This window comes from Micromonospora sp. NPDC047644 (genome assembly GCF_040704315.1).
Lineage (GTDB): Bacteria > Actinomycetota > Actinomycetes > Mycobacteriales > Micromonosporaceae > Micromonospora.
Genome location: NZ_JBEYSY010000010.1, coordinates 1 through 56,361 on the forward strand (window position 1 = coordinate 1; position 56,361 = coordinate 56,361).

A 56,361-nucleotide genomic window follows, 5' to 3' on the forward strand; every position below is an offset into this window, starting at 1 on the left:
GCCCACCGCTGGGCGGTGGGCGGGACGGCCTGCTCACTGTCTGGCACTATTCCGGATCCGCGACCGCGACCAGCGCGGGGCGCAGCAGCCGCTCACCGAGCTGGTAGCCGCGTCGCATGACCTGGACGCAGGTCGGCTCGCTGACGTCGGCCGAGGTCTGGTGCGCGACCGCCTCGTGCCGGGTCGGATCGAACGAGTCGCCCTGCTCGCCGAAGGCGTTCAGGCCGAACTTGCCCAGCGCGGTGGTGAGCTGTTCCGCCACCGTGCCGAACGGCCCGACCAGGTCGCCGTGTTCCCGGGCCCGGTCCAGGTCGTCCAGGATCGGCAGCAGCGCGGCCAGCACCGAGCCGGTCGCCTGCTCCTGCACGAGGCTGCGGTCCCGGTCGACCCGCTTGCGGTAGTTGGCGTACTCCGCCGACACCCGCTGGAGATCCCTGGTCCGCTCGTCCAGCTCGGCCCGGAGCGCCTCCAACTCGGCGCCGAGCGAGGTGCCCGCGCGGCCACCGTCCACCGGCTGCGCCGGGGCGTCCACCACCGCCGGACCGGACGGCTCCGGCCCGTCGGTGGAGTTGACCTCGACCTCGATCTCGTCGACCACGACCTCGGCGTCCTCGACCAGACCCTCGGCCGGCACGCCGGCCTCCGCGTCGGCGGCGGTTCCCTCCGGCTCGGCGGTGTCGACGAGCTTACGGTTGTTGCGGATGACGACCCGCTCCCCGTCGCCGGTCGGCTCCGTGGTCGCGGAGCCACCCGGCGTCGACCCGGTGTCGTCCGGGTCGGCGGCTCGTGGCTTCTGCGTCATGCGGCTACCTCATCCCCTTCGCGGTGGAAACGTGCCGGAGGCCGACGGTCACTTCTTGCCGTCCTCGTCCACGATTTCCGCGTCGACCACGTCGTCGGGGCCGCCGGCCTTCGGGCCGGTCGCACCGGTCGCGCCGGTCGCACCGGGGCCCGGCTCGCCACCCGGCTGCTGACCCTGCTCGGCCTGCTGCGAGTAGAGCAGCGAGCCAGCCTGCTGAGAGACCTGAGCCAGCTTCTCGTGCGCCGACTTGATCTTCTCGATGTCCTGACCGCCGAGGGCGCCGCGCAGCTCGCCGAGCGCCTCGTTGAGCTGCTCGCGGTTCTCGGTGGGCAGCTTGTCGCCGCTCTCGGCGAGGAACTTCTCGGTCTGCCACTGGAGCGCCTCGGCCACGTTGCGGGTCTCGGCGTCGTCGCGGCGGCGCTTGTCCTCCTCCGCGTGCTCCTCGGCGTCCCGGCGCATCCGCTCGATGTCGTCCTTCGGCAGCGAGGAGCCGCCGGTGATCGTCATCTTCTGTTCCTTGCCGGTGCCCAGGTCCTTGGCGTGCACGTTGACGATGCCGTTGGCGTCGATGTCGAACGCGACCTCGATCTGCGGCACGCCGCGCGGCGCCGGCGGGAGGCCGGTCAGCTCGAAGGTGCCGAGCTTCTTGTTGTACGCCGCGATCTCCCGCTCACCCTGGAACACCTGGATCAGCACCGACGGCTGGTTGTCGTCGGCCGTGGTGAAGACCTCGGAACGCTTGGTCGGGATGGTGGTGTTGCGCTCGATCAGCTTCGTGAAGATGCCGCCCTTGGTCTCGATGCCCAGGCTCAGCGGGGTCACGTCGAGCAGCAGGACGTCCTTGACCTCACCCTTGAGCACGCCGGCCTGGAGAGCGGCGCCGACGGCGACCACCTCGTCCGGGTTGACGCCCTTGTTGGGGTCACGACCGGTGAGCTGCTTGACCAGGTCGGTCACGGCGGGCATCCGGGTCGAACCACCGACCAGGATGACGTGCTCGACGTCGGAGATCTTGATCCCGGCGTCCTTCACGGCCTGCTCGAACGGGCCCTTGCAGCGGTCCAGCAGGTCCTGCGTCATCCGCTGGAACTCGGCGCGGCTCAGCGTCACGTCGAGGTGCAGCGGGCCGGCCGCGCCGGCGGTGATGTACGGCAGGTTGATGTTGGTGGTGGTGGCGGCGGACAGCTCGATCTTGGCCTTCTCGGCCGCCTCGCGGAGCCGCTGGAGGGCCATCTTGTCCTGTGAGAGGTCGATGCCGTGCTCACCACGGAACGTCTTGACCAGGTGGTCGATGATCCGCTGGTCCCAGTCGTCGCCACCGAGCTGGTTGTCACCGCTCGTCGACTTGACCTCGACGACGCCCTCGGCCAGCTCCAGCAGCGACACGTCGAAGGTGCCGCCACCGAGGTCGAAGACCAGGACGGTCTGCTCCTTGGAGCCCTTGTCCAGCCCGTACGCCAGGGCGGCCGCGGTCGGCTCGTTGACGATCCGCAGCACGTTGAAGCCGGCGATCTCACCGGCCTCCTTCGTCGCCTGGCGCTGGCTGTCGTTGAAGTAGGCCGGAACGGTGATCACCGCGTCGGTGATCTGCTCGCCCAGGTACGCCTCGGCGTCCCGCTTGAGCTTCATCAGCGTCCGGGCCGAGATCTCCTGCGGGGTGTACTTCTTGCCGTCGATGTCGACGGACCAGTTCGTGCCGACCTCGCGCTTGACCGACCGGATCGTCCGGTCCGGGTTGGTCACCGCTTGGCGCTTGGCGACCTCACCGACGAGCACCTCGCCGTTGCGGGCGAACGCGACGATCGAAGGAGTCGTCCGCGAACCCTCGGCGTTGGCGATGACGGTGGGCTCACCGCCCTCGAGAACGCTGACGCAGGAGTTCGTCGTGCCGAGGTCGATACCGACCGCACGTGCCATCTTCGCTTCCTCGCTTCGTAAGGTTGTGCAGGTGACGGGCATCGCCCGTGGGCTGCTGGCGAGCACCGCCCGCAGCGGGCCCCACCACAAGTTGAGTGAACTTGACTCAATAGTGCCACGCGTTGGCCAATCGTCAAGGTGACTTGAGTCAACCCGACGCAACCCAGCCGTTATTACCGTCCGGTTGTCTTCCCTTGCATCGGTCGGGCACGCTTTAGCGGTGACGACGCACGGCGATCCCGCCACCCGTTCCGGTGCGCCCGCCGTCGCAGCCCGCACCGACCCGCCGGCCGCCGCGGAGGAGCCCCCCGCCACCACCGGGGACGACAGCCTCCCCGGCGCACTGTCGGGCCTCCGGGAGGCGATCGGCGCGACCCGCTATCCCCTCGCGCTGCCCTCCGCCGGCTCCGCCCGGCACACCGCCACCGCACTCACCGACCAACTCGACGACTACCTGCTGCCCCGGCTCGCCCGGCTGGACGCCCCCCTGCTCGTGGTGGTCGGCGGCTCCACCGGCGCGGGTAAGTCGACCCTGGTCAACAGCCTGGTCAAGGCCCGGGTCAGCGCCGCCGGCGTGCTCCGGCCGACCACCCGCTCCCCGGTGCTGGTCTGCAACCCGTCCGACGCGGCCTGGTTTCGGCAGGGTGACCTCCTGCCCGGTCTGACCCGCACCACCGAGCCGAGCGACGACCCGCGGGCCCTGCACCTCGTCACCGCCCCGGCCCTGCCCGCCGGGCTGGCGTTCCTCGACGCGCCCGACATCGACTCGGTCGTCGACGCCAACCGGGCGCTCGCCACCCAACTGCTGGCCGCCGCCGACCTGTGGCTCTTCGTCACCACCGCCGCCCGGTACGCGGACGCGGTGCCCTGGGAGCTGCTGCGCAGCGCCCGGGCGCGCGGTGCCGTGATCGCCATGGTGCTGGACCGGGTGCCCGCGGAGGCCACCGACGAGATCGCCGCGCACCTGACCGAGATGCTCGCCGAGCAGGATCTCGGCCGGGCACCGCTGTTCGTGCTGCCCGAGACCTGGACCGACGGTCAGGGGCTGCTGCCAGAGGGAGTCACCGCCCCCCTCGCCGACTGGTTCGCCCGGTTGGCCGCCGACGCGGACGCGCGGGCCGCGGTGGTCCGCCAGACCCTCGACGGGGCGCTGGCCGCGCTCCACCCCACCGTGGAGGCTCTGGCCGACGCCGCCGATGAGCAGCTCGCCGCCGCCGACGGGCTGGACGAACGGGTCCGGGCCGCCTACCGGGGTGCCGAGCGCACCGTCGAGCAGGGGCTCCAGGACGGCCGGCTGCTCCGGGGTGAGGTGCTCGCCCGCTGGCAGGAGTTCGTCGGCACCGGCGAGCTGTTCCGCACGCTGGAGGCACGGATCGGCCGCCTGCGGGACCGGGTCGTGGCCGCCGTCACCGGTCGGCCGGCGCCCGCCGTCGAGCTGCGCAACGCCATCGAGTCCCAACTGGTGACGCTGCTGCGCGGGGTGGCCTCGGAGGCCGCCGAGTCCGCGTACACCGGGTGGAAGGCACACCCGGCCGGTGCCGGGCTGCTCGACCCGGCGCTCGCCCACCCGAGCGACGACCTACCCGAACGCGCCGAGCGCATGGTCCGGGACTGGCAGCGCGGAGTGCTGGAACTCGTCCGGGTCGAGGGCGGTGACAAGCGGTTCGTGGCCCGCACCGCCGCGTACGCGGTGAACGCCACCGGGCTGGCCGTGATGATCGCCGTCTTCGCCTCCACCGCGTTCATCCCGACCGGGCTGGAGCTGGCCACCGGTGCCGGCACCACTGTCGCCGCCCAGGCCGTCCTCCAGGCGATCTTCGGGGACCAGGCGGTGCGCACCCTCGCCGCAAAGGCCCGTACCGACCTGCTGGCCCGGGTGCGGACGCTGCTCGACGCGGAGGCCGACCGTTTCCTCAGCCGCACCGCCGACGCCCGCCCCGCCGCGGACGCCGGCGACGACCTGCGCCGGGCCGCCGGTCGGGTCGAGCTGGCCCGGCACCGCAGCGGCCTGTCCGCCGCCGACGAGGAGGGTTCCCGGTGAGCAACATCGCCGGCCGGGTACGCGAGGTGTTCCGCGGGGACCAGCGGGTCGATGCCGACGCGCTGATCGCCCGCCTGGACGCGGTACGCCGGTTCCTGAGCGCCGTGGACGGTCTGCTGCCGGACGCCGACCTGGTGCCCGCACACACCCTGGTCGAACGGGCCGGCACCCGGCTCGCGCTGTCCCGGGACCACACCGTGGTCGCCCTGGCCGGTGCCACGGGCAGCGGCAAGTCCAGCCTCTTCAACGCGTTGGCCCAACTGGAACTCTCGCCGGTCGGGGTGCGCCGGCCGACCACCGGCGTCACCCACGCCTGCGTGTGGGGGCCACTGGAGGGCGCCAACCACCTGCTCGACTGGATCGGCGTACTGCCCCGGCACCGCTTCGTCCGGGAGAGCGCCCTGGACGCGGACGACGAGACGGCCCTGCACGGGCTGATCCTGCTCGACCTGCCCGACTTCGACTCGGTGCAGCGATCGCACCGGCTCGAGGTGGACCGACTCCTCGGCCTGGTCGACCAGGTGGTCTGGGTGGTCGACCCGCAGAAGTACGCCGACCGGGTCATCCACGACAGCTACCTGCGCGAGTTCCACCGGCACCGCGAGGTCACCCTGGTCGTGCTCAACCAGGCCGACCGGCTGCCCCCGGCCGAGGTGCCCCGCGTCCTGGACGACCTGCGTCGGCTGCTCGACACGGACGGGCTGACCGGGGTGCCCCTGCTGGCCACCACCGCCATCGATCCGGCCGGAATGGTCGGACTGCGCAACGCGCTGGAGCGCACGGTCGCCGAGCGGCAGGCCGCGTTGCGGCGACTCGCGGGTGACGTCGACACGGTCGTCGCCGGCCTGGACGAGCTGGTCGGTTCGGCGCGGCCGGCGGGCGGGCCGGACGACGCCGCCGTCAACGGGCTGAACCGGGCGCTGGCCGGGGCGGCCGGGGTGCCGGCGGTGACCGAGGCCGTGGAACGGGCGTACCGGCATCGGGCCGGCGCGGCAACGGGCTGGCCCGTGGTTCGGGGCTGGCGGCGGTTGCGACCCGACCCGCTGCGTCGGCTGCACCTGCCCGGCCCGACCGGTGACCAGGCCGACCCGGCGGAGAGCCTGGTGGCGGCCACCTCGGTACCGGACCCGACGGCCGCCCAGCGTTCGGCGCTCGGCCTCGCCATCCGCGCGGTGGCCGACCGGGCCGCCGGCGACCTGCCCGCGGCCTGGCCCGGCGCGGTGACCTCCGCCGCCCGGTCCCGCCTCGGCGACCTGCCGGACGCCCTGGATCGCACGATCGCCGGCACCGACCTCGGCCTGGACCGTCGCCCGGTGTGGTGGCGGCTCGTCGGTGGTGTGCAGTGGTTGGTCACCCTCGCCGCCGTCGTCGGGCTGGGCTGGCTGGTGCTCGGCTACGCGCTGCGGGCGCTCGGCCTGCCCGCGCTGGACAACCCGATGGTCGGCCAGGTTCCGCTGCCCACCGTCCTGCTGCTCGGCGGCCTGCTGGCCGGGCTGCTGGTGGCGGCGCTGACCCGACCGGTGGTGCGCTGGGCCGCCCGGCGCGCCCGGGCCCGCGCCGACCAGCGGCTGACGGCACGGGTCGCCCAGGTGGGCGACGAGTACGTGCTGACACCGGTACGAACCGTGCTCGGCTCGTACGCCGAGGCCCGCGACGCGCTGCGGGATGCCGCACGCCGCTGACGCTCCGCAGGGCTCGCTACCGCTCTGCGTACGCCCCGGGCGGCGTAGGGTCGGAGCATGGCCACGCCTCAGACCCCCTACGACGCGGTGCTGCACGCCGCACGCGACGTGACCAAGCTGGAGTCCGCCCTCGACGCCGAGATGCTCGGCAGCGCTTTGCTGGGCAGTGTCTACGCGATCGCGGAGACCGACCGCGACGCCGCCGTACGGGAGTTCGTCACCGGCTTCCTCGCCGCCACCGCCCGCCGCAGGGTCGCGGCGGCGACCACCATCCGGCAGGTCTTCGCCACCCTCGTTCCGACCGCCGAGGGCGCCGATCGGGTGCGCCCGGGCAGCCAGGCACCCACCTGGACGTCCCAGCTCGGCCGGGTGCACCTCACCGGCACCTGGGCGTACGGCGACGTGTACGGCGACCAGACCTCGTACCTCGCGACCTTCGCCTACGACGACGAGGCCGGCGGCTCGGAGCACGCGCTGGTGGCCCTGGTGGACCACAACATCGGGATCACCAAGGACATCTTCGTGGGCGGGCCGGGCGAACGGATCCTGGACCAGGTCCGGCAGATGTGCGCCGACGACGAGCTGACCTGGTTCCGTACCGAAGATCCGGCCCGGTTCCGGGGCGAGGTGGCTCGCCATCTGGCGGTCACCGACGACCTGGGCGAGCTGCCCGGCGAGGGGTCGCTCGCCACCGACCGGGCGTTGGTCGGTGCCCGGCTGGCGATGCTGCCCACCGCGGCCGACCCGACCGGCCCGGCGGAGGTCGAGCCGCTCTCCGCGGCCGAGCGCACCGACCTGGTCCGGCGGTTCCTCGCCGCGCCGGAGGCCGCCCGCTTCGGACTGGACACCGTCGACGGCCCGGAGCTGGCCTCCCTGCACTTCTGCCTGAGCCTGCTGCTGGACCACTCGGCGAGCTTCCCGGACGCCGATCCGATGCGCTGGAGTCCCGCCGTGTCGGGGCTCTTCCTGCTGGACTGGGTGCACCGCCGGGCCGTGCTGGACATGGACGACGCGGCGATGCTCCCCCGGGTGCTGCGGGCCTGGGCGCGGTACGCGTCGCGCCAGCGCGGGCTGCCCGAGGCGGCGACGACGCGCACCGACGAGGCGATCGAGGAGATGGTGCCGGAGTTCGCCCGCCTCTACTCGACCGGTGAGCGGCGCAGCGCGGCCACCGCCGCCGTGGCGCAGCTGATGGCCGACGGGGTGGATCCGGACGACCCGGCCGCGCTGGACGCGTGGATCGAGGCGAACCGCCACCGCCTCGCCGACGACGGAGCCTGACGGCGTCAGAGGGTGAGCGCCTAGCGCAGCGAGCCGAAGATCACCGCGGCGATCAGGGCGCCGAGCGCACCGCCGGTCAGCACCTGTGCCAGCGTGTGGTCTCTCAGCCGTACCCGGGACCAGCCGACCACCGCCAGCAGCGGTGCGGCGACGACCAGCCGGGTCCCGAAGGTCAGCATCAGGATGACCAGCGTGCCGGCGGCCACCGCCGAGTGGATCGACATCTTCCACCAGTGGCTGACCGACACGGCGACGACGAGGCCGACGAGGCCGGACACCGCCAGTGCCAGCAACGGGCGGGGCGCGCCGAGCACGGCCAGCAGGGCGAGCCCCGCCGTGACCGAACCGAGGCCGACCAGCAGCGGGGCCCGGCGCTGCTCCCGGCGGCCGACGTGGTGGTCGGTGAGCCGGCCTCGGCGTACCCCGCCGAGGATGTAGGCGAACGGAATGCCGGTGACGAAGAGAGTGGCGAGCAGACCCCAGACGAGGCCCTGACCGGGGCGGCTGGCGCTGCGCCAGCTCACCGTGATGATCAGCAGCGACACGAGGACCGCCGGGGCGGTCACCTCGGTGACCAGCCGGGCGATCCGCAGCCCCGGGCCGGGCCGGGTGGTGACCGGGCGGGGTTCCGCACCGCCGCCCACGTCACCCCCTCCGGTACGCGCCTACCGCCGAGCGCCTCCGTCGTCGGACGGGCCGCGCCTGATCGTCACCGTACCGTCGGCGGGACCGCGGGGTACGTCGGTCCGGCCGGTGGCGCCGGGCTCACGCTGGGCGTCGGTGCGACGGCCGACGGGATCACCGGGCCGGGCCGGTGGGACGGAACCGCGGGCGGCGTGGGTGTGGGGGCGGGGACGGACCGGGTGCTGGTCGGCACGGCGGTGGCTGTCGCGTCGTCGGTCGGCGTGGGCGTCGGGTCCACCGTCAGGGTCGGGGTCGGGTCGGGATCGGCCGAGCTGGAAGGGCCCGGCGAGTCGGTCGGGTCCGGGTCCGCCGAGTCGGTCGGGTCCGGGTCGGTCGGGTCCGGGCCTGGCGAATCGGGCGGGTCGGTCGGGTCGGGTGGAACGGTGGGGTCGGGTGGAACGGTCGGGTCCGGCGGAACGGTCGGGTCCGGCGGAACGGTCGGGTCCGGCGGAACGGTCGGGTCCGGGTCGGTCGGGGGTGGCGGAGCGACGGGCGGGGGTACCGGCGGCGAAGTGCTCCGCGTGGGTCTTGGTGCCACCGGCGGGGCGGTCGTCCACCGGTCGGGCCCGGGATCGGCGGCGGCGGGCCCTCCCCGCGTGTGCGACGGCGCGGCCGGCAGCCAGCCGCTGGTCGGGCCGACGCTGGGTGTGCCGAGCGGGGGAAGCGCCGGTTGACTGGTCATCGGCATGGGGATCACCACCGGCCCGACGGACGGGGTCGGCAGGAACGGCGTGCTGCTGTCCGGTAGGGCGGTGCTGCCCGGGGTGGCCGAGCCCGCGCTGATCGCGGCGAGGATGGGCATCGACGCCGTGCCGGCCAGCAGCGCGACGGTGAGCAGGTAACCGCGGGAGGGGCCACCCGAGCCGGGGGCCCGGTGGACACCGACCACCCGGCGATAGCCGCCGGCCGACCGGTGCCGCCCAAGCGCTGGTGTGCCGGGTCCGTCGCCTGGCTCGTACACCGCACACCCCTAGTCGTCGGCCGTCGGAAGACATGAACGGACGCCGCCGTAGGGTAAAACCTGACAAATAACCCGTTAGGCGCGATCCTGCGGGAATCAGCCTGGCGCAGTCACCCTGAGTCAGCCAACCTCCACCGCGTGTCGACACGCGGTGCTACCCGAACGGTGACGAATCGTGCCGCAACGCATGGGAAACGCCGGCCGGCATGATGGCGACAAACAGCGTCAAAGCATGGGCAGTCGGATTGCGGAGGCGGGCGTACTGTGGGCGCGCTCACCTGCTCTGCGAATATGGAGCACGACGGCAACGCAGCCGTGACCTCCGCGCACCCTCGCGGCAGGCGCGGTTGAGCGCCGGCGCTCCCGATCCGGGTTCGGCCAGACCCCGGATCACGCCGTGCGGCAACCCCCACCGGGGCTAGGCGCGGCCGCCAGGAACCGGTCCGGCAGCAGCCGGGCAGGCGCACGAGTTGCGCGGCCGGGTGACCCCCCGGTGCCGACGCAGACACGACAGGGAGACACCGATGGCAAAGGGCGACCCCGGGGGCACCACCCGCAGCAGGCGGGCTGCACCCCGCTCCAGGAAGGGCGCGGCCGGCGACCCCGCGCTGGTCCAGCTACTCACTCCCGAAGGCGAGCGGATCGACAGCGCCATCGGGCCCGACGGCACCGAGTACCGCGTCGACTTCACCGACGAGGAATACCGCGGCCTCTACCGCGACCTGGTGCTGGTCCGGAAGCTGGACGCCGAGGCGACCGCTCTCCAGCGTCAGGGCGAGCTGGGCCTGTGGGCCAGCCTGCTCGGCCAGGAAGCCGCCCAGGTCGGCTCCGGGCGGGCGCTGCGTACCCAGGACATGGCCTTCCCGACCTACCGGGAGCACGGCGTCCTCTACTGCCGGGGCATCGACCCGATCATGCCGCTCGGCCTGTTCCGTGGCGTCGACCAGGGCGGCTGGGACCCGAACGAGTTCAAGTTCAACATGTACACGATCGTCATCGGGGCGCAGACCCTGCACGCGACCGGCTACGCGATGGGGATCACCATCGACGGCAAGACCGGCACCGACGACGGCGAGGCGGCGATCGCCTACTTCGGCGACGGCGCCACCAGCCAGGGCGACGTGAACGAGGCGTTCGTCTGGGCCAGCGTGTTCAACGCGCCACTGGTCTTCTTCTGCCAGAACAACCAGTACGCGATCTCCGAGCCGCTGGAGCGGCAGACCCGGGTCCCCCTCTACCAGCGGGCCGCCGGCTTCGGCTTCCCCGGTGTACGGGTCGACGGCAACGACGTGCTCGCCACGTACGCGGTCACCCGCACCGCGCTGGACAACGCCCGCCTCGGGCAGGGCCCAAGCCTGATCGAGGCGTACACCTACCGGATGGGCGCGCACACCACCTCCGACGACCCGACCCGCTACCGCATCGCCAGCGAGGTCGAGGCGTGGCAGGCCAAGGACCCGATCGCCCGGGTCAAGGCCTTCCTGGAGAAGCAGCAGATCGCCGACGCGGGCTTCTTCGCCGAGGTCGACGAGCAGGCTCGCCGCGAGTCGGTGCACCTGCGCGAGCGGGTGCTCGAAATGCCGAACCCGGAGCCGGTGACGATGTTCGACCACGTCTACCCCAACGGGTCTCCGCTGCTCGACGAGCAGCGCGCGAAGTTCAGCCGCTACATGGAGTCGTTCGAGGGGAGCGCCCACTGATGGCCACGGAGACGCTCACCATCGGAAAGGCCCTCAACACCGGTCTGCGCCGCGCCCTGGAGAACGACCCCAAGGTCGTCATCATGGGCGAGGACGTCGGCAAGCTCGGCGGCGTCTTCCGGATCACCGACGGCCTCCAGAAGGACTTCGGCGACCAGCGGGTGATCGACACCCCGTTGGCCGAGTCCGGCATCATCGGCACCGCTGTCGGTCTGGCCATCCGCGGCTACCGGCCGGTCTGCGAGATCCAGTTCGACGGCTTCGTCTACCCCGCGTACGACCAGATCGTGTCGCAGGTGGCGAAGATGCACTACCGCTCGGGCGGCAAGCTCAGCATCCCCATGGTGATCCGGATCCCGTTCGGCGGCGGCATCGGCGCGGTCGAGCACCACTCCGAGTCGCCGGAGGCGTACTTCGCGCACACCGCCGGCCTGAAGGTGGTGACCTGCTCCAACCCGCAGGACGCGTACGTGATGATCCAGCAGGCCATCGCCTCGGACGACCCGATCGTCTTCCTGGAGCCCAAGCGGCGCTACTGGGAGAAGGGCCAGGTCGACCTGGACGCGCCGCTGTCCGACGCGTACCCCCTGCACTCGGCCCGGGTCGTGCGGCCCGGCACCGACGTCACCGTGCTGGCCTACGGCCCGATGGTGCGGACGTGCCTGGAGGCGGCGACCGCCGCCGCCGAGGACGGCCGGGAGTTGGAGGTCATCGACCTGCGCTCGCTCTCACCGCTGGACCTGACTGCGGCGTACGAGTCGGTGAAGCGCACCGGCCGGGTGGTCGTGGTGCACGAGGCGCCGTCCAACATCGGCCTCGGCGCCGAGTTGGCCGCCCGGATCACCGAGGAGTGCTTCTACTCCCTGGAGTCGCCCGTGCTGCGGGTGACCGGCTTCGACACCCCCTACCCGGCCGCCCGGGTGGAGGAGGAGTACCTGCCCGACCTCGATCGGGTGCTCGACGCCGTCGACCGCACCTTCGGTTGGTGAGCGACATGTCCCGGATCAAGACGTTCAACCTGCCCGACCTGGGCGAGGGGCTGACCGAGGGCGAGATCCTGGCCTGGCTGGTCAAGGTCGGCGACACCATCGAGCTGAACCAGCCGATCGTCGAGGTGGAGACGGCGAAGGCGGCCGTGGAGATCCCGGCGAAGTGGGCCGGGCAGGTCCAGGCGATCCACCACCCGGAGGGCACCACGGTCGAGGTCGGTACGCCGATCATCGCGATCGACACCGACCCGGGTGCCGGGCCGCTGGAGGCGCCGTCGACCACCGCCACGCCCAGCGGTGACCTGCCGACCCCGTCGGCGGCCTCGCTGGCGGCGGTGGAGGTGGCACCGGCCGAGGGCATGATCGAACCCGGTCTGATCGGCGGTGCGGCCCCGGGCGGGCGGACCGCGGTGCTGGTCGGCTACGGCCCCCGCACGACATCCGCGAAGCGCCGCCCCCGCAAGAACACCGTCCCCGCTGGGGCCGCGGCCTCCGCTGGGGTCGATCATGGAGTTGTGGTGGGTGACAAACCGGCCCCGACTCCCACGATTCCGGCACCACAAGTCCATGATCGACGCCGCGGAGCGAGCGGCGGGGCGAGCGGCGGGGTCGTGCTGGCCAAGCCGCCGGTGCGCAAGCTCGCCAAGGATCTCGGGGTCGACCTCGCCACGGTGACCGGGTCGGGGCTGCTCGGCTCGATCACCCGGGAGGACGTGCAGGCGGCGGCGAGCGGTGCGAGCGTCGTGGTCGCCGAGCCGATCGCGGCGACGGCGGCGCCCAGCTTCGGCGCGGACCGGGAGCAGCGCATCCCGGTCAAGGGCGTCCGCAAGCTGACCGCCGAGAACATGTCCCGCTCGGCGTTCACCGCCCCCCACGTGACGGAGTTCCTGACCGTCGACGTGACCCGGGCGATGAAGGCCCTGGACCGGCTGCGCGGCCGGCGGGAGTGGCGCGACGTACGGGTCTCGCCGCTGCTGCTGGTGGCGAAGGCGGTGCTGCTGGCGGTGCAACGGCACCCGATGGTCAACTCGACCTGGGCGGGCGACGAGATCGTGGTCAAGGAGTACGTCAACCTCGGCATCGCGGCGGCCACCGAGCGCGGTCTGATCGTGCCCAACGTCAAGGACGCCGGCCGCCTCTCGCTGCGGGAGTTGGCGGATGCGCTGACCGACCTGGTGCAGACGGCGAAGTCCGGGCGCACCTCGCCCGCGGCCATGTCCGGCGGCACCCTGACCATCACCAACGTTGGTGTGTTCGGGGTGGACACCGGCACCCCGATCCTGCCGCCGGGTGAGTCCGCGATCCTGGCCTTCGGCGCGGTGCGGGAGATGCCCTGGGTGCACAAGGGCAAGGTCAAGGTTCGCCAGGTCACCACGCTGGGGCTGAGCTTCGACCACCGGATCGTCGACGGTGAGTTGGGCTCGAAGTTCCTGCGGGACGTCGGTGACTTCCTCACGGATCCGGAGGCGGCGCTGCTCGCCTGGACCTGATCGTTTCAGAACGCCAGCCACGGCCGGTGTGCCACGGGTTAACGCCCGGCACACCGGCCGTGTCCGTTGGGCGAAGGAACCATCGGCCAAGCAGCCTGTTGACCTTTGATTGTTAGGCAGGTGTCCCAGCTCACCTAATAATCGATGGAATTTCGCTGCCTTCTGCTGTTGAATAGATGCATCAGGGGCTGACAACCGAATAGCTAGGGGAACCCACCAATGAGCAGCATGATCGAGCGAATCCGCAACCACCGCGACGCGACCCGCCGCGCCCGTGCCATCGAGCACGCGCTGCGCTCGGCGAACTCGCCGGCGGTTCGCGAGGAAATCCTCGTCATCGCCCAGCGTCACATGAGCTGACGCTCCACTACATTCCTCACCTCCTCCAGATCGATGGCCCACCCGGCCCACCGGGTGGGCCATCGGCGTTTCCCAACCACCACCACCGGGATTCCGCCCTGCCGCAGCGCCCGGTACGGTGGGCTTCGGTCGTCGCCCGCCGACCCGGCAGAGGCCGAGCCGACAAGAACTGCTCGACATCAACCGGCCACGGTGAGTGACGACCAGTGCTCCTTGGACGGTTCGTGCCACCACCCGATACCGTGCGGGGAGCCGGCACAGCGGTACGCCGGTGACGCCGGCAGCCACGCCGAGGAGACCGATCGGCACCGGCGAGCCGACATGTGATGGAGGAGGCGCACCCATGACGTCCGAGGGCCCGCACCGACCCGGCCAGGAGCCGGACGAGGTGTCACCGGGCGCCGGCGGACCGGCGCCGTACGGCGACCGCCCGGCGCAGCCGGACAACGGCAACAACGCCGCCGGCCCCGACCTGGGCTGGGCACCCCCGCCCCCGGCGCGACCGAACCCGTCGGCACCGGCATGGGCGACCCAGCCCGAGCAGCCGCCGGCCCCCGCCTGGGGTGCCGCCGCGCAGCCCAACGACCCGGCGCAGCCCGCCTGGGCCGCCGGTGGTGGCGCGAGCGAGCCGCCGCAGCAGCAGCCCGGCGCATGGTCCGGCAACGACGGCGCGCCGACTCCGGCACAGCCCGAACCCTGGGCCGCGCAGCAGCAGGGCTGGACGCCCGCCGAGCAGAGCGCACCCGCACCGGCCTGGACGCCCAACGCCCCCGCTGAGCAGCCGGACTGGGTGCAGGCCCAGCCGGCCGCACGGGGCGCCGCGCAGGTTCCCCCGGCCACCGCCGCCTGGCCCGCCCAGGAGGACCCGGCCAGCGGCTGGGGCGGCGGGGCGCAGGCCAACCCGCCCGCAGCCGACTGGCGGGCTACCGAATCTCCGCAGTCCGACGCACCGCAGGCCGCCGCCTGGTCCGGCGGTGCCCAGCAGGACCAGGCCACCGGCAACGGCGGCTGGCCCGCCGCTGGCGCCGCCCGCGACGACCAGCCGGTGTGGACGCCGGCGGAGCAGTCGCCGCCGGCCTGGGGCCAGCCCGCCGAAGCGACCGAGCAGCCCGCCCCCGGCTGGGGTCAGGCCGCCCAGCCGAGCCCGGCCCGTGGCGCCGCCCAGGTCCCGGCCCCGACGACGAACTGGCCCGCGCAGGACGATCCGGCCAACTCCGGCGGGTGGGCCGCGCAGCAGCAGCAACAGCAGCAGGCACAGCCCGCATCGTGGAACGACGGCAACGACGCGCGGCAGGACCAGCCCGCGCAGCCGGCCGCCTGGGCTGAGGCCGAGGGCCGTCCACAGCAGCCCGACTGGGTGCTCGCCCAGCCAGACCAACCGACCGAGCGGCCGGAGCAGGCCGGGTGGCCCCAGGCCGAGCCGAGCAACCTCCCCGCCCGTGCCAGCGCCAGCGTGCCCACCAGCGGCGGCGCGCCCAACTGGGCCGCCGGCCCGGACAATGCCGCGAAGGGCAACTCCGGCGGCGTGCCGGAGGCCGAGCCGTGGGCCCCCGGTGAGGTGTGGGGTCGCGCGGAGGCCGAGGCTTCCGCCCAGTCCCGTGGAGGCTGGGAGGCGGACCGCGGCGACGAGGCACCGGCCTACCAGCCCGGGCCCGCGCCGGGCATCTCGCCGGCGAACGCGGTGCCGCTGCCCCCGCAGGAGCAGCGCGTCCCGGGCGCCAGCCTGGCCGCCGTCCCGCCGTCCGACTACGCGCCCCAGGCCCAGTTCGCTCCGATCCCCGAGCAGCCCGCCTACGCCGAGCGGGAGACCCCGGACGCCGCCGGGCAGTACGGTGGCCGCCCCGAGGACGTCTCCGGGAGCGGCGCGGTGGTGCCCGCCCCGCGCACCTCGCCCGAGTCCGGAGCGGGCCGCGCGGTCGTACCGGTATCCGACGCCGAGTCGGCGGCCCGCGCCACGGCGAGCGCCTCGGTGCCGCTCGCCAGCCGGGTGATGCCCCCGACCGACCAGGCCATCCGACCGACCGGCACGGCCAACCCGCAACCCCGGGTGTACGGCCGTCCGGCCCGACCGGAGCCCGAGGCCGAGCCGGAGCCGGAGGCGTTCCAGGGCGACCCGGGAACGGACCGTCAGGGTGCTCCGGAGTGGCAGAACGACGCGCCACGACAGGCCACGCCCGACTGGCAGCACGAGGAGCAGCGGCAGGCTGGGTCCGGCTGGGGCGGCGAGCCCCCGGCCGATCCGCGCTTCGACGACCGGCAGGCCGCGCCGAACGCGTTCAACGAGGCACCGCCGGCGTTCCCGCCCGGCGTGCCGTCCTTCGTCGACGCCCCCGGCAACAACAGGCCGGTGAACGGCACCCGCCCGCACTCGGGTAACGAGCCGCCGGCGGACCAGTTCGGCGGCCCCGGGGCACCTGCCGCCGGCACCGCGAACGCAACGGCGACCTTCGGTGCGCCGAACTTCGGTGGCCCGGGCTCCGGCACGCCGGGCTTCGGCGGGCCGGCGAACGAACCGGTGCCGGGCGGCGGTTTCCCGCCGTCGTTCCCGCCGCCGCCCGCGTCGTCGTGGGGCCAGGAGGCCGGCCAGGCGGACCAGGGTCGGTTCGACGCGTTCAAGCCGGACGCGGTCGACGAGCCGAAGGTGGAACCACCGACGCCGAAGGTACGCAACGGCCGGGTGCTGGCCGCGGTGCTGATCGCCGCGATGCTCATCCTGGCGGTGCCACTCGGCCTGCTGCTGCTGCTCGGCAAGGTCGGCGGGGACGACGCGCCGGCCTTCGACCCGGCGGTCGGCACCTGCGTGAAGCAGTCCGGGCAGGCCGGCGCCTCGGCGGCGGACTGCGGCGAGGCGGGCGCGTTCACGATCGTCTCGAAGGTGGACGCCAAGGAGAAGTGCACCGACACGACGCAGCCCCACGTGGTGTTGCCGGGTGAGGGCGCCAACCGGGTGCTCTGCCTGAAGCCGGCCACGAAGTAGCCGCACCGACGGCGGGGTCACGGGCAACCGTGACCCCGCCGTCGTCGTACCCGCAGGTGGTCCGAATCTCGCCCCCTCCGGCCGGGCACGGGCCGGTGGTCAGGCACGATGGGTGCATGAGCGCACGAGTACGGGCCCCCGAACTGCGCGGTCGGGGCTGGCTGAACACCGGTGGACGCGACCTCAAGCTCGCCGACCTTCGCGGCAAGATCGTGATCGCGGATTTTTGGACGTTCTGCTGCATCAACTGCCTGCACGTGCTCGATGAGCTGCGCCCGCTGGAGGAGAAGTACGGCGACGTGCTCGTCGTCATCGGCGTGCACTCGCCGAAGTTCGAGCACGAGAAGGACGCCGACGCGCTCGCCGCTGCAGTGGAGCGCTACGGGGTGCACCATCCCGTCCTCGACGATCCCGAGATGGACATGTGGCAGCAGTACGCGGCCCGGGCCTGGCCGACCCTGTCGGTGATCGACCCCGAGGGTTACGTGGTGGCCACCATGGCCGGCGAGGGGCACGCCGAGGGGCTGGCCCGACTGATCGACGAGTTGGTCACCACCCACGAGGCCAAGGGCACCCTGCACCGGGGGGACGGCCCGTACGTCCCGCCGCCGGCACCGGAGACGGCGCTGCGCTTCCCGGGTAAGGCGGTGCTGCTGCCCAACGGCAACCTGCTGGTCTCGGACTCGGCCCGGCACTCCCTGGTCGAGGTCGACCCGGACGGCGAGACGCCGGTGCGTCGCGTCGGCTCGGGCGAGCGCGGCCGGGCGGACGGCCCGGCCGAGGCGGCGACGTTCTCCGAGCCGCAGGGCGTGTGCGTGCTGCCCACGCACGTCGCCGAGGTGGCCGGCTACGACCTGGTGGTGGCCGACACCGTCAACCACCTGCTGCGCGGCGTACGGCTGGAGTCCGGCGAGGTGGTCACCGTGGCCGGCAGTGGGCGGCAGTGGCGCGCCGAGGTCGACGACCACGCCCACGACGCGTTCGCCGTCGACCTGTCGTCGCCGTGGGATCTGGCCTGGTACGACGACAAGCTGATCATCGCGATGGCCGGCATCCACCAGCTCTGGTGGTTCGACCCGATCAAGCGGACCGCCGGCATGTACGCCGGCACCACAGTGGAGGCGTTGCGCGACGGCCCGCTGGCCGAGGCGTGGATGGCCCAGCCGTCGGGGCTCTCCACCTCCGCCGACGGCACCCGGCTCTGGGTGGCCGACAGCGAGACCAGTTCGATCCGGTACGTCGAGAACGGTGTGCTGGGCACCGCGGTCGGGCAGGGCCTGTTCGACTTCGGGCACGTGGACGGTCCGGCGGAGTCGGCGCTGCTCCAGCACCCGCTGGGCGTGTGCGCGCTGCCGGACGGCTCGGTGCTGATCGCGGACACGTACAACGGTGCGGTGCGCCGCTTCGACCCGGCCAGCAACCAGGTCTCCACCGTCGCGGACGGGTTGGCGGAGCCCAGCGACCTGGTGCTCACGCCGTCCGGTGAGGTGCTCGTGGTGGAGTCCGCCGCACACCGGTTGACCCGACTCGCTCCCGGTGCCCTGTCGGCGGCGGGTGCCAGCACGGTGGACGGGCCACGGCACCGCACCGAGCGCAAGCCGACCGACGTCGCCGCCGGCGAGGTCACCCTGGACATCGTCTTCACCCCGGCGCCGGGGCAGAAGCTGGACGAGACGTACGGCCCGTCGACCCGGCTGGTGGTCTCCGCGTCCCCGCCGGAGTTGCTGGTGGACGGGGCCGGCACGGGCACCGAGCTGTCCCGCCGGCTGGTGCTCAACGGCGAGGTCACCGCGGGGGTGCTCCAGGTGACCGCGCAGGCGGCGACCTGTGACGCGGACGTCGAGCACGCGGCGTGCCACCTGACCCGGCAGGACTGGGGCGTACCGGTCCGGGTGGTCGACGGCGCCGTGACCCGGCTGCCGCTGGTGCTACGCGGCCTGGACGCCTGAGGCGATTCGGAGGGGCCCGTCCGGGCCCCTCCGGTCAGGCGAACGGGGCCAGCGTGATGTCGGCGTCGATCAGGGTGGCGCGGACGAGTTCAGCGGCGGAGACCGCTCCCGGGGTGTCGCCGTGCACGCAGATCGAGTCGACCGAGCAGGGGATGACCGTGCCGTCGACCGCCACCACGCTGCGTTCGGTGGCCATCCGCGCCGCCCGTTCGGCGATCTGCTCGGGGTCGGTGATCACCGCGCCGGGGGTGCCGCGCGGCACCAACGCCCCGTTGGGCAGGTACGCGCGGTCGGCGAACGCCTCGGCAACCACCGGCAGGCCGGCACCCACGGCGAGCTGGGCGAGCGTCGAGCCGGGCAGGCAGAGGACGGGCAGCTCCGGGTCGTACCCGCTGACGGCGGCGACCACCGCCGCCGCCTGGGACTCGTCGGTGCTGGCCGCGTGGTAGAGCGCGCCGTGCGGCTTCAGGTAGCGGACCCGGGTGCGGAACAGCCGGCAGAACGCGTCCAGTGCCCCCAACTGGTAGGTCACCTCGTCGCGTAGCTCGGTGAAGTCGTACGCGATGTGCCGCCGGCCGAAGCCGGCCAGGTCCCGATAGCCGACCTGCGCCCCCACCGCGACCCCGCGTCGCGCGGCGCCCTCGCAGACCCGCCGCATGGTGGACGGGTCGCCGCCGTGGAAGCCGCAGGCGACGTTGGCGGAGGTGACGAGACTCAGCAGCGCCTCGTCGTCACCGAGTCGCCAGATGCCGAATCCCTCGCCCAGGTCAGCGTTGAGGTCCATGGAATCTGACGGTAGTACCTGGCCGGGCCTGCGCGAGCGGGGTCACGTCGGTGACCACTCCGATGACGGGGTATCCACCGGTGGTCGGATGGTCGGCGAGGAAGATCAGGGGTTGTCCGTCCGCCGGCACCTGCACCGCGCCGAGCACGATGCCCTCGCTGGGGAGTTCGCCGGCCACCGCGCGGGGCAGCGCCGCGCCGGCGAGCCGCGCACCGACCCGGTTGCTCACCGGGCTGACGGTGTACGCGCTGCCGAAGAGCCGGTCGAACGCGGTCGGCGTGAACCACTCCTCGCGAGGACCGGGAGCCAACGTCAGGTGCAGTTCCTCAGGCGGCGGCTGGCACACGGTCGAATCCACCGGTGCCGGGTCGCCGACCGGATCACCGAGCGGCAGCAGGTCACCGTCGGTCAGCCGGGGCGGGCCGAGCCCGGAGAGGGTGTCGGTGGCCCGGCTACCGAGCACCGGTGACACGTCGATGCCGCCCGCCACCGCCAACCAACTCCGTACGCCCCGCCGGGCGGGACCGATCCGCAGCACCGTCCCGGCCGGCACACTGAGCGGGCGTCCTGTGTCACCGGGCCGGGTGCCCGCCTGGACGGGAACCTCGGTGCCGGTGACCGCCACGGTGGCGGCCCGGGTCAACCGCAGGGTGCAGCCGGTCAGGGTGATCTCCAGGCCAGCCGCGTGCTCCGGATTGCCGACCAGCCGGTTGGCCAACCGCAGAGCACCCGGGTCGAGGGCGCCGGACCGGGGTACGCCCAGGTGCGCCCAGCCGGGCCGGCCCAGATCCTGCACCGTGGTGAGCGCACCGGCGCGGATCACCTCGATGGCGGCCGAGCGGGTCACGCCGCCACCATCCGTACCGTGGTGCCCGGACCGAGTCGGGCCGGCGGGTCGGCGGTCACGTCGAACAGCACCAGGTCGGTCCGACCGACCAGCAACCAGCCGCCCGGGGAAGCGCTCGGGTAGATACCGGCGTACGGGCCCGCCAACGCGACCGAGCCGGCCGGCACCCGGGGACGGGGGGTGGCCAGCCGGGGCAGCGCCATCTCGGCGGGCAGCCCGGTCAGGTAGGGAAATCCGGGGGCGAATCCGCAGAAGGCGACCCGGAACCGGGTGCTGGTCAACCGGTGCCGCACTGCCGGGACGTCCACGCCCCAGTGTTCCGCCACCGCCGCCAGGTCCGGCCCGTCGAAGGTGACCGGCACGAACACGTCCGCCGCGTCGTCGGCCCCGTCTTCGGTTGTGGTGTCGCGGAGTTCCGCTGCGTGTTGAGCGTCGTTGTCCGCTTCGGCGCCGGGTTCGATGTCGGCGTGCGCATCGTCGCCGTGGGCGTGGGCGGCGTGGGCGGCGTGGGCGTGGGCGGCGTGGGCGTGGGCGGCGTGGGCGGCGTGGGCGTGGGCGGCGTGGGCGTGGGCGGCGACTTTGGGATTGGCCCTGGGATCGGCTCGGTGTGGGCGGGTGATCGCGGCGGTGACGGCGGGTGCCCAACGGGTCAGCTGCTCGGTCGTGGTGGTCGGGTCGGGCAGGCCGTCGAGGAGCACGCTCCGGGCGGCCGGCACGATCTCCACGGCGATGAGGTCGCCCCGCTCCCGACGCCGCCACAGCTCGGCCCGCCACGCTTCGACAAGGGTGGCCTCCGGGATGTCGGCCACGGCTTCGGGGGTGTCGGCGGGGAGGGTGCAGTCGAGTAGCAGGGCGTGCGCCCCGACGGGTCGGATCCGCATCCGCTCATCCTCGCCGATGTCGTGCCGATCCGGTGTTCACGTTGACGGTGCCGGGTGTCACCAACGCCACTACTTACAAGTAACCTACGGTGCCGTAACCTGACTGGGTGACCACCTCCGCCCCGCTTCGCCTGAAGCCGGTCGACATCGGTAAGCCCCGGATGCGCGGCTGGCTGCACACGTACGCCTTCTTCGTCGCCCTGGTCTGCGGCATCGTGCTCTGCTCGATCGCCGCCACCCGGACGGGGTGGGCACCCCTGGTGAGCTGCCTCATCTACAGCCTGACGGTCTGCGGGCTCTTCGGCACGAGCGCGCTGTACCACCGTCGAGTGTGGTCGGAGCGCGGCTACCAGGTGATGCGCCGGATGGACCACTCGATGATCTTCGTGTTCATCGCCGGCACGTACACGCCGCTCTGCGCGATGCTGCTCGCGCCCCGACCAGCCACCGTGATGCTGGCCCTGGTCTGGGGTGGCGCGCTGGCCGGCGTTGCGGTCAAGGTGGTCTGGCCGCACGCGCCACGCTGGGTGTCCGCGCCGCTCTACCTGGCGCTGGGCTGGGTGGCGGTGGCCATGCTCCCGGAGATCCTGCACGGGGGCGGCGTCGCGGCACTGGTGCTGCTGATCGTCGGCGGGGCGATCTACAGCGTCGGCGCGGTCTTCTACGCGTTGCGCCGACCCAATCCATGGCCGACCGTCTTCGGCCACCACGAGTTCTTCCACGCCTGCACCCTGCTGGCGGCGCTGTGTCACCACATCGCGATCTACTTCGCGCTGTTCGCCTGACCGAACCGCCAAGACTCAGGGCACGGCCCGCCCGACCCGAGAACCGGCCGACCCGAACACCGGCCGACCCGAACACCGGCCCGGGGGCCTCCGGGCCCCGCGACGCCGCTCGGCGGCACCATAGGGCGGCGACAGCCCCATGATCGTGCTCGATCCAGGATGTAGTGGCCTCGCTCGCATCCGAAAGCACTACTTCCTGGATCGAGCGCGATCTTTCGCCCGATCACCGCCTCCGGGATCAGGCCCGCGCCTCAAGATCCGCACATCTTCGGGGAAACTGCTGCCTCGACACGCCTTCAGACAGCAACTTCCCCGAAGGTGTGCGGATCTTGGCAGGGATGAGGGGGCGCTGGCGGTCACCGGGCGCACACACAAGAGCCGGAGCACACACGAGCCAAGGCGCGTATACGCGAGCCGGGGCCCCGCGACGCTGCGGGACCCCGGAGTGTGTGGGCGAGGATCAGACGGGTCGGCCCGGCCGACGCACCTCGCGGTACTCCTGCACGACCTGGTTGTCCTGGACCGGCACGACCCGGTCGGCCACCACGCGCTCCTCGCGGACCGGCGCGGCCACTACCGGGCGGCGGCGGCTGTTCCAGAAGTAGAGGGTGGCGAGCAGGCCGGCGACGCCGGCCAGCATCAGCACCCAGCCGACCACGGCCAGGTCCAGCCAACCCAGGTCGGCCTCCACTGCGAACGCGAAGATCGCGCCTAACGCGATCAAGAAGATGCTGCCACCAATGCCCATGTCTCGCTCCTCGGCTCTAACCTGGCGTACGTCGCGCCGCGGCCGTCGGTAGGGGTGCGGCATCCATCGACTTACCCAGGCACGGAGATCGCCAATCGGGCAAGCTGGGGGCATGACGGACGCCGACCGCGACACACGGACACTCGTGTTGCTGCGACATGCGAAGGCCGAGCAGGGCAACGACGCGGCGGACGACGCGGAGCGGCCACTGAGCGCACGCGGGAACGCCGACGCGGCTGCGGCTGGGGCCTGGTTGGCGCGCCAGGGGCTGCTGCCCGACGTGGTGATCTGCTCGACGGCCCGACGCACCCGCCAGACCTGGCACGGGGTGGCGATGGGCATGACCGGTTCACCGCCGGAGGGTGGTCCGACCGGTCCTCGCCCGACCGTCCGTTATGAGCCGGGTGCGTACGACGCGCACCCCGAGGAGTTGTTGTCGCTGGTCCGCACTGTGGACCCGGCCGCCCGCACGGCGTTGCTCATTGCCCACAACCCGGGCATCTCGCTGCTCTCCGCGTTCCTCGATCCCGAGGGGGCGAACGACGAGGGCCTGCGCACCGCCGAGTTGGCGGTGCACCGCTGCCCGCTCGGCTGGGCGGAGTTGGGCAGGGCGGGAGCGCCGCTGACGGCTCGGCACACCGCACGCGACTGAGCCACCCGCCGATCTGACGGGTGGCTCAGTGGTACGCGCCCACAGGTCGCCGTGCGTCAGGCACGCCGGGCGCTTCGAAAGCAGGTCGGGCGTTGCGCCGGGATCAGGACGGCGGCGCGGTTGGTGGTGGCGGGTCCGGCGGTGGCGGCATCATCGCCGTCGGATGAGACAGCCGGTTTTCCTCCACGATGAGGGTTCGAGCCCGCTTGCGCCGGTCCTGCCAGAACCAGACAGTGGTCAGCAGTACGGCCAGACCGGCCAGGATGAACACCCAGCCGACCGCGCGTACGTCGATCCACCAGACGTTGGCTCTCAGCGCGAAGGTCAGGATCGCGCCGATCGCGATGAGAAAAATGCCGCTTCCTACACCCATGTGCGCTGCACTCCCCCGTGCGGTGGCTCTGGGCGTTCCCTTTCGAGGTCACGCGACGGTTACCCGCCACGGCGGCGGCATACCCGACCGGGCGCGGTCAATACGTGCCCACCGTCAGGACGGAACGGCGACGGCCGACGGGGCGACATGCCCCGCCGGCCGTCGGTGCCGGGTGGTGCGACCCGGCACAGGACCCAGGTCCTGCTTCATGAGACAGGCCTCAGAAGGCCTCCTCCGGGAGGTCCATGATGTCGAGGTCAGTGCCCTCGATGATCCGCCGGTCGGCGCCGATGCGGGGCAGCACCTCACGGGCGAAGAAGCGGGCAGCGGCCACCTTGCCGGTGTAGAACGCCTTGTCGCTGGCGGAGACCTCGCCGGCGAGCGCCTTCAGCGCCACGTCGGCCTGCCGCTGGAGCAGCCAGCCGACCACCAGGTCGCCGATGGCGAGCAGGAAACGCCGGCTGCTCAGCCCGACCTTGTAGAGCGCGCGCGTGTCGCCGCCCTGCGCCTCGCCCAGCCAGCCGGTCAGCACACCGAGGATGTTCTGGATCTCGCCGAGGGCCTTGCCGAGCGCCTGCCGCTCCTCCTTGAGCTGGCCGTTGCCCGCCTCGGAGGAGATGAACTCCTGGATCTCGCCGGAGACCGCGAGCAGCGCCTTGCCGTTGTCCCGAACGATCTTGCGGAAGATCAGGTCGAGGCTCTGGATGGCGGTGGTGCCCTCGTACAGGGTGTCGATCTTGGCGTCGCGGACGTACTGCTCCAGCGGGTAGTCCTGGAGGAACCCGGAGCCGCCGAAGGTCTGCAGGGACTCGTGCCCGAGCATCTCGTACGCCCGCTCCGAACCGACGCCCTTGACCAGCGGCAGCAGCAGGTCGTTGACCCGCTTGGCCAGCTTGGTGGCTTTCTCGTCGCCGGCAGCCTCGGCCAGCGCGACCTTGTCCTGCCAGGTGGCGGTGTAGAGGACCAGAGCACGAAGACCTTCGGCGTACGACTTCTGCAGCAGCAGCGAGCGGCGCACGTCCGGGTGGTGGGTGATGGTGACCCGGGGGGCGGTCTTGTCCGCCTGCTGGATCAGGTCGGCACCCTGCACCCGGTTCTTCGCGTACTCGAGGGCGTTGAGGTAACCGGTGGAGAGGGTGGCGATGGCCTTGGTGCCGACCATCATCCGGGCGTACTCGATGATCATGAACATCTGCCGGATGCCGTCGTGCTTGTCGCCCAGCAGCCAACCCTTCGCCGGTACGCCGTGCTCGCCGAAGGTCACCTCGCAGGTGTTGGAGACCTTCAGGCCCATCTTGTGCTCGACGTTCGTGGCGTAGACGCCGTTGCGCTCGCCCAGCTCGCCGGTGGTCTCGTCGAAGTGGAACTTCGGCACCACGAAGAGCGACAGGCCCTTGGTGCCGGGACCACCGACCCCCTCCACGCCGACCGGACGCGCCAGCACGTAGTGCACGATGTTGTCGCTCAGGTCGTGCTCACCCGAGGTGATGAAGCGCTTCACACCCTCGATGTGCCACGTGCCGTCGGGCTGCTCGATCGCCCGGGTGCGCCCCGCGCCCACGTCCGAGCCGGCATCCGGCTCGGTGAGCACCATCGTGGAGCCCCACTGCTTGTCGATGAAGAGCTTGGCCCACTTCTTCTGCCGCTCGTTGCCCTCGACGTGCAGCACGTGCGCGAAGGACGGGCCGGAGGCGTACATCCAGACCGGCGCGTTCGAGCCGAGCACCAGCTCGGCTAGCGCCCACCAGAGGGCCCGCGGCGCGTTGGTGCCGCCCAGCGCGGGCGGCAGGTCCAGGCGCCAGAACTCGGATTCCATGAATGCCTGGTAGGACTTCTTGAACGACTCCGGCAGCGGCGCGATGTGCGCCGCCGGGTCGAAGACCGGCGGATTGCGGTCACTGTCCGTGTAGCTGGCGGCCAGATCCTCGCGGGCGAGGCGGTCCACCTCAGCGAGGAAGCTGCGGGCGGTGTCGGTGTCGAGATCCGAGTACGGCTCCTGGCCGAACGCCCGGTCCGCCCCGAAGACCTCGAACAGGTTGAACTCGAGATCCCGGAGGTTGCTCTTGTAGTGGGTCATGCTCACTGGCCCCGCTTCCGGACAGGTGTTACCGATCAGTAACCCCGACTGTATTACTCGCGGGTAGGCAGCGACAAGCGGATCACCCAAGTGACGGCGATTACACACCTGTGGCCGCAGCCGGCCGGCTCAGCTCTCGGCGGCGCCGACCTCCCAGCTCGGGACGGCGACGGTCGCGCCGGCACGGGCACCCACGTACTCCATCAGAACCAGCGCGATGTCGTCGTCGAGCCGACCGTGCACCCACTCGACCAGGGCCGTCTCCAGCGAGGCCAGCCCGTCGGCGACAGTGCCATGGCCGAGCAGTCGCCAGGCGCGGTCGGCGGTGGGGAAGAACTCGCCGTCCCGCCGCGCCTCGCCGAGACCGTCGGTGAACAGCAGCAGCCGGTCCCCGGGCTCCAGGCGTTCGACCCGGGGACGGACCACCGGCATGAACCCGAGCGGAGGCGCCGGGGCCGGCGGTTCCAGCGGGATCACCGCACCTCGGCGTAGCAGCAGCGGTGGCGGATGCCCGCAGTTGACGATCGTGAGGGTGCCACCACGCTCCTCGACCAGCGCCGCCGTGACGAAGTCCTCGTCGCCGACGTTGCGGGCCACCGCGCGGTCCAGGTCGGCGACGACGGCCCGCAGGTCGGCCCGCTCGTACGCCACGTGCCGGTAGGAGCCGAGGACGATGCTGGCCAGCCGGACCGCGTCCAGACCCTTGCCCCGCACGTCGCCGATGATCATGCGGACGCCGTAGGGCGTGTCGATCGCCTCGTACAGGTCGCCGCCGATCTCGGCCGTCGCGGTGGAGGAGATGTAGCGTCCCGCGACCGAGAGCGTGCCGACCTGCGGCCCGAGCGGGCGCAACACCGCCTGCTGGGCCACCGCCGCGAGCCTGGTCAGCTCGACGATCCGCTCGGCCTGCCGTTGGCGAACCCAGGCCACCGCCACGGCCATTCCGGTGACGAGAGCGACCGCGACAACGTTGACCGAAGTGGCCAACGAAACCTTCGGCGCGACCAGCGCGAAGCCGGCGCCGATCAGTGTCGCCGCGACGCCCACTCCCAGGACGACCAGCCAGGACGCCAGGGCGGCGGCGAGAACCGGCGCGGCCGCCAGGAGCGCGACGTAGTGCACCTTACGGCCGTCCGCCGCCTCCACCGCCGAGACGATCGCGAGCAGAATGAGGGCCGCGCCGAGGCCGGCGCGGGATCCGGGGCTCAGCGGGCGATGGCCCGACTGGAGGAGTCGCGTGGGTACGAGGGACAGTTTGCCTGATCCACGTGAAACGGTGAATGAACCTGACCCGTCGTCTGAGGAGGTTCTGTCCGGCCGGCCCAGTCGGCCGGCCGAATCGGCGTCGCCGCTCCCGCTCAGCCGAGGACCTCGTAGCGGACGGTGAGCGCGCCCACGTCGACCGAGGCGATGCTGGCGAAGGCGGCCCGGGAGAGGTCCAGGCAGCGGCCGTCGATGAACGGGCCACGGTCGTTGATCCGTACCGTCACCGACTTGCCGTTGGCCGGGTTGGTCACCCGGACCTTGGTGTTGAACGGCAGCGTCTTGTGCGCGGCGGTCAGCGCGTCGGGGTTGAACGACTCGCCGTTGGCGGTGAGCTGCCCGTCGGAGTAGAACGAGGCACCACACGAACCGCTCTCCAGCACCTTCGCCGCGGCCGTGGTCTTCTTGACGGTCGGCTTCGGCTTCGGCTTCGGCGACGTGGTGCGTTCCCTGCCCCGGGAGGCGGCCTGCTGCGACCGGGTCGCGGACGGGCTGGCGGTCACGCTGGGCGAGGCGCTGACGCTCGGGGTGGCGGCCGGGGAGCTGGGGGTGAGGCTGCTCGCGGCGGTGGTCGGGGTGAGGTCGAGAGCCACCTGCCCGGACTGGTCGGGGCCGGAGACCAGCTGCACGGCACCTACCGTGCCGCCCACGGCGAGGGCGACGCCGACCGCCGCGGTGGCCACAATGCCCGCCGGGGAGGAGAAGATGCGGGTACGGGAGTGCTTGCCTGCCACCGGCCCGGTCCTTTCGTCGTCTGAACAAACCGGATCGGACCGTAACGAGAGAAGCACTTCCGAAGTCAACGTGATCATGGTGGTATGCCCGTATTTGCACAGGTACGTGTAGCCGATCATCCGACCCGGGGTGGGCCGGCTGGCCCGGGTGCCGCCACGCTCGCCGCCCGTGCCGCAGGATGAGCGGATGCCCGCCGATCTGACCGAACGCCTGGCCGCCCTTTTCCAGTGGATCGACCCCGGCCCGGGCACCAGTCACCTGGTCAGCGACATCTCCGGTTGGTGGCGGGACCCAGCGGTGCTGGCCGAGCTGGGACCGGCCCTGGTGGCGCCGTACCGGGCCGCTCGGCCAACGGTGGTGCTCGCGCCGGCCGTCACCGGGCTGCTGCTCGGGCCGTTGGCCGCCACCGCCCTCGGGGTCGGCTTCGTGGCCGCCCACAAGCCCGGTGACGGACGACTGCCGGCCGGGCCGGTCACCTGGGCACAGAGCCCACCGGACTACCGGGGCCGACGGGTGGACCTCGCCGTGCGGGACCGGCACCTCGGCCCCGACGACCGGGTGCTGGTGGTGGACGACTGGGTGCGTACCGGCGCGCAGCTTCGCGCCCTCTACGACATCTGCGCGGCCCGGGGCGCCGAGGTGCTGGGCACCGCCGTGGTGGCCGTGGACTGCCCGCCCGAGGTCGCGGCCGAGCTGCGGATCACCGGCCTGATCGACGCCGCGGATCTGCCGGGTTGACCTCAAGCAAGGTTGAAGAACGACGATCGGTCGATGAGCGAGGGAACACTGGACGAGGCGTACGAACGACTGCACCGCACCGGCCCGGAGTTCGAGGGCTGGCTGTCCAACCACGGACCGATGGCCGTCGAGGCGCTGGTCCGGCACGGGCACCAGCAACAGGTGCACCGCTGGCTCGACGCTTACCTCGGCCGACTCGATGAGCTGCCCCGGGGGCTGCACCCGATCGACGACTGGCGGGACGCGCTCGGCGACCCGAAGCGGGCCGGCGACTGGCTGGCGTACTTCGACCGGCAACTGCGCGAACACCCGTGGCGCGACGTGCTCGGCACCTGGTGGCCCCGGCTGCTGCCGGGCATCGCGGCCGGCGCCACGCACGGGGTGATCCGGGTCGGGCAGCCGTACGCGCGCTCGAAACGGACGAGGAGAGCCCACGGCGGCTCACCGAGCTGGGCCAGGCCCTCGGCTACTGGGCGGCCCGCTGGCAGTCGATCCCCGGCACCGACCAGCTCTTCGCCGAGAACCCGGGTCGGCCGGACACCGACCGGGTCGACGTGGAAGCCGCGCTGGCCGCAGTGCCCCGGATCGAGGACCAGACCGGAGGAGTCCGGGACCGGCTGGGACGGCTGCCGGCCGTACCCCGGTGGAAACCGGCGCTCGCGGCGCTGCGCCCCGCGCGGAGCCCGGCCGAAGCGCAGCGAGGGCTCACCGACCTGGTGCACCGGGCCGGCCTGGACTACCTGCGTTTCGGGCACACCGAGCCGGTCATGCTGGTGCACGCGGTCACCGCGCCGACCGCCGTGCTGCGTACCCTGCCGGCGCTTGACCCGGCTCTGTGGGCGCCGAGCTTCGCCGCGGCCTGGGCCGCGACCGCGGCCATGACCTCCGTGTACGCCCCGGCCGTCGGCATCGCGCCACCGACCGTCACCCCCGCGACGCCGGCGGAGGTCTTCGCCCGCGCGGCCCGCCACGGCGACGAGCACGTGGTCAAGCTCGCCGACGCGATCCTCGACGCGTACGCGACCAGTGCCGACGAACGGGTCCTCACCGCACCCGGCTACGCCGGCCAACTGATCTGAGCGGACCCACGGGTATTGCGGCGGAGACCGGGGTCGCCCTGGCCTAGCCTCGGCAGGATGTGGCCTCGGATCGGTGAACTACGCGCCCTCGCCCTCGGCACCCCCGGCGAGTTGCGGGAAACCCTCAACACCCTGGTGCTGGCCGGCGTGAAGACCGCGACGGCCGGCCGGCTCGCCGAGTACGCGGAGGAAGGCGAGGAGTTGGAGCACGTCGGCGAACGCCTGGCCCTGGTCGACGACGACAACGCCCTGGCCGGCGTCGTGGAGATCACCGGAGTCGAGGTGGTCCGCTTCGCCGACGTGCCCTGGGACTTCGCCCACGCCGAGGGCGAGGGTGACCGCTCGATCGAGGAGTGGCGGGCCGGGCACTCGACCTACTGGGCGCGGCTCGGCACGCCGGTCGACGCCGACACCCCGATCGTCTGCCTGCGCTTCCGCCTGGTCTCCGGCGGCGAGGGCGGTGTGGTTAGCGGCGACCTCGGCACCTGACCGGGCGGCTCCCAGCCAGATCGGTGCGTCGGCTACCCAGCGGGCTGACGTACCGACCCGGCGGGCTCAGTCGCGTAGTTGTGGCAGCAGCCGCGTCGCCACGTCCACCAGGACGGCCTCGTCACCGGCGTACCAACTGCTGTCGCGTGGCCAGTGCGTCACCACGTCGGTGAAGCCCAGCTCGGCGGCGCGGCCGACCTGATCGGCGAAGAACTGTGCGCTGCTGAGCGAGAAGACCGGCGCGGCGTCCAGTGAGAGGTAGCGGTCCAGGCTGGCCGGGTCACGGCCGGCCTCGTCCAGGGTCCGGTCCATCCGCGCGGACAGCGCCGACACACTGGCCCACCAACCTGCCAGGTCGTTGTCGTCACCGGTGCCGGTGGTCACCCAACCCTGCCCGAAGCGGGCCACCAACCGCATCGACCGTGGCCCGTTGGCGGCCACCACGAACGGCACCCGCGGCTGCTGCACGCAGCCGGGGTTGTTGCGAGCATCCACAGCGGCGAACCAGTCCCCCCGCCAGGTGGTGCCGTCCTCGGTCAGGATCAGGTCCAACAACTCGGTGAACTCGGCGAACCGGTCGACCCGCTGACGAGGCGGCAGCGTCTCACCACCCAGCACCGCCGAGTCGAAGCCGATGCCACCCGCTCCCAGACCGAGCAGCAGGCGGCCGGCGGAGACGTCGTCCACAGTGGTGACCTGCCGGGCGAACGCGGCCGGGTGCCGGAAGTTCGGCGACGCCACGAGAGTGCCCAGTCGAATCCGCGAGGTCACCGTGGCAGCGGCGGTCAGCGTGGCCATCGAGTCGAACCACGGGCCGTCGACCAGGTCCCGCCAACCCAGGTGGTCGTACGTCCAGGCGTGGTCGAAGCCCCACTCGTCGACCTGCCGCCAGCGACGCTGCGACTCCGCCCACCGCTGGTCCGGAAGGATCACGATGCCAATCCGCATGATCGCCACCCTAGTCGGGCCGGCCACGCGCGCCCTAGCATCACGCTCATGGGGGAGATCGGGGCAGCCGTACGAACGGCGAGCCTTGCTGACGTGCCGGCACTGGTCGAGTTACGTATGGCGAACGCCGAAGCGCACCTGGCGCTCGACCCCGACACCTACCGCCTGCCGCGGCGCGAGGCGGTCATCGAGCACTTCGCCGCCATCCTCAGCGACGCGACCGCCCGGAACACGGTTCTTGTCGCGGAGCGGGGAGGGCAGGTGGTCGGGATGGTCGAGGTGCTGCGCCTGCCCGAACCGCCCGCACACCAGATCCTTCGCCCGGAGCCTTCAGCGCAGGTCCACACTGTGGTGCTCGACGAGGCCCGGGGCCGTGGGGTCGGCTCCGCGCTGCTCGACGCGGCGGGCCGGTGGGCGGTCGAGCACGGGCTCTCCTTCCTGTCGGCGGGTATCCACCACCGCAACGCGAGCGCGGTGCGCTTCTACCGCCGCCACGGCTACGAACCGTCCGGCACGTCGTGGGCCAGGCGGGCAGTCGGTTAGGCCGGCGTCCGGGGCACCATCGTCGCCCGACTTTGGCTACCGTTCCGTCGTGGACATGCGGGCACGACGGACCGACACGGTACGGGCGTTCGGCACCCTGTCACTGGTGGCGGGTTTTTTGATCTCGCTGCTCAGCATGCCGTCCGGGGGTGCCGGGCTCAAACCGCAGATCCTGGCTGCGTTCCTCATCCTTACCGGTATCGGTCTGCGGATCGAAGCGGCGATCGCCGACCGGCAGTTCTAGGTCCACCGTCGCGGCCGGCCCGTACCCTCCGGGGATGCCCGCCGAAGCAACCGCCTCCCGCGTAACCCCGGATCGCCGGCTCCGCATGATCCGTACGGTGGCGTTGGTGGTCGGGGTGGTCGTTCCATCCCTCATCCTTCGCGAGTTGGTCGAGGCCCGGTTCGGCCGCGGGCCGCTGGCCGACCTCAGCGCGGTCGCGGTGCCGGTGGCGGCGACCGCGTGGCTCGCGCCGTACGCCTCCTATCGGCGGCGCGACGCCCTGCTCTGGCTGGTCGGCCCGGGCATCTACGTCTTCGCTGTGATCGCCTGGCGGGTGGCCCTCGCGCCCTACCGGGACTGGAGCCCTCGCCCGGAGGAAAGGGCCCGGATGCGCTGGTCACGCGACTCGGAACACGCCGGGATGTGGCACCTGACCGAGCCCGCGAGTGGCTCAGGTCACACTTCTTCGCGGTAGGGACACCGCGTTCGGCTCCGACCCGTCGGGGAGCGGTACCCAGGCGGGGTGTCGCCCGAGGAGAGGACCGGAACGCGATGACGAAGGTGACCGCGCAGGTGTCGGTGTCGGTGGACGGCTTCTACGCCGGGCCGCAGTTCGACGGGAACGGCAACTGGATGGACTCGGCGGAGAGCGCCAAATTTTTCCGGGTCACCCGGTGGGCGACCGAGGCGGCGGCCTGGCGCGAGCGGCAGGGCTTCGCCGGCGGGGAGCAGGACACCAACTCCGAGGTGATCGCCGAGTCGTTCGGCGCGGCCGGCGCGTACGTGATGGGACGCCGGATGGCCGACGGGGGTGAGATCCCGTGGGGTGAGGAGCCGCCGTTCCGGGCCCCGGTGTTCGTCGTGACCCACCGTCCTCGCCAGCGGCTGCTGCGGGAAGGCGGCACCACCTTCACCTACGTCACCGATGGGGTGGCCAGCGCCGTCGAGCAGGCGCGCGCCGTGGCCGGTGGCAAGGATGTCGCGGTTGCCGGGGGCGGCAGCCTGGTGCGGCAGGTGCTCAAGGCCGGCCTGCTCGACGAGTTGGAGCTGCACGTCGTACCCGTCGTGCTCGGCACCGGTCTGCGCCTCTTCGATGCGGACCTCGACCTGGGCGACCGGGAGGGGGTCGAGCTGACGCCGACCCGCGTCCTGGCCACCCCACAGGTGACCCACATCCGGTACGCGGTGCGGGGTCGCGCCCGGCTCGTGCTCGACGACCGGGGCAGCGGAGGCGGCCCGACGGTGATCGCGAACTGAACCACGGCCCCTCGAAGGAAAAAGGAGAGATCATGCCGCAACTGTTGCGGGTGCAGTGCTTCAACGTCTCGCGCGACGGGTTCGGGACCGGAGAGGGGCAGAGCCTCGAACGGCCCTTCGGTCACGCGGACCCCACCCCACTGTTCTCCTGGCGTTCCGCCACCGCCAGCTTCGTGTATCGCACCGAGCCGGGTGGCAGCCGTGGGCTGGACGACTACCTGACCCGCGACGCCGAGTGCAACATCGGCGCGGAGATCATGGGTCGCAACAAGTTCGGCCCCCAGCGTGGCCCCTGGGAGAACCATGACTGGCAGGGCTGGTGGGGGGACAACCCGCCGTTCCACACGCCGGTCTTCGTGCTCACCCACCACGTGCGTCCGTCGTTCAGCCTGTCCGACACCACGTTCCACTTCCGCGATGTCAGCCCGGCCGAGGCACTGGCCGAGGCGAAGCAGGCGGCCGACGGCCGGGACGTACGCCTCGGTGGTGGGGTCGCCACCATCCGCGAGTTCCTCGAGGCCGATCTGGTCGACACGATGCACATCGCCGTCGCGCCCGTCGACCTCGACCGGGGCGAGCGGTTGTGGGAGAGCCCGGACGAACTGCTCGACCGCTTTCACCTCGAGTCGGTGCCCAGCCCCAGCGGAGTAACCCATCTCCTGTTCTGGAGGCGATGACCGCGCCCGTCCCGGCAGCGTCGTCTACAGCCGCGCCAGCACCAGCAGGCGGTTGCCGTCGGGGTCGGTGACCCGCGCGGACCGCTCACCTCAGGGCTGGTCGACCGGCTCCTCGGTGACCGTCGCCCCACCCGTGCGCAGCGCGCCCACTGCCGCGTCGCAGTCATCGGCGTAGACGCACAGCTCCCAGCGGTGTGAGTCGGCCGGCCCGCCAGCCTCCGGGTTGGCGGCCAGGCCGAGCTCACTGCTGCCCAGTCGGAGGGCGACGAACTCCGGAGCGCCCTCGTCGGGGAACCGGTAGGTCAGCTCGAAGCCGACCACGTCCCGGTAGAACGCGATCAGTCGTGGCAGGTCAGGTGTCGTCACGATCGGAAACGCTTCGGTGAACACGGACCACCTCCCAGCCGGACCCTAGCCGGTGCCGGGTCCAGCAGGAACTACCACTGTCGATCCCGGTAGAAGTCATCAGCTCACTGAAGCTCTTGCGCAGAATGATTTGCAATGCAAACCTATTGGCAGTGCAGCATCCGCAGAGCACCAGGGGGCCACCGTGTCGGACCGATCGAGCACCGCGCCGAACAGCGGCGACACACCGAGAGAGCTGCTGGCGTCGGTGGCCGCCCTCCAGCGACGCACCCGGGCCACCCGCAACGCCTACTGGCTGCCGCTGCTGCTGTTCGGTCTCCTGACGGCGGTCGCCGCACCCCTCTACGTCGAGTCTGCCGAACCGCCCGCCCTGCGTGTCGGGGAGGACAACCCCGCACTGAGCGGCCTCGGTGGGGACTTCCTCGAACGCTCGGCAGCCCTCGGCTGGTACTGGCTGGCGGCGCTCATCGGCGGCTACCTGCTCAGCCTCTGGTGGTATCGGTGGCATGGTGTGCGGGTGGGCGTCCAGACACCGGCTCGGCCGTACGTCATCGCCGGCATCGTGGGCACCATGGTCGGGCTCGTGCTGCCGATCGTGCTGCGGTACCTGCTGCTCAACATGACGACGGTGATCTCGAACGGGACCAGCTGGCTGACCATACCGCTGCTCGGCATCTCCAACCGAGGCATGATCCCGCACCTGGTCATCGCGGTGGGACTACTGATCCTGGCGCGACTGGAACGCAGCCGTGGCCTGACGGTCGTGGCGACGGCCTACACGGCGGCGGTCGCCCTCGTGAACATCTACTTCCAGACCGCCAACTTCCAACCGGGGGATCTGAACCGCTACAGCTTCCTGCTGGCCGCCCTGCTGCCGGCACCGATCCTGCTCGTCGGCGGCGGCATCGCCCTCCTCAACACGATCAGGAAGTCGGCGTGACCAGCAGCAACGCAGAGGCCGCCGGCACCGGCGGGCATCCGACGAACGGGCTCAGCGACACCGTCCACCAACGCAACCGGCTCGGCATCCTCACCATCGCGGCGGAGGCCGAGCGGGTGGAGGTCGCCTACCTGCGCGACGCCCTCGAACTCACCGCCGGCAACCTCTCCCGCCACCTCGCCGTGCTGGAGGAGGCCGACCTGATCCAGATCGAACGGGGCTACCACGGACGCCGGCCCAAGACCTGGATCAGGATCACCGAGCAGGGGCAGGCCGCGCTGGCGGCCGAGATCAGCGCGCTGCGGGAACTCCTGCGACGCCATCAGGAGTTCCGGGCCTCCAACTGAGCGCAGTGGTGGGACTGCCCCAGGGGCCAGGTCTGCTCACGGCGTCGCGCGGCGGAGGCCGGCGAGAACGAGGGTGATGACGCCGTCCGCGTCGGTTCGGTAGGTCGGGTGGTCGTAGGCCGCGCAGATGCCGTGGAGGGTCATCATGACGGCGCCGGCTCCCACGTCGTCGCGGATGGCGCCGGTCCTGACGGCGGCGGCCAAGAGGTCGTTGATCACCTGGCCCAGGGCTTGGGCACCCTCTGCCAGCGCGCCCGATTGGGTGGCCATGAGCGTGGCGAGTGTGCGGGCGAGGCCCTCGTGGCGGTGCAGGTGATCCACGAAGCCGCGCAGGAATGATTCCAGCGCCTCGTCGGCGGGGAGGGTGGCCTGCAGCTCGCGGGCGCGGTCGCACATCGCGGTGAGTTCTTCGCGGTAGACCGCCTCGGCCAGGGCTTCCCGGGTGGGGAAGTGACGGTAGAGCGTGCCGGTGCCCACGCCAGCGAGTTTGGCGAAGTCGTCGAAGCGCAGGTTGAAGCAGCCGCTGGCGAAGAGTTCGCGGGCCTTGGCGATCAGGGCGTCCCGGTTTCGGCGCGCGTCGGCGCGCAGTGGCTTGGCATCGGTCACGTGGGGCTCCAGGTTGACAAGTGGAGACTGTCTCCATATTTTGAGAACCGGAGACGGTCTCCGATTATAGGGTACGAGGTGCCGCGTGAAGATCTTGATGTTCGGCCGGGGCGTCATCGGCGCGATCTACGGGTGGGCCCTGGAACAGGCCGGGCACCACGTCGAGTTCTACGTCCGGCCGGGGCGGGCGGCAGCGTACGGCGATGCGATTGATCTCGACCTGCTCGACGCACGGCGACGGCCGTGGGGCAAGCGCGTCGCCGAGAGGTGGCCCGTGCGCTACCGCGAGTCGCTGGAGCCGGACCATGACTTCGATCTGATCGTGCTGAGCGTGCAGCACTACGGCTTCGCGGAGGCCGCGGCCTTCCTGGGGCCGCGCGTGGGCAGAGCCACTGTGCTCGTCTTCAACAACCTCTGGGTCGAGCCGATGACCGCGATCGAACACCTTCCCGCGGATCAGGTGGCCTGGGGCTTTCCCGGTGCCGGCGGCGGCTTCGGCGACGACGGCGTGCTGCGTGGGGCCCTGCTGCCCGTGGTCTTCTTCGGCACTCTCGACCGGCCGCCGACCGAGCGCGAGCGGGCCGTACGCCAGGTGTTTCGCGAGGCGGGGTTCAGGCTCCGGGAGACCTCCGACTTCCGTGGCTGGCTGTCGATCCACTTCGTTCAGAACGCGGGCCTGCACACACAGAGCCTGAAGCAAGGCTCGTTGTCCAAGCTGACGCGCGGCAACGTACGCGAAGCGATCCTCGCCACCCGCGAACTCCTGCGGCTCGTCGAGGCTCGCGGCGTTGATCTGCGGCGGCACCGCGGCGAGCTACGTCCTTTCACCGCGCCCGTCTGGCTGGCAGCACCGGTGATGGCCTGGCTGTTCAGGCACTTCCCGCCGATGCGCCTGGTCATGGAAGCCCACGCCAACCCCGAGGAACTGCGCGCGGTCTGCCGCGACACCCTGGCGGAGGCGCGCAGGCTGGGCGTCGGGGTGCCCCGACTGGAGGCGGCCGAGCCCTACTTCGCTGCCGAGGGAACAGCCCAGGCGCCCACGCGCTCGTGCTGAAACGCCTCAGGCGTGCGCCTACAGAGCCGCCGAAATGAGATGCGTACGGACCGACACAGCTGTTGGATCTCGACATGAAGCATGAGCTTGTTCGTCCCCGAAAGGCGCGCCCGGGAGACCACCTCGCGGTCCTCTCACCGTCCTTCGCCGCCGCCGGCGCCTACCCGGTGATCCACGAGCAGGCCATGCGACGGCTTGCCGACCTGACCGGCCTCGTACCTGTCGAATACCCCACCACCCGCCAGGTGGGTGCGACCGCGGCAGCGCGCGCGGCGGACATCAACGCCGCCTTCGCGGATCCCCGGGTACGCGGCATACTCGCCGTCATCGGCGGCGAGGACCAGATCACCGTCATCCCCCACCTGGACGCCGACCTGGCCCGTGCCGACCCGAAGCCGTTCCTCGGCACCAGCGACAACACCAATCTGCACCACTGGCTCTGGGGCCTCGGCATCGCCAGCTTCTACGGCGGATCATCCCAGGTGCACCTCGGCCCCGGGCCTGCCGTCGACGACGTCCACGTCAGGTCGCTGCGAGCGGCGTTGCTCACCGGGGAACGGCTGGAGATCACCGACCCGGGCGAGTCCGAGGACATCGGCGTCGACTGGGCAGATCCGCAGGCGTTGAAGTCATTCGGAGAGCGCGAACCGACGGAGCCGTGGAGCTGGCACGGGCCGGCCCGAGCGGTCACCGGCCGCACCTGGGGTGGCTGCCTGGAAGTCATCCAGTGGATCCTGACGGCGGGGCGCTTCCCGTTTTCCCCGGAGGTCCTGCACGGCGGGGTGCTGATCATCGAGACGTCGGAGGAGCTTCTCCCCGCCCGCGAGGTCGGCTGGATCGTCCGCTCACTGGGTGAGCGCGGTCTCCTCAGCGCCGTCGACGCGGTCCTGGTCGCCCGCCCGCCGGTCTCCGACCACACCCGTCGACCTGCGGCAGCGGATCGGGCGCGACTTCGCGAGCAGCAGCGCGACACGGTCGTCGATGTGGTGACCCGCTACAACCCCGAGGCGGTCGTCTGCGTCGGCGTGCCGTTCGGCCACACCAAACCACAATGGATCCTTCCGCATGGCGGCCTGGTGACCGTCGACGGCGGAAAGCGTCGGATCTTCGCCGACTACCGGTAGCGGCCGTTCGGAAGCGCAGCGGTGCCGGTCTGGAAGCGTCAGGGCCGTGGCGGGCACCGCACGCGCAAGAAGCGATCGGAACGAATGAAGGCCCAGGTCGGGAACATGTCCTGACCTGGGCCTTCATGGTGGAGCGGGTGACGGGAATCGAACCCGCACTGTCAGCTTGGGAAGCTGATGTTCTGCCATTGAACTACACCCGCAAGCGGCACCACTGTACCCGAGTCGTTGAGCCTCTGCACCCAGGCACCCCCGGTGACCGCAGGTGTCCGCATGCCGTGCCACCCGGGGGTCGGCCGGGGTGATCCACTCGGATTCCTGGAAGTCGGGGCATCCGGAGCGCCGGGATACCGCAGTTTCGCCGAAGTCGAGTGGATCATGCGGGAGTGGCGGCGCGCGCCAAGTGTGGCGTGGCGGGCGGGCGGTGGCGGGCGGGCGGGCGGGCGGGCGGGCGGTGGCGGGCGGGCGGTGGCGGGCGTACGCATCGGTGCCGGCTCCGTCGTGGCGGAGCCGGCACCGATGATCTTCCGGTCGGGTGGTCAGGCTGCCGTGCACTGCACGTCACGGCTGAGGAGGGTCGGGCGCGTCTGCGGGACGGCGAGGGGCGCTGCCACCGCCGACTGGGCGTTTGGGTCGAGCCAGACCCGAACGGCCGGCCGACTCGGCCCGAGGCCCGGGATGCCCGTGATGTGCTGCTCGCGGCGGGTGAGCATGGCCACGTCGACGGTGAACTCGAAGAGCCGCCAGTCGACCTGCGGCTCGGCCCGCGCGCTCTGCGCCAGCTGCGTCACCAGGATCGGATCGGTCACCGGGCGGGCGTGACCCGCCACGTACGCCTCGTCGTCGCTCTCCTCCGCCGGGAACGAGTGCAGCGCGTAACGGCCGTCGCGTTCGAGGTCACGGCGCTTGGGCGAGTCGATGATGAAGCAGAACAACCCCTCGGCGGTGATGACCGGGGAGACCGGATGGACGCGGGGCCCGCCGTCGGCACGGACCGTGGCCAGATAGCCGAAGCCCGGCCCGTACTGCTGGAGGAGAACGCGGATCCCGTCGGCGAGTCGGGGCTCGTCGGCGGCGAATTCGGACCAGGAAGCCATGTGGGCATTCTATCGAACAAATGTACGAGCAGCGACCTCGACGCGCTGGTCACCGGCACCGAATCTGGCCGCCCCCGGGAAGGCTATGGTTGTCCGATGCTGCTCTCCGACCGCGACCTGGTCTCCGAGATCAAGGCCGGCACGCTGGGCCTGGAGCCGTTCGAGCCCACCCTGGTCCAACCCTCCAGCATCGACGTCCGACTCGACCGGCTGTTCCGGGTCTTCAACAACCACCTCTACACCCACATCGATCCGGCCATGCAGCAGGACGACCTGACCTCGGTGGTCGAGGTCCCCGACGGCGAGCCGTTCGTGCTGCACCCGGGGGAGTTCGTGCTCGCCTCGACGCTGGAGGTCATCTCGCTGGGTGACCAACTCGCCGGCCGACTGGAGGGCAAGAGTTCACTGGGCCGGCTCGGGCTGCTCACGCACTCCACCGCCGGCTTCATCGACCCGGGCTTCTCCGGTCACGTGACGCTGGAACTCTCAAACGTGGCGAACCTGCCGATCACCCTGTGGCCGGGCATGAAGATCGGGCAGCTCTGCATCTTCCGGCTCTCCTCGCCGGCCGAGCACCCGTACGGCTCGGTGGTCTACGGCTCGCGCTACCAGGGCCAGCGGGGGCCGACGCCCAGCCGTGCCTGGCAGCACTGGCGCACCTGGCCCACCCGCTAGAACCTGAACGACGAGGGCCCGCCGCGAGGAGATCGCGACGGGCCCTTCGGTCACCCTGGGTCAGCCTGGACGGCCGTAGCTGTGGATCGGGCCGTCGTCGACCTTCTTCATCTTGACCGGTTGGCCGGCCTGCGAGGCGTGCACCACCCAGCCGCCGCCGACGTACATGCCGACGTGGTGGATGTCGCTGTAGTAGAAGACCAGATCGCCGGGGCGCAGGTCACCCTTGCTGACGTTCTTCGTGACCCGGCTCTGCGCGGCGGCGTTGTGCGGCAGCGACACGCCGGCCTTGGCCCAGGCGGCGAGCATCAGCCCGGAGCAGTCGTACGAGTTCGGACCCTCGGCACCCCAGACGTAGGGCTTGCCGATCTGGGCGCAGGCGAACTTGACCGCAGTGCCCGCGCCGCCGCCGGGGTAGCTGCCCGGGCAGGGCGCCGGGCGCAGCGGCCCGCCCCCGCCGTTGCCGTACACCTTGAGGCGCAGCTTCTGCAGGCGGTCGATCTCGTCGTTGATCTGCTTCTTCTTCGCCGCCAGCTGGGCTTCCGTGCGGGTCAGCTGAGCCACCATCTCGTCCAGTGGCGCCTTCTGCGCGGCCAGTTGGTCGCGCAGGTCGGCCACCTGGCGGACGTCCTTCTGCTGGTTGTGCGCGAAGCGGTCGAGCATTTCGAGCTGGCCGACCACCTCGCTGGGCGACCGGCTGCCCAGCACCGCGTTGACAGTCAGGACGTTCTCGCCCTTGTAGGCGCGTACGGCAAGGGCGCTGACCTTGTCCATCGCGGCGTCGACCTGGCGCTCGAGCGGAGTGATCCGGGCGGCCAGCGCGTCTGCCTGCTTGCGCTTCGCGGCGAGGTCGATGCGGGTGGCGTTGTGCCGTTCGATGATCGGTTCGAGCTTGTTCCAGTCGGCGTCGATCTGGCGCTCGATCTCTGCGACCGAGGGGTCGGCGTGGGCCGCCGTGGCACTGCCGGTCAGAACGACGGCGAGGCCGGCCAGCGCGGCGAGTGCGGTGGTGAAGCGGGACCAGCGTGGGCGCGGCACGATCGACGCCGGGCCGGCTGATGCCGGCCGCTCGGACGACGGCCGCGGGGCATGGAGTGCCACCGGGGTTCCGTACTCCTTCTTCCTGACCGCCTACCGGGTTAGCTGACGGGTTCGGGCGGGAAGTCGGCGCCCTACCGCAGTGGCTGCGGATTCACCCCGAGGGACGTGGGTCCCCGGTTCGCTCGGAAACGACTCGGCGGTGTCGGTCCGTTACCGCCCGGGGTGGGCGGAGCTGCTGTCGAGCCGACAAATGACCAGAGTAGAGACGCCCGTTACCGATCCGCAACCCGTGCGGCCGTGACACTCCGTACGGAATGGACGAGGCCACCGACCGTGTGTGAAGAATTCTTTCCGTACGCTTCGATAGATGGAAAGGTATTGACGTGAGCTCCCGGACGGCGCGATGGTGACCTGACCTCACTCCGCGAGAATCTAGGGGGTTCGATGCACCATCCAACCCTGTCGACCGGCTGGCGCACGCTGCTCGCCGCCATCGTGGTCGCCGCCGTGACCACGGTGCCACTCTCCGTCGGCCCGGCCGCCGCCACGCCCAGCACCGACCGCCAACAGCAGTACGCCGCCGCGGCCACCGAGTACGGCGTACCGACCGTCGTGCTGCTCGGCGTCTCCTACCTAGAGTCCCGGTGGGACACCAACGCCGGCACACCGAGCACCAGCGGCGGCTACGGTCCGATGCACCTGACCGACGTGCGGCACGTGGCCGCCCTACCCGGACGCGGTCACCACGACGCCGGTGCCGAGGACCCACGCGGCGACGGCTCCCGCCCCGCCCGGATGCCCGCACCGCGGCCGGTCGAGACGCCCGCCCCGTCCACCGCCGCGTTGCAGACCGTCGACGCCGCCGCCGCGCTGACCGGTGCCGCCCCCGAGGCACTGCGCACCGACGCGGGCCTCAACATCCGGGGTGGGGCCGCGCTGCTGAGCGCGTACCAGCGGGATCTGGGCGCGCCGGTCGGAGCGGACACCGACCCGGCGGCCTGGTACGGCGCGGTGGCCCGCTACTCGGGCGCGGACAGCGCCGACGCCGCGGCGGCCTTCGCCGACGAGGTCTTCACCACCATCGGCGCGGGCGAAGCCCGGGTGACCGACGATGGCCACCGGATCACCCTGCCGGCCCGCGCGGTGCGGCCCGAACGTTCCTGGCTGGACCGGCTGGGCCTGCGCCGGCTGGCCCGCCCGGACGGGGTGGAGTGCCCCCGCACCATCTCCTGCGAGTGGATTCCGGCGCCCTACGAGGCGTTCGGCGACGGGGACTACGGCAACCACGACCTCTCCGACCGGCCGGCGCGGCAGAAGATCGAGTACATCGTCATCCACGACACCGAGGCGAGTTGGGCCACCACCCTGCAACTCGTCCAGGACCCGACGTACGTGAGCTGGCACTACTCGCTGCGCTCGGTCGACGGGCACATCGCCCAGCACGTCCGGACGAAGGACGTCGGCTGGCACGCCGGCAACTGGTACGTCAACGCGAAGGCGATCGGGTTGGAACACGAGGGCTTCGCGGCGCAGGGCACCTGGTACACCGAGGCGATGTACCGGACCTCGGCGAAGCTGGTCCGGCACCTGGCGCTGCGGCTGGGCATCCCACTGGACCGCCAGCACATCATCGGCCACGACAACGTGCCCGGCACCATCCCCTCGACAGTGCGGGGGATGCACTGGGATCCGGGCCCCTACTGGGACTGGACGCACTACTTCGACCTGCTGCACGCCCCTCGACTGGACACCGGCACCCCGGCCACCGGGCTGGTCCGGATCGATCCGGACTACACCACCAACCAGCCGGCGTTCACCGACTGCGTCACGGTGGGCGTGCCGTGCGCTCCGCGCGGCTCCTCGGCGGTGGTGCTGCGCAGCGCGCCGTCCGCCGACGCGCCGCTGGTCAACGACATCGCGCTCCGCCCGGACGGCAGCCCGAACACGATGGCCGTGTCGGATCACGGGGCCCGGGCGTCCGCCGGGCAGACGTACGCGCTGGCGGGCCGGCAGGGCGACTGGACCGCGATCTGGTACCTCGGGCAGCGGGCCTGGTTCCACAACCCGGCGTCCGCGCCGACCGCCAGTTGGACCGTCGGAGTCGTGGCGACGCCGAAGTCCGGAAGGGCCACCGTTCCGGTGTACGGACGGGCGTACCCGGAGCAGTCCGCCTACCCGGACGGGGTGCCCTACCAGGCGGTCACGCCGCTGCAGTACACGCTGGCCGCCGGGCAGCGGTACGCCGTCGGCGCGGTACTGGCCGGCGAGTACTACCGGGCCAGCACGGTCGACGGCTCCTCACCCGGCGACTGGACGGTCATCCGCGGCAAGAACCGGTACGCGCAGATCCAGTTCGGCCACCGGATCATGTACGTCGACCTCGCCGACGTACAGCTGTTGCCATCCCCGGTGGGGGCACCTCGCTGAGAACCACGACGGCCCCCGGTCGGTGACCGGGGGCCGTCGTGTCGCGCGAGGTGGTTTATCAGCCAGGTCTGCGGAACCCGGCGACAGGCATCGTGGTGATGCTGGACACCTGCACCGGTTTACCGGCCCGTGGCGCGTGCACCATCTGGTTGTTACCCAGATAGAGCCCGACATGACTCAGGCCGGAGAAGAAGAAGACCAGGTCACCGGGGCGGGCGTCGGCGCGCGAGATGGCCTTGCCCTCGTTCCACTGGTCACCGGTGTGGTGCGTCAGGTAGATCCCGGCCGCCTTGTAGGCGTACTGGGTCAGGCCCGAGCAGTCGAACGAGTTCGGTCCGGTGGCACCCCAGACGTACGGCTTGCCGACCTTGCCGCAGGCGGTCCTGATCGCGGTGCGGGCCGCCGCACTGACCACGCCGTTGATGGTCGGGCAGGCCGCCGTCTTGACAGTGGTCTTGGGCATCGACGCCTCAAGCTGCTTGATCTCGGCGTCGATCTGCTTCTTCTTGGCCGCCAGATCGTTCTGCTGCTTGGTCTGGGTGACGATCAGCGCGTCCAGCTTCTGCTTCTCGCCGTCGTACTTGGCCCGCACGGCCAGCACGCCCTCGACCTCCTTGCGCTCCTGCGAAGCGAGCCGGTCGAGGATGGTGAGCTGCTCGGTGAGCGTGTCCGGCTTGGCGCTGACCAGTAGCGCACCGATGTCGTGTGACGGGCCGGAGATGTAGTAGCGGGAGGCGAGGTCGCCGACCCGGTTGAGCGCCAGCTCGCTCTGCAGCGCCAGCGGCTCGATCTTCTTCTGCAGGTTCGCCGACTTCTGCCGGTTGACCTTCAGCTGCGCCCGGACCTTGTTGTACTGCTCGATGGTGGGCTCCAACTGCTCCCACTTCTTGTCGATCTGCGCCTCGATCTCGTCGACCGTCGGCGCGGCATGTGCCGGCGCGGTCAGCAGACCGGCGCCGACCGCCGCCGCGGCGACCAGGATCAGCACCCGGTGCGCGACGCGACGCAGGCCACCAGAGCGAGCAGACGCAATCAGGTCGTGACGATGAGGGGGCATGGTTGCCACCGGCACCGACTCCTTTGCAACCGACCGCCGGGCGCCTCGCGTGAGGAAAGGGCCGAGGCAGACGACCCACAGCGGTCGGTGCCTCACATTAGGGAAGCTCGCGGCGGTAATCAAGGCGAGGGCGGCAACCATCACTGTCGTGCAACCGCTTGCGCACCAAGGGTATTGGTTCGTCACCCAACGATTGCGGTCAATACATCGTCAAGAGTGACCACACCGATGGGTCGTCGTCCGTCGCTGACCAGCACCATGTGCCGTCGTTCGCGACGCATGGCCAGCAGCAGGTCGGCCAGCGTACGGTCCGGCGGCACCACCGCCAGCGGCCGATAGACGTCGGCCGGCACCGGGGACCGGCGGCCCTGCCCGGCGTACCCGAGAACGTCCTTGACGTGCACGAAGCCGAGCACCCGGCGGGTCGACCGCTGCACCACCGGGAACCGGGACCGGCCGGTCCGGGTCGCCAGCACCTCCAGTGACGCCGGCGAGACGTCCTCGGCCACCGTCACCACCGTCGACCACGGTTGCAGCGCGTCCGCCGCCGTCCGGGCGTGCAGGGCCAGCGCGCCGGTGATCCGCGCGTGCTGCTCCGCGTCGAGCAGCCCCTCGGTCCGCGCCTGCGAGACCAACCCGGCCAACTCCTCGGCGGTGAACACCGTCTTCACCGCCTCGGACGCCTCGATCCGCCAGAACGCGAGCACCCTCCGGGCCGCCCATTTCATCGCGAGCAACAACGGTTTGGTGGCCACACAGAATGCCAGCATCGCCGGGCCGAGCCAGAGCGCGGACACCTCCGGACCGGCCAGCGTGATGTTCTTCGGCACCATTTCACCGACGACCGTGTGCAGAAAGACCACCACGCCCAGCGCCAGCACGAAAGCCACCGGGTGCACCGCCCGCTCCGGCAGGCCGGCCGCGTGGAACGGCGGCTCCAGCAGGTGCGCGAGCGCCGGTTCGGCGATCGCGCCCAGACCCAACGAGCAGACGGTGATGCCGAGCTGCGCGCCGGCGATCATCAGCGGAATCTGGTTCATCGCCGACAACGCCCAGCGGGCGCGTTTCGACCCGGCGGCCAGCGGCTCGATAACCGTCCGGCGGGACGCGATGAGCGCGAACTCGCTACCCACGAAGAACCCGTTGCCGAGCAGCAACAGCACGGTCACCAGCAGCTCAGTCATCGTCGTCCGGGTCCGCCGGGCGCAACACCCGGACCTGCTCGATCCGGTGCCGCTCCACCTCGACCACTGTGAACTCCCAGCCGGCTGCCTCGACCGTCTCGCCGGCCAGCGGGATGTGCCCGAGCTGGGCCATCAGGAAGCCGGCCAGGGTTTCGTACGGCCCCTCGGGCAGCCGGAAGCCGGTCTGCTCGGCCAACTCGTCGGAGCGGAGCACACCGTCGACCAGCACTGTGCGCTCACCGCCCGGCACGGTCAGCTCGTCCGACCCGTTGTCGTCCACGCTCGCCGGGTCGAACTCGTCGGCGATCTCCCCGACCAACTCCTCGACGAGGTCCTCGACGGTCACCACGCCGTCCGTGCCGCCGTACTCGTCGACCACGATGGCGAGGTCGGCCCCGGCCGCCTTCAACGCCGCCAGGACGCCGTCCAGGTTCAGACTCTCCGGCACGTACACCGGCTCGCGGGCCACGCGGCCGACCCGGGTCGACGCCCGGTCGGCCAGCGGCACGCCCAGCGCGTCGGGCACGCCGGCCACACCGGTCACCAGGTCCAGGGTCTCCTCGTACACCGGAAACCGGGTCCGCCCGGTCCGCCGCGACTCCTCCAGAAGCTCCGCCACGGTGGCCGTGGCGCGCAGCGCGACCACGTCCACTCTGGGGGTCATCGCCTCCGCTGCCCGCTTGTCACCGAAGCGGATGGTGCGACGCAGCAGCATCGCGGTGTCGGTGGGCAGCGCGCCGGCCCGCGCCGAGATGCCCGCCAGCAGGCCCAGCTCCTCCGGCGAGCGGGCACTGGCCAACTCCTCCTGCGGCTCCACGCCGAACGTCCGGACAAGTCGGTTCGCCGAGCCATTCAACCCCCGGATCACCCAGCCGAACGTCCGGGAGAAGGTGTGCATCGGACCGGCCGTGGCCAGCGCCGCCGGCATGGGCCGGGCCAGCGCCGCGTTCTTCGGCACCAACTCGCCGAAGAGCATGGAGATCAGCGTGGCCAGGGCCAACGCGAGGAACGGGGTGAGCCGCTGCGTGCTGTCCCCGGCCAGCGGGCGCAACAGCGGTGTGAAGAGCCGAGCCAGAGCCGGCTCGGCCAGGTAGCCGGTGAGCAGCGCCGTGATGGTGATGCCGAGCTGCGCCCCGGAGAGTTGGAACGAGAGTTCGCGCAGCGCCGTGCGTACCGTCAGGGCGGCCTGGTCGCCCGCGGCGGCCCGCCGGTCGATCTCCGCCCGGTCGACCGTGACCAGGGCGAACTCGGCCGCGACGAAGAACGCGTTGCCCGCGGTCAGGGCTGCGAAGCCGACCAGGGGCAACAGCGTCATCAAGAGTAGGCCGTCGATGTCGCCTCACCTCGGCGAGATTCTTGCACGACGGCGGCGGCCCTTGAGGGGCCGCCGCCGTCGATGAACAGATCCTGGAGGTACGCGGCTCAGCCGCCGATCGGCGCGGTCTCCTTGCCGCCCTGCGGCTGCTCGGGCTTGACCGAGCGGAGCAGCACGCTGGCCACGTCGATCACCTCGACCTGTTCGCCGGCACCCTTGCCGTTGACCCCGTCGTTGAGCATCGTCGAGCAGAACGGGCAGCCGACCGCCACCGTCCTGGCCCCGGTGGCCATGGCCTCCTCGACCCGGTCCACGTTGATCCGCTTGCCGATCTTCTCTTCCATCCACATCCGGGCGCCGCCGGCACCGCAGCAGAAGGACCGTTCGCTGTTACGCGGCATCTCGGTAAGGTCGCCCTCGATGGCGTCACCGAGGACCTCGCGGGGGGCCGCGAAGACCCGGTTGTGCCGACCCAGGTAGCAGGGGTCGTGGTAGGTGACGCCGCCGTCGACCGGCTGCACCGGCGTGAGCTTGCCGGTGGCGACCAGGTGCGCGAGCAGTTGCGTGTGGTGGACCACCTCGAACTCCCCGCCGAGCTGCCCGTACTCGTTGCCCAGGGTGTTGAAGCAGTGCGGGCAGGTCGCCACGATCTTCCGCTTGGCCTTCTCCCGACCCTCGAACGCCTCGTTCAACGTCTCCACGTTCTGCTGGGCGAGCATCTGGAAGACGAACTCGTTGCCGATCCGTCGCGCCGGGTCGCCGGAGCAGGTCTCGCCCTCACCCAGGATCGCGAAGTTCACGCCCGCCTCGTTGAGCAGCGTGGCCACCGCGCGGGTGGTCTTCTTGGCCCGGTCCTCGAACGCGCCGGCGCAGCCGACCCAGAACAGGTACTCGAAGTCGTCCACCTCGCCGACCCGGGGTACCTCGAAGTCCAGACCCTTGGTCCAGTCCTCGCGGGTGTTCTGCGGGGCGCCCCACGGGTTGCCCTTGTTCTCCAGGTTGCGCAGCATCACCCCGGCCTCGGAGGGGAAGCTCGACTCGATCAGGACCTGGTAGCGGCGCATGTCGACGATGTGGTCGACGTGTTCGATGTCCACCGGGCACTGCTCGACGCAGGCACCGCAGGTGGTGCAGGACCAGAGCACGTCCGGGTCGATGACACCGCCCTCCTCGGCGGTGCCGATCAACGGCTTGTCGGCCTCGGCGAGAGCCAGCACGTCCAGGTGGGCGAGCTGCGCCTGGGTGGCCTTCTCCTCGCCGGTCAGGTCCTTGCCGCCGCCGGCCAGCAGGTAGGGCGCCTTCGCGTACGCGTGGTCGCGCAGGCTCAGCACCAGCAGCTTCGGCGACAGGGGCTTGCCGGTGTTCCAGGCCGGGCACTGCGACTGGCAGCGACCGCACTCGGTGCAGGTGCTGAAGTCCAGGAGGCCCTTCCAGCTGAACTGCTCGACGTGGGCGACGCCGAACTGGTCCTTCTCCGGGTCCGCCTCCTCGAAGTCGAGCGGCTTGCCCTGGCTCGTCATCGGGCGCAGCGCGCCGAGACCGGAGCCGGCCGGCTTGGCCGGCTCCCGCTTGAAGAAGATGTTGGGGAACGCCAGGAAGCGGTGCCAGGCGACACCCATCGTGACGTTCAGGGAGATGACGATCAGCCACGTCATCGAAATAATGATCTTGATGGCCGCGGCGACGCTGACGCCGTCCGCCCAGTCGGGCAACACCGCACCGACCGCGTGGCTGACCGGGGTGGCCCAGAACGGGAACTCGAAGTGGTCGGTGGCGACCTTGAAGCCCCGGATCACGAAGCCGAAGATCAGGACCAGCAGCACGATCCACTCGACGAAGTAGCCCTGCCACATGGTCGAGCCGGTGAATCGGGACCGCCCGCCCGGGCGGGTCGGCCGGTTGCGCAGCCGGATCGCCATCAGCACCAGGATGCCGACCAGGCCCAGCACACCGATGATCTCGGTGACCAGACCGAAGATCGTCCAGTGCCCGATGATCGGCAGACCGCCGTCGGTGGTGACCACCTCGAAGTACGCCTCGAGCACCAGCAGCGACAGGACGACGAAGCCGACCATCACGAACCAGTGCGCGGCACCCACCACGCCCCACTTGAGCATCCGGGTGTGGCCGGCCGTCTCCACCAGCATCGTCCTGGCGCGGGCGACCTTGTCGGAGAACCGCTCCGGCGCGGGTTGCCCGAGCCGGATGACTGCCACCATCTTCAGGACCGCACGCACCGCAAGCCACACCGCCACGGCGGTGATGGCGGCCGCGAGGATCGTGGTGACGATCTGGACGCTGCCCATCGAGTTGGCCTCCCCGGTCTGCTGCCTGATGACCTCGCTCTGCTCAGTCATGCAGTGCAGCCTACGCGAAGGTTACCCAGCGGTAACGTGAGTCATCTCGCAGTCGGCCGCGCTGCCTGCGCACACCATAGGTGGCCCCACCCGATCCTGCCGGGCAGGGGCTCGACGGGGTGACGTGGGGCCGCCGACGCGACGGCCTGCGGCTCAGCGCCAGCGAGAGAGCAACGCCAGCGAGGCGACCATCGCACCGAAGCCGACGGCGAGGTTCCAGTAACCCCACGCCATGACCGGGTACTCCTGCTCAGACAGGTAGTAGAGCACCAGCCAGCCGATCCCGACGACGATCAAGGCGACCGCGGTGATCGGCAACCACACCGGGCTAGGCTTGCGCGACGACGACGCCGTCGTCGGACGAACGTCCGTCGGCGGGGTGTACACCTTCTTCTTACGGACCTGAGACTTGGGCACGGCGCTCTCCAGAGGGGTGACGACCTCGTCCGGCCTGACAACCGGGCGCGGGGGCGACGGTCCATGGCCAATAATGTTCGAGAGCTAGCGTAGTCCCGATTGGCCGTCCGGACCACGAATGGGGTCAGGCCGGTGCACGGAGTGACCGAAAGAGGCGGGACTGTTCGCATCACCGGCCCAGCCGGCACGGACCGACCCCCGACACGCGGAAGGAACGCTCGGTGGAGTACACATCCGGCGCAACCTCCTGGCAGAAGGTCCTCCGACGGGCCGCCGCCGGGCTGCTGCCCCGGCGACCGCGCCAACGCCGTCCGGGCTGGTCGATCGGGGTGCCACTGATCGCCGCGGCGGCCGGGTTGCTCTTCACCACCACCGCGACCACCGCAGGCGGCACCTCTCTCCGGGAGGACCGACGCCCCCAGCTCAACCAGCTCATCGAGGACCGCCGCGAACAGGTCGCCGCGAGCGAACGCCGCGCCGCCACGCTGCGCGGCGAGGTCGAGCAACGAACCAACACGCTGGCCGGCTCGGACGCCCCCATCAAGGCTCAGCAGAATCGCGCCCAGGGCAGCCTCCAGAACGCCGGGTTCACCGCCCTGGGCGGCCCTGGGGTCACCGTCGAGCTGAACGACGCGCCCCAGCTCGACCAGACGCAGTCGGACGCCAGCAACGACGACCTGGTGGTGCATCAGGGAGACGTACAGGCGGTGGTCAACGCGCTCTGGGCCGGCGGAGCCGAGGCCATGTCAATCATGAATGTCCGCGTGCTCACCACCAGCGCGGTACGCTGCGTCGGTAACACCCTGCTACTTCACGGCCGGGTGTACTCCCCACCGTTCAAGATCGTAGCGATCGGCGATCCCGCTGCCCTCCAGCAGGCCCTCGCCCGCTCTGAGGGAGTCCGGTTGTTCAAGGACGCGGTCGACGACTACCAGCTCGGCTACAAGGAGACAGCCTCGACGGTGCGAGTACCCGCATTCGAGGATTCCACGGCCCTGCGCTCGGCTACGGTGCCCAAGTGAGCGGGCCGGACGAGCGACGCGACGGGCGACACCGGGACCAGACCGACGAGCCGACCGCCTTCCTGCCCAAGCTCGACCGGCCCGAGTCGGCACCGGGCCGACCGGCCCCGGCCAGCAACTGGCCCGAGCCGGTGTTGCAGCCGCCGCGAGCCGACCAGCCGCGACGACCTGAGCAGCCGCCACGAACCCAGCAACCGCCGCCGAGCACCGCTCGACCCGAGCCGACCGGGCCCGCGGGCCGCTCAGGTGCCGAAGCGCCGCCACCCTGGCCGGGCAGCGCAACCGCCGGGCCAAGCTCGCGCGGCGGCGTCGGGGTTCCCCCCGCGACCGCCCCCGGCCGGCCGTCCGCCGGCGACCAGGGCCCGGTTCGGCCGGCTGCCCCCGGAAACGCCCCGACCCGACCCCCCGCGTCCAGCCGACCGACCGCGCCCGGCGCCGCAACGACCCGCCCGCCGTCCGCCGGCAACCCACCGGGTGCCGCAGCGACCCGCCCGCCGGGTGCCGGGAACCCGTCGAGTGCCACGCCGAGTCGTCCGGCCGCGCCCGGCGGGATGCCGACCCGTCCGGCCGCGCCCGGCACGTCGAGCCGGCCTGCCTCCACCGGGCCCCCGACGCCACCGCTGGCCGACTCGCCGACCGCGTACATCCCGCAGGTCAGCGCTCGGCCAGGCCGACCCACCAGCTCCCCGGCCACCCCGGTCTCCCCGGCCGCCCCTGGGCGCGTCGCAGCGGCCGGGCCGGAAGGCTTCCCGCCGACCGGGCCCAGCCAGGTCCCGCCAACCGGTCCCAGCCGGGTGCCGTCGAGCGCTGGCACGGATCGCGGCGCGGACCCGGCCAGCACCGCGTTGATTCCGGCCGTGCCGGCCACTCCCGCCACCAGGCCGCCGACCATGGACTCGACAGCGTTGATGGGTGCCGTCCCCCGCACCGCCGTCCCGGACGAGCCGGCCGGCGCCAACCCCGCCGACCCTCCCCAACCCCGACGCGGCGAGCGGGTGGTGCAACTCCGGCCGCACCAGACCGGCGAGGGCTACAAGAGCGTCTACTCCGAACTGACCCGCCCGTCGTTCGGCTCGCGACTGCGCACCGGCATCCGCGTCACCGGCGAAGTCCTGATCACCTTCGGCCTGGTCGTCCTGCTCTTCGCCGGCTACGAGGTCTGGGGCAAGTCGGCGATCGTCGACGCCCACCAGAACGAGCTCAACAACGAGTTGGCCCAGGCGTGGGGCCCGGCCGACGACCCGACGGTGGCCCCGTCGGTCGGCCCGAGCGTCAAACCGTCCCCGCCGGTACGCGGAAAGCCGCTCGCGGGTCTCTACATCCCCAAGCTCGACAAGAACTGGGTGGTCGTCGAGGGCGTCACTCAGGAGGACATCCGCTTCGCCCCCGGCCACTACCCGACCAGCGCGCTCCCCGGCCAGGTCGGCAACTTCTCCGTCGCCGGCCACCGCAACCGGGCCACCTTCTGGCGGCTGGACGAGCTGGATGACGGCGACCCGATCGTGGTCGAGAGCAAGACCGACTGGTACGTCTACCGGGTGTCGCAGTCCCGGATCGTTCGGCCGACCCAGGTCGAGGTGGTGGCGCCGGTGCCGGGCGAACCGGACAAGAAGGCAACCAAGCGGATGCTCACCCTCACCACGTGCAACCCGAAGTTCGACAACTACCAACGCCTGATCATCCACGCCGAGCTGGACCGCACCCAACCCAAGTCCGCGGGCCGTCCGGCGGAGCTGGAAGGCTGAACAGATGTACGCGTTCATCTGGCGCAAATTGCCGTTCGGCCTGGTCGGGAAGTTGACCGGCTCGGTGCTCCTGGTGGCCGCCACGGTGGCCCTGCTGTGGTACGTCGCCTTCCCGTGGGCCGAGCCCCTGCTGCCCTTCGACGACGTGCAGGTCGAATCCGGCGTACCTGCCGAGACGGGTGGCGGTGGCGACCCGGTGACCGGCGAGACCCCGGCCGGTGACGAGCACGAACTGCCGTACGACACCGATCAGAACAACCCCGCGCCCCCCTCCCCGAGCAGGTGACCAATGCGCGTCCTGGTGATCGACAACTACGACTCCTTCGTGTTCAACCTGGTGCAGTACCTCGGCCAGCTCGGCGTGGACTGCGAGGTCCGCCGCAACGACGAGATCGACGTCGCCCAGGTGGGCACGGCCGGCGCGGACGGCATCCTGCTGTCGCCCGGGCCGGGCAGCCCGGACCGCGCCGGCATCTGCCTGGACGTCATCCGGGAGTACGCGGGCCAGCTGCCGATCTTCGGCGTCTGCCTCGGCCACCAGGCCATCGGTGAAGCCTTCGGGGCGACAGTGGCGCGCGCACCGGAGCTGCTGCACGGCAAGACCTCCGAGGTACGCCACAACTCGGTCGGCGTACTCGCCGGCCTGCCCGACCCGTTCACCGCCACCCGGTACCACTCGCTCGCCGTGCTGCCCGAGACGCTCCCCGACGAGCTGGAGGTCACCGGCTGGACCGGCTCCGGCGTGGTGATGGCGATGCGGCACCGGACGCTGCCCATCGAGGGCGTCCAGTTCCACCCGGAGTCGGTGCTCACCGAGGGCGGCCACCTGATGCTGGCCAACTGGCTGGCCAGTTGCGGCCATCCCGAGGCGCTGGAGCGCGCTCCCGCGTTGGCCGCCGAAGTGGACGCCCGCCGTCTGGCGGCCTTCGCCACGGCCTGAGAGCCGGACGTTCAGGGCCCGCCACCGGACCGTCGGACCCCGCAGGGGCCCTCAGCCGCGTAGCGCGTCCTGGACCGCGGAATTCGCCGGCGAACGCACCGCCGGCGGTCGGCCGCGCACCGCGTCTAACGCCGCCTTGCCACTGGCGAAGTAGTCCCGGACCGACTTCTCGGCCAGCAAGGCGGCGCCGCAACCATCGCAGCGGGCGGTCACCCCGTCGACGTCGACGCCGAGCTGCCGGCACAGCGTCACCGCCCGGGACAGGTGGTACGACTGGGTGACGATCAGGGCCCGCTCGACGCCGTACACCTCGCGCGCTCTCGCGCAACTGTCGTAGGTGTCCAGGCCGAACGGGTCAGCCACCACCCGACGCCTGTCGACGCCACGCTCGGTGAGGTACGTCGTCATCACCGCCGGCTCGTCGCCGGACGCCCCGCCGCCGTCGCCCGACACCAGGACGACAGTGGCCCGCCCGCTGGTCACCAGTTCGGCGGCGGTGTCCAGGCGGCCGGCGAGACGGTCACCCGGTCGCTGCCGATCGGCCGCCACCTCGGTGCCGAGCACGATCACCACGTCGGCGGCCGGCGCGTCGGCGGCGGCGTACACGTGCCCGCGTGCGGCGAGCGTCGTCCACAGCCATGGGGAACTGGCCAGCACCAGCACGACGAGACCCGCGACGGCCAGCCGGCGGACGCGGCGAGGCCACCGCCGTACCGCCTCGGCCGGTGACGCTGCCGTCTCGGTCATCCGCTGCCCGGGGGTGGCCTGGGCCCTAGTCCTGGGGCCGGCCCGGCGGAGGTGGGAGCGGCAGGCCGATGCCGCCCCCGCTGCCGGGGGGAGTGCTCGGCGTGCCCGACGGCGTGCCCGACGGTGTGCCCGTCGGCGTCGGGTCGGTCTCCGGCTCGGGTTGACTCACCTTGATGGTCACCTTCGTGCCGGTGGGCTTCTTCTCGTTGCCGTTCGGGCTCTGGTCGGTGACCTTCCCCGCCTGGTCGGCGGGCACCTCCGGCCCGTCCTGTACGGCGACAGTGAAGCCGGCGTTCTTGAGGACGCGGGTGCCCTCCTCCTGGCTCAACCCGACGACGTCCGGCACCTCGCGGACGTTGCCCTTCGAGACCGTGAGCTTCACCTTCGTGCCTTCGGGAACGCTCTCGCCCGAGGGCGGGTCGACGTCGAGAACCTCGTCCTGGCTCGCCTCGGCGTTCACCTCCGCGATAACGTACGTGAGCTTCGCCTCGGTGAGCCGGGCGATGGCGCTCTCCCGCTTGCTGCCCTTGAGCCCGGCGGGAACGCGCACCTCGGGCTTACCGCCACAGATCTGGATGGTGACCGTGCCGTTCTGCTTCACCTGGGTGGTCGGCAGCGGGTTCTGCTGAACGACGGTCCCCTCGGTGCAGTCACTCGCCAGCACCGGGTCACCCACCTGTGGTGACAGACCGGCCTTCTGAATCTCGGCGATCGCCACGTCCCGGGCCTTGCCGGTGAGGGTGGGCACCGACTTCAGGTCGTTGCCCTTCTGTTGCTGGTCCCAGAGCAGGGCGGCGACCAGGGCGATCACCGCCAGCACGCCGACCGCGCTGAACATCGCGATCAGGAACGAGGACGCCTTGCGCTGACGGGGGTCGCCCACCCGGGCCGGGATCTGCCCGGTCTGCGGCCCACGGCCGGGAGCCGGGTAGCCGCCGCCCCCACCGCCGGCCGGGGCCATCGCCACCGTCTCCGCCTCGCGCAGCACCGGGGTGGCCAGCACGGGCCGGCCGGCGGCGGCGCGGAGCAGATCGGCCCGCATCTCGCCAGCGCTCTGGTAGCGGTTGAGCGGGTTCTTCGACAGCGCCTTGAGCACGATCGCGTCGACCGCCGGGGTGACGTCCGGGTTGATGTCGCTCGGCGTCGGCGGCGTCTCCCGTACGTGCTGGTAGGCGACGCTGACCGGGCTGTCCCCGACGAACGGCGGGTGCCCGCAGACCAGCTCGAAGAGCACACACCCGGCCGCGTACACGTCGGAACGGGCGTCGACGGCCTCGCCGCGCGCCTGCTCCGGGGAGAGGTACTGCGCCGTACCGATGACCGCGCTGGTCTGGGTCATGGTGGTCGCACCGCTGGCCAACGCCCGGGCGATGCCGAAGTCCATCACCTTGACCTGGCCGGTCTGGGTGAGCATCACGTTGCCGGGCTTGATGTCCCGGTGGATGATCCCGTGCCGGTGGCTGAACTCCAGGGCGGCGCACATGTCGGCGCAGATCTCCAGCGCACGGCGCGGTTGCAGTCGCCCCTCGACGCCGAGGACCTCCTTCAAGGTCCGCCCGTTGACGAACTCCATGACGATGAACGGCAGCGTCTCACCGGTCGGCGCGGTCTCCTCGCCGGTGTCGTAGACCGCCACGATGGCCGGGTGGTTGAGCGAGGCGGCGTTCTGCGCCTCCCGACGGAACCGCATCTGGAACGTCGCGTCCCGGGCGAGGTCGGTGCGGAGCATCTTGATCGCGACGTCCCGACCGAGTCGGAGATCGCGACCACGGTGCACCTCGGCCATGCCGCCATAGCCGAGCAGCTCGCCGACCTGGTACCTGCCACCGAGCAGGCGGGCCTGCGCTGTCATCGCGTCTGTCGTCCTTCGCTCGTCGTCGTCCCGCCGTCGCCCGGCTGGAGTCGTACCTCTCGACGGTACGACGTCCGGGTCGGATCGTCGCGCCCGTCGAGTCGTAGCGCGCCGGA

The 56,361-nt window shown here is 71.6% G+C and carries 54 protein-coding genes, 1 tRNA gene and 1 riboswitch (1 of these 56 only partly in view); of the genes, 29 read left to right on the plus strand and 26 right to left on the minus strand.

Annotation, left to right across the window (positions count from 1 at the left end):
- Positions 1-46: 46 nt before the first annotated feature.
- Both grpE and dnaK read right to left on the minus strand, forming a co-directional pair.
- Positions 47-802, minus strand: coding sequence for a nucleotide exchange factor GrpE (gene grpE / locus AB0877_RS17505; RefSeq protein WP_366609871.1), 756 nt, complete (start codon positions 800-802; stop codon positions 47-49).
- A gap of 48 nt (positions 803-850) precedes the next feature.
- Entirely contained in the window at positions 851-2,719 is a 1,869-nt protein-coding gene (dnaK, locus tag AB0877_RS17510; protein WP_366609872.1) for a molecular chaperone DnaK, read from the minus strand.
- Positions 2,720-2,939: 220 nt separating this feature from the next.
- Between dnaK and AB0877_RS17515 the strand changes: the two genes are divergently transcribed.
- Genes AB0877_RS17515 through AB0877_RS17525 form a run of 3 tightly spaced genes read left to right on the plus strand, consistent with a single transcriptional unit; the run spans position 2,940 to position 7,723 of the window.
- Complete coding sequence (locus AB0877_RS17515) at positions 2,940-4,760, plus strand: ABC transporter (protein ID WP_366609873.1); 1,821 nt, start codon at positions 2,940-2,942, stop codon at positions 4,758-4,760.
- Complete coding sequence (locus tag AB0877_RS17520) at positions 4,757-6,442, plus strand: GTPase (RefSeq protein ID WP_366609875.1); 1,686 nt, start codon at positions 4,757-4,759, stop codon at positions 6,440-6,442. The genes AB0877_RS17515 and AB0877_RS17520 overlap by 4 nt, the downstream gene beginning before the upstream one ends.
- A gap of 57 nt (positions 6,443-6,499) precedes the next feature.
- Positions 6,500-7,723: a hypothetical protein gene (locus AB0877_RS17525; protein ID WP_366609876.1), complete on the plus strand. Its 1,224-nt coding sequence runs from the start codon at positions 6,500-6,502 to the stop codon at positions 7,721-7,723.
- Between the two features lie 20 nt (positions 7,724-7,743).
- Here the strand turns inward: AB0877_RS17525 and AB0877_RS17530 are convergent, their stop codons facing one another.
- Positions 7,744-8,367, minus strand: coding sequence for a phosphatase PAP2 family protein (locus tag AB0877_RS17530; RefSeq protein ID WP_366609877.1), 624 nt, complete (start codon positions 8,365-8,367; stop codon positions 7,744-7,746).
- A 65-nt stretch (positions 8,368-8,432) separates the two neighbouring features.
- On the minus strand, positions 8,433-9,368 hold the full coding sequence (locus AB0877_RS17535; protein ID WP_366609878.1) for a hypothetical protein: 936 nt from the start codon (positions 9,366-9,368) through the stop codon (positions 8,433-8,435).
- Positions 9,369-9,892: 524 nt separating this feature from the next.
- On the opposite strand from AB0877_RS17535, the gene pdhA reads away from it, so the two are divergent.
- From pdhA to AB0877_RS17565, 6 genes are all read left to right on the plus strand, one after another.
- Complete coding sequence (pdhA, locus tag AB0877_RS17540) at positions 9,893-11,068, plus strand: pyruvate dehydrogenase (acetyl-transferring) E1 component subunit alpha (RefSeq protein ID WP_366609880.1); 1,176 nt, start codon at positions 9,893-9,895, stop codon at positions 11,066-11,068.
- Positions 11,068-12,057 (plus strand): alpha-ketoacid dehydrogenase subunit beta, encoded by a 990-nt coding sequence (locus tag AB0877_RS17545; RefSeq protein WP_366609882.1) that lies wholly within the window; start codon positions 11,068-11,070, stop codon positions 12,055-12,057. The genes pdhA and AB0877_RS17545 overlap by 1 nt, the downstream gene beginning before the upstream one ends.
- 5 nt (positions 12,058-12,062) lie before the next feature.
- The gene (locus tag AB0877_RS17550) at positions 12,063-13,547 is read left to right on the plus strand and encodes a dihydrolipoamide acetyltransferase family protein (RefSeq protein WP_366610260.1); all 1,485 of its coding nucleotides are present in this window, start codon (positions 12,063-12,065) and stop codon (positions 13,545-13,547) included.
- A 219-nt stretch (positions 13,548-13,766) separates the two neighbouring features.
- Complete coding sequence (locus AB0877_RS17555; RefSeq protein ID WP_355004647.1) at positions 13,767-13,907, plus strand: hypothetical protein; 141 nt, start codon at positions 13,767-13,769, stop codon at positions 13,905-13,907.
- 343 nt (positions 13,908-14,250) lie between these two features.
- Positions 14,251-16,884: a hypothetical protein gene (locus AB0877_RS17560; RefSeq protein ID WP_366609883.1), complete on the plus strand. Its 2,634-nt coding sequence runs from the start codon at positions 14,251-14,253 to the stop codon at positions 16,882-16,884.
- A 116-nt stretch (positions 16,885-17,000) separates the two neighbouring features.
- A complete protein-coding gene (locus AB0877_RS17565) occupies positions 17,001-18,833 on the plus strand; it encodes an NHL domain-containing thioredoxin family protein (protein WP_366609885.1) in 1,833 nt (610 codons plus the stop codon).
- Positions 18,834-18,867: 34 nt separating this feature from the next.
- Here AB0877_RS17565 and AB0877_RS17570 read toward each other — a convergent pair whose 3' ends face one another.
- The 3 genes from AB0877_RS17570 to AB0877_RS17580 are packed head-to-tail and all read right to left on the minus strand — an operon-like array spanning position 18,868 to position 21,345.
- Positions 18,868-19,617 carry a 5-oxoprolinase subunit PxpA gene (locus tag AB0877_RS17570; protein ID WP_366609886.1) on the minus strand — a complete coding sequence of 250 codons (750 nt, stop codon included), beginning with the start codon at positions 19,615-19,617 and terminating at the stop codon, positions 18,868-18,870.
- Positions 19,601-20,464 (minus strand): biotin-dependent carboxyltransferase family protein, encoded by an 864-nt coding sequence (locus tag AB0877_RS17575; RefSeq protein WP_366609887.1) that lies wholly within the window; start codon positions 20,462-20,464, stop codon positions 19,601-19,603. Before AB0877_RS17575 ends, AB0877_RS17570 begins: the two co-directional genes overlap by 17 nt.
- A complete protein-coding gene (locus AB0877_RS17580; RefSeq protein ID WP_366609888.1) occupies positions 20,461-21,345 on the minus strand; it encodes a carboxyltransferase domain-containing protein in 885 nt (294 codons plus the stop codon). Before AB0877_RS17580 ends, AB0877_RS17575 begins: the two co-directional genes overlap by 4 nt.
- A 107-nt stretch (positions 21,346-21,452) precedes the next feature.
- Here AB0877_RS17580 and AB0877_RS17585 point away from each other — a divergent pair, with 107 nt between their 5' ends.
- Entirely contained in the window at positions 21,453-22,130 is a 678-nt protein-coding gene (locus AB0877_RS17585) for a hemolysin III family protein (RefSeq protein ID WP_366609890.1), read from the plus strand.
- 460 nt (positions 22,131-22,590) lie between these two features.
- Here AB0877_RS17585 and AB0877_RS17590 read toward each other — a convergent pair whose 3' ends face one another.
- Complete coding sequence (locus AB0877_RS17590) at positions 22,591-22,878, minus strand: DUF6458 family protein (RefSeq protein ID WP_350854835.1); 288 nt, start codon at positions 22,876-22,878, stop codon at positions 22,591-22,593.
- A 112-nt stretch (positions 22,879-22,990) separates the two neighbouring features.
- Between AB0877_RS17590 and AB0877_RS17595 the strand changes: the two genes are divergently transcribed.
- The gene (locus tag AB0877_RS17595) at positions 22,991-23,530 is read left to right on the plus strand and encodes a histidine phosphatase family protein (RefSeq protein WP_366609892.1); all 540 of its coding nucleotides are present in this window, start codon (positions 22,991-22,993) and stop codon (positions 23,528-23,530) included.
- 103 nt (positions 23,531-23,633) lie between these two features.
- Here AB0877_RS17595 and AB0877_RS17600 read toward each other — a convergent pair whose 3' ends face one another.
- The 4 genes from AB0877_RS17600 to AB0877_RS17615 form a co-directional block, all read right to left on the minus strand.
- Positions 23,634-23,903 carry a DUF6458 family protein gene (locus AB0877_RS17600; RefSeq protein ID WP_030487564.1) on the minus strand — a complete coding sequence of 90 codons (270 nt, stop codon included), beginning with the start codon at positions 23,901-23,903 and terminating at the stop codon, positions 23,634-23,636.
- A 220-nt stretch (positions 23,904-24,123) separates the two neighbouring features.
- Positions 24,124-25,980 carry an acyl-CoA dehydrogenase gene (locus AB0877_RS17605; RefSeq protein ID WP_366610262.1) on the minus strand — a complete coding sequence of 619 codons (1,857 nt, stop codon included), beginning with the start codon at positions 25,978-25,980 and terminating at the stop codon, positions 24,124-24,126.
- A 129-nt stretch (positions 25,981-26,109) separates the two neighbouring features.
- Positions 26,110-27,234, minus strand: coding sequence for a PP2C family protein-serine/threonine phosphatase (locus AB0877_RS17610; RefSeq protein ID WP_366610263.1), 1,125 nt, complete (start codon positions 27,232-27,234; stop codon positions 26,110-26,112).
- Between the two features lie 104 nt (positions 27,235-27,338).
- A complete protein-coding gene (locus tag AB0877_RS17615) occupies positions 27,339-27,977 on the minus strand; it encodes a septal ring lytic transglycosylase RlpA family protein (RefSeq protein ID WP_357228011.1) in 639 nt (212 codons plus the stop codon).
- A gap of 187 nt (positions 27,978-28,164) precedes the next feature.
- Between AB0877_RS17615 and AB0877_RS17620 the strand changes: the two genes are divergently transcribed.
- The 3 genes from AB0877_RS17620 (at position 28,165) to AB0877_RS17630 (ending at position 30,284) form a co-directional block, all read left to right on the plus strand.
- Positions 28,165-28,716, plus strand: a complete 552-nt coding sequence (locus tag AB0877_RS17620) for a phosphoribosyltransferase family protein (RefSeq protein WP_366609895.1) — start codon at positions 28,165-28,167, stop codon at positions 28,714-28,716.
- 311 nt (positions 28,717-29,027) lie between these two features.
- A complete protein-coding gene (locus AB0877_RS17625) occupies positions 29,028-29,795 on the plus strand; it encodes a hypothetical protein (protein WP_366609896.1) in 768 nt (255 codons plus the stop codon).
- 57 nt (positions 29,796-29,852) lie between these two features.
- Positions 29,853-30,284: an ASCH domain-containing protein gene (locus AB0877_RS17630; protein ID WP_366609897.1), complete on the plus strand. Its 432-nt coding sequence runs from the start codon at positions 29,853-29,855 to the stop codon at positions 30,282-30,284.
- Positions 30,285-30,350: 66 nt separating this feature from the next.
- Here AB0877_RS17630 and AB0877_RS17635 read toward each other — a convergent pair whose 3' ends face one another.
- On the minus strand, positions 30,351-31,232 hold the full coding sequence (locus AB0877_RS17635; protein ID WP_366609899.1) for an LLM class flavin-dependent oxidoreductase: 882 nt from the start codon (positions 31,230-31,232) through the stop codon (positions 30,351-30,353).
- Between the two features lie 48 nt (positions 31,233-31,280).
- Here AB0877_RS17635 and AB0877_RS17640 point away from each other — a divergent pair, with 48 nt between their 5' ends.
- The 5 genes from AB0877_RS17640 to AB0877_RS17660 all read left to right on the plus strand — a co-directional run bounded on the left by AB0877_RS17640 (position 31,281) and on the right by AB0877_RS17660 (position 33,932).
- Entirely contained in the window at positions 31,281-31,775 is a 495-nt protein-coding gene (locus AB0877_RS17640; RefSeq protein ID WP_366609901.1) for a GNAT family N-acetyltransferase, read from the plus strand.
- Positions 31,776-31,830: 55 nt separating this feature from the next.
- The gene (locus tag AB0877_RS17645; protein ID WP_366610264.1) at positions 31,831-32,019 is read left to right on the plus strand and encodes a hypothetical protein; all 189 of its coding nucleotides are present in this window, start codon (positions 31,831-31,833) and stop codon (positions 32,017-32,019) included.
- Positions 32,020-32,053: 34 nt separating this feature from the next.
- Positions 32,054-32,473, plus strand: a complete 420-nt coding sequence (locus AB0877_RS17650; RefSeq protein ID WP_366609903.1) for a hypothetical protein — start codon at positions 32,054-32,056, stop codon at positions 32,471-32,473.
- 77 nt (positions 32,474-32,550) lie between these two features.
- Complete coding sequence (locus AB0877_RS17655; RefSeq protein WP_366609904.1) at positions 32,551-33,255, plus strand: dihydrofolate reductase family protein; 705 nt, start codon at positions 32,551-32,553, stop codon at positions 33,253-33,255.
- A gap of 32 nt (positions 33,256-33,287) precedes the next feature.
- On the plus strand, positions 33,288-33,932 hold the full coding sequence (locus AB0877_RS17660) for a dihydrofolate reductase family protein (RefSeq protein ID WP_366609905.1): 645 nt from the start codon (positions 33,288-33,290) through the stop codon (positions 33,930-33,932).
- 90 nt (positions 33,933-34,022) lie between these two features.
- Here the strand turns inward: AB0877_RS17660 and AB0877_RS17665 are convergent, their stop codons facing one another.
- Positions 34,023-34,298, minus strand: coding sequence for a VOC family protein (locus AB0877_RS17665; RefSeq protein WP_366609907.1), 276 nt, complete (start codon positions 34,296-34,298; stop codon positions 34,023-34,025).
- Between the two features lie 184 nt (positions 34,299-34,482).
- Between AB0877_RS17665 and AB0877_RS17670 the strand changes: the two genes are divergently transcribed.
- Positions 34,483-35,238 (plus strand): hypothetical protein, encoded by a 756-nt coding sequence (locus AB0877_RS17670; protein ID WP_366609908.1) that lies wholly within the window; start codon positions 34,483-34,485, stop codon positions 35,236-35,238.
- Positions 35,235-35,585, plus strand: coding sequence for a transcriptional regulator (locus AB0877_RS17675; protein ID WP_366609909.1), 351 nt, complete (start codon positions 35,235-35,237; stop codon positions 35,583-35,585). Before AB0877_RS17670 ends, AB0877_RS17675 begins: the two co-directional genes overlap by 4 nt.
- Positions 35,586-35,621: 36 nt before the next feature.
- Here AB0877_RS17675 and AB0877_RS17680 read toward each other — a convergent pair whose 3' ends face one another.
- Positions 35,622-36,191, minus strand: a complete 570-nt coding sequence (locus tag AB0877_RS17680; protein ID WP_366609911.1) for a TetR/AcrR family transcriptional regulator — start codon at positions 36,189-36,191, stop codon at positions 35,622-35,624.
- A gap of 85 nt (positions 36,192-36,276) precedes the next feature.
- On the opposite strand from AB0877_RS17680, the gene AB0877_RS17685 reads away from it, so the two are divergent.
- Both AB0877_RS17685 and AB0877_RS17690 read left to right on the plus strand, forming a co-directional pair.
- Positions 36,277-37,245, plus strand: coding sequence for a 2-dehydropantoate 2-reductase N-terminal domain-containing protein (locus AB0877_RS17685; protein ID WP_366609913.1), 969 nt, complete (start codon positions 36,277-36,279; stop codon positions 37,243-37,245).
- Between the two features lie 185 nt (positions 37,246-37,430).
- Entirely contained in the window at positions 37,431-38,369 is a 939-nt protein-coding gene (locus tag AB0877_RS17690; RefSeq protein WP_366610265.1) for an LD-carboxypeptidase, read from the plus strand.
- A 129-nt stretch (positions 38,370-38,498) separates the two neighbouring features.
- On the opposite strand, the gene AB0877_RS17695 is transcribed toward AB0877_RS17690, so the two are convergent.
- Together AB0877_RS17695 and AB0877_RS17700 are read right to left on the minus strand one after the other, a co-directional pair.
- Positions 38,499-38,572, minus strand: a tRNA-Gly gene (locus AB0877_RS17695).
- Positions 38,573-38,908: 336 nt separating this feature from the next.
- A complete protein-coding gene (locus tag AB0877_RS17700; protein ID WP_366609914.1) occupies positions 38,909-39,466 on the minus strand; it encodes a pyridoxamine 5'-phosphate oxidase family protein in 558 nt (185 codons plus the stop codon).
- Positions 39,467-39,562: 96 nt separating this feature from the next.
- On the opposite strand from AB0877_RS17700, the gene dcd reads away from it, so the two are divergent.
- Entirely contained in the window at positions 39,563-40,141 is a 579-nt protein-coding gene (dcd, locus tag AB0877_RS17705; protein WP_089018323.1) for a dCTP deaminase, read from the plus strand.
- A 60-nt stretch (positions 40,142-40,201) separates the two neighbouring features.
- Here dcd and AB0877_RS17710 read toward each other — a convergent pair whose 3' ends face one another.
- On the minus strand, positions 40,202-41,242 hold the full coding sequence (locus tag AB0877_RS17710; RefSeq protein ID WP_366609916.1) for an NlpC/P60 family protein: 1,041 nt from the start codon (positions 41,240-41,242) through the stop codon (positions 40,202-40,204).
- A gap of 13 nt (positions 41,243-41,255) precedes the next feature.
- Positions 41,256-41,391: riboswitch (cyclic di-AMP (ydaO/yuaA leader) on the minus strand.
- Positions 41,392-41,626: 235 nt separating this feature from the next.
- Here AB0877_RS17710 and AB0877_RS17715 point away from each other — a divergent pair.
- A complete protein-coding gene (locus AB0877_RS17715) occupies positions 41,627-43,609 on the plus strand; it encodes a peptidoglycan recognition family protein (protein ID WP_366609917.1) in 1,983 nt (660 codons plus the stop codon).
- 58 nt (positions 43,610-43,667) lie between these two features.
- Here the strand turns inward: AB0877_RS17715 and AB0877_RS17720 are convergent, their stop codons facing one another.
- The 5 genes from AB0877_RS17720 to AB0877_RS17740 form a co-directional block, all read right to left on the minus strand.
- On the minus strand, positions 43,668-44,681 hold the full coding sequence (locus AB0877_RS17720; RefSeq protein WP_366609918.1) for an NlpC/P60 family protein: 1,014 nt from the start codon (positions 44,679-44,681) through the stop codon (positions 43,668-43,670).
- Between the two features lie 167 nt (positions 44,682-44,848).
- Positions 44,849-45,850 carry a hemolysin family protein gene (locus AB0877_RS17725; RefSeq protein WP_366609919.1) on the minus strand — a complete coding sequence of 334 codons (1,002 nt, stop codon included), beginning with the start codon at positions 45,848-45,850 and terminating at the stop codon, positions 44,849-44,851.
- Positions 45,843-47,165 carry a hemolysin family protein gene (locus AB0877_RS17730; RefSeq protein ID WP_366609921.1) on the minus strand — a complete coding sequence of 441 codons (1,323 nt, stop codon included), beginning with the start codon at positions 47,163-47,165 and terminating at the stop codon, positions 45,843-45,845. The genes AB0877_RS17725 and AB0877_RS17730 overlap by 8 nt, the downstream gene beginning before the upstream one ends.
- A 107-nt stretch (positions 47,166-47,272) precedes the next feature.
- Positions 47,273-49,471: a (Fe-S)-binding protein gene (locus tag AB0877_RS17735; protein ID WP_366610267.1), complete on the minus strand. Its 2,199-nt coding sequence runs from the start codon at positions 49,469-49,471 to the stop codon at positions 47,273-47,275.
- Between the two features lie 204 nt (positions 49,472-49,675).
- The gene (locus AB0877_RS17740) at positions 49,676-49,939 is read right to left on the minus strand and encodes a cell division protein CrgA (protein ID WP_366609922.1); all 264 of its coding nucleotides are present in this window, start codon (positions 49,937-49,939) and stop codon (positions 49,676-49,678) included.
- 221 nt (positions 49,940-50,160) lie between these two features.
- On the opposite strand from AB0877_RS17740, the gene AB0877_RS17745 reads away from it, so the two are divergent.
- Genes AB0877_RS17745 through AB0877_RS17760 form a run of 4 tightly spaced genes read left to right on the plus strand, consistent with a single transcriptional unit; the run spans position 50,161 to position 53,646 of the window.
- The gene (locus tag AB0877_RS17745; protein WP_366609924.1) at positions 50,161-50,961 is read left to right on the plus strand and encodes a DUF881 domain-containing protein; all 801 of its coding nucleotides are present in this window, start codon (positions 50,161-50,163) and stop codon (positions 50,959-50,961) included.
- Entirely contained in the window at positions 50,958-52,706 is a 1,749-nt protein-coding gene (locus AB0877_RS17750) for a class E sortase (protein ID WP_366609926.1), read from the plus strand. Before AB0877_RS17745 ends, AB0877_RS17750 begins: the two co-directional genes overlap by 4 nt.
- Before the next feature lie 4 nt (positions 52,707-52,710).
- Positions 52,711-52,992 (plus strand): hypothetical protein, encoded by a 282-nt coding sequence (locus tag AB0877_RS17755; RefSeq protein ID WP_366609928.1) that lies wholly within the window; start codon positions 52,711-52,713, stop codon positions 52,990-52,992.
- Positions 52,993-52,995: 3 nt separating this feature from the next.
- Positions 52,996-53,646 (plus strand): aminodeoxychorismate/anthranilate synthase component II, encoded by a 651-nt coding sequence (locus AB0877_RS17760; protein ID WP_366609930.1) that lies wholly within the window; start codon positions 52,996-52,998, stop codon positions 53,644-53,646.
- 51 nt (positions 53,647-53,697) lie between these two features.
- On the opposite strand, the gene AB0877_RS17765 is transcribed toward AB0877_RS17760, so the two are convergent.
- The 3 genes in view from AB0877_RS17765 to AB0877_RS17775 are tightly spaced (at most 25 nt apart) and all read right to left on the minus strand, a layout consistent with a single transcriptional unit that may run on beyond the window.
- On the minus strand, positions 53,698-54,393 hold the full coding sequence (locus AB0877_RS17765) for an ElyC/SanA/YdcF family protein (protein ID WP_366609931.1): 696 nt from the start codon (positions 54,391-54,393) through the stop codon (positions 53,698-53,700).
- A gap of 25 nt (positions 54,394-54,418) precedes the next feature.
- Positions 54,419-56,245, minus strand: coding sequence for a Stk1 family PASTA domain-containing Ser/Thr kinase (gene pknB, locus AB0877_RS17770; protein ID WP_366609933.1), 1,827 nt, complete (start codon positions 56,243-56,245; stop codon positions 54,419-54,421).
- Positions 56,242-56,361, minus strand: partial view of a protein kinase gene (locus AB0877_RS17775; RefSeq protein WP_366609935.1) — the final stretch only. The gene runs 1,290 nt beyond the window's last position; the window shows 120 of its 1,410 coding nt (coding positions 1,291-1,410); its start codon lies off the right edge, out of view; the stop codon is at positions 56,242-56,244. Before AB0877_RS17775 ends, pknB begins: the two co-directional genes overlap by 4 nt.

Excerpts from the sequence above, each read along its gene's own strand:
- grpE (WP_366609871.1), bottom strand. The coding sequence starts at position 802 with ATGACGCAGAAGCCACGAGCCGCCGACCCGGACGACACCGGGTCGACG.
- dnaK (WP_366609872.1), bottom strand. The coding sequence starts at position 2,719 with ATGGCACGTGCGGTCGGTATCGACCTCGGCACGACGAACTCCTGCGTC.
- AB0877_RS17525 (WP_366609876.1), top strand. The coding sequence starts at position 6,500 with ATGGCCACGCCTCAGACCCCCTACGACGCGGTGCTGCACGCCGCACGC.
- pdhA (WP_366609880.1), top strand. The coding sequence starts at position 9,893 with ATGGCAAAGGGCGACCCCGGGGGCACCACCCGCAGCAGGCGGGCTGCA.
- AB0877_RS17545 (WP_366609882.1), top strand. The coding sequence starts at position 11,068 with ATGGCCACGGAGACGCTCACCATCGGAAAGGCCCTCAACACCGGTCTG.
- AB0877_RS17550 (WP_366610260.1), top strand. The coding sequence starts at position 12,063 with ATGTCCCGGATCAAGACGTTCAACCTGCCCGACCTGGGCGAGGGGCTG.
- AB0877_RS17555 (WP_355004647.1), top strand. The coding sequence starts at position 13,767 with ATGAGCAGCATGATCGAGCGAATCCGCAACCACCGCGACGCGACCCGC.
- AB0877_RS17560 (WP_366609883.1), top strand. The coding sequence starts at position 14,251 with ATGACGTCCGAGGGCCCGCACCGACCCGGCCAGGAGCCGGACGAGGTG.
- AB0877_RS17565 (WP_366609885.1), top strand. The coding sequence starts at position 17,001 with ATGAGCGCACGAGTACGGGCCCCCGAACTGCGCGGTCGGGGCTGGCTG.
- AB0877_RS17570 (WP_366609886.1), bottom strand. The coding sequence starts at position 19,617 with ATGGACCTCAACGCTGACCTGGGCGAGGGATTCGGCATCTGGCGACTC.
- AB0877_RS17580 (WP_366609888.1), bottom strand. The coding sequence starts at position 21,345 with ATGCGGATCCGACCCGTCGGGGCGCACGCCCTGCTACTCGACTGCACC.
- AB0877_RS17590 (WP_350854835.1), bottom strand. The coding sequence starts at position 22,878 with ATGGGCATTGGTGGCAGCATCTTCTTGATCGCGTTAGGCGCGATCTTC.
- AB0877_RS17595 (WP_366609892.1), top strand. The coding sequence starts at position 22,991 with ATGACGGACGCCGACCGCGACACACGGACACTCGTGTTGCTGCGACAT.
- AB0877_RS17600 (WP_030487564.1), bottom strand. The coding sequence starts at position 23,903 with ATGGGTGTAGGAAGCGGCATTTTTCTCATCGCGATCGGCGCGATCCTG.
- AB0877_RS17605 (WP_366610262.1), bottom strand. The coding sequence starts at position 25,980 with ATGACCCACTACAAGAGCAACCTCCGGGATCTCGAGTTCAACCTGTTC.
- AB0877_RS17620 (WP_366609895.1), top strand. The coding sequence starts at position 28,165 with ATGCCCGCCGATCTGACCGAACGCCTGGCCGCCCTTTTCCAGTGGATC.
- AB0877_RS17630 (WP_366609897.1), top strand. The coding sequence starts at position 29,853 with ATGTGGCCTCGGATCGGTGAACTACGCGCCCTCGCCCTCGGCACCCCC.
- AB0877_RS17635 (WP_366609899.1), bottom strand. The coding sequence starts at position 31,232 with ATGCGGATTGGCATCGTGATCCTTCCGGACCAGCGGTGGGCGGAGTCG.
- AB0877_RS17640 (WP_366609901.1), top strand. The coding sequence starts at position 31,281 with ATGGGGGAGATCGGGGCAGCCGTACGAACGGCGAGCCTTGCTGACGTG.
- AB0877_RS17645 (WP_366610264.1), top strand. The coding sequence starts at position 31,831 with ATGCGGGCACGACGGACCGACACGGTACGGGCGTTCGGCACCCTGTCA.
- AB0877_RS17650 (WP_366609903.1), top strand. The coding sequence starts at position 32,054 with ATGCCCGCCGAAGCAACCGCCTCCCGCGTAACCCCGGATCGCCGGCTC.
- AB0877_RS17655 (WP_366609904.1), top strand. The coding sequence starts at position 32,551 with ATGACGAAGGTGACCGCGCAGGTGTCGGTGTCGGTGGACGGCTTCTAC.
- AB0877_RS17660 (WP_366609905.1), top strand. The coding sequence starts at position 33,288 with ATGCCGCAACTGTTGCGGGTGCAGTGCTTCAACGTCTCGCGCGACGGG.
- AB0877_RS17690 (WP_366610265.1), top strand. The coding sequence starts at position 37,431 with ATGCGACGGCTTGCCGACCTGACCGGCCTCGTACCTGTCGAATACCCC.
- AB0877_RS17700 (WP_366609914.1), bottom strand. The coding sequence starts at position 39,466 with ATGGCTTCCTGGTCCGAATTCGCCGCCGACGAGCCCCGACTCGCCGAC.
- dcd (WP_089018323.1), top strand. The coding sequence starts at position 39,563 with ATGCTGCTCTCCGACCGCGACCTGGTCTCCGAGATCAAGGCCGGCACG.
- AB0877_RS17715 (WP_366609917.1), top strand. The coding sequence starts at position 41,627 with ATGCACCATCCAACCCTGTCGACCGGCTGGCGCACGCTGCTCGCCGCC.
- AB0877_RS17725 (WP_366609919.1), bottom strand. The coding sequence starts at position 45,850 with ATGACTGAGCTGCTGGTGACCGTGCTGTTGCTGCTCGGCAACGGGTTC.
- AB0877_RS17730 (WP_366609921.1), bottom strand. The coding sequence starts at position 47,165 with ATGACGCTGTTGCCCCTGGTCGGCTTCGCAGCCCTGACCGCGGGCAAC.
- AB0877_RS17735 (WP_366610267.1), bottom strand. The coding sequence starts at position 49,471 with ATGGGCAGCGTCCAGATCGTCACCACGATCCTCGCGGCCGCCATCACC.
- AB0877_RS17755 (WP_366609928.1), top strand. The coding sequence starts at position 52,711 with ATGTACGCGTTCATCTGGCGCAAATTGCCGTTCGGCCTGGTCGGGAAG.
- AB0877_RS17760 (WP_366609930.1), top strand. The coding sequence starts at position 52,996 with ATGCGCGTCCTGGTGATCGACAACTACGACTCCTTCGTGTTCAACCTG.
- AB0877_RS17765 (WP_366609931.1), bottom strand. The coding sequence starts at position 54,393 with ATGACCGAGACGGCAGCGTCACCGGCCGAGGCGGTACGGCGGTGGCCT.
- pknB (WP_366609933.1), bottom strand. The coding sequence starts at position 56,245 with ATGACAGCGCAGGCCCGCCTGCTCGGTGGCAGGTACCAGGTCGGCGAG.